This is a genomic window from Bacillus cereus group sp. N24 (assembly GCF_016483345.1).
In the GTDB taxonomy this organism is placed as follows: domain Bacteria; phylum Bacillota; class Bacilli; order Bacillales; family Bacillaceae_G; genus Bacillus_A; species Bacillus_A toyonensis.
Genome location: NZ_JAEHCA010000019.1, coordinates 56,680 through 97,838 on the forward strand (window position 1 = coordinate 56,680; position 41,159 = coordinate 97,838).

Genomic DNA, 41,159 nt, shown 5'->3' on the forward strand with positions numbered 1-41,159 from the left:
GTTTATATGAAAATCAGCAAAACACAATCGAAAAATATTGTAAAAATTGCGGACGTAATACCCTATTTACTGATACGAATATTCGCAGGCATAACGCCAATGGAAAAAACATATACCGCTTTGCCATTTATAAATGCCCGAACGATCATACGTGGAATCAAAAACTGCGCATTTATAAATCATTTACTGATCATGTGGAAACAATCGATATGATTCAGCAAGACCAAACAGAAACAACTACTACCATTTCTATGACACAACATAAAGAAAGTGGCATAGTTGAAATCACGATTGTATTAGACATCGTTTTTGGCTCCCACCGAATTGATAAAGTGTTATCCACATATATTTCAGATTGGAGCCGTACTACCATTGTGGATAAAATTAAAAGTGGGGATATTCAATTGAACGGACAACAAATGAAACCAAATAAACAACTCTCTGAAGGCGATTATATTTCAATTTGTTTATAAGCGAGAATATGCAAAAAATCCTCTTACAATCGTAAGAGGATTTTTTTATTTCTTCACTTTTCGTAATACGAAGTGTGCACAACCGAAGTTACAGTACTCGTATAAATACTCTGATAAAGTACTAATTTTCGTATCATATGTCGCACGTTGGTTACTATCATCAAAGAATCCGCGCAATCTAAGTTGCTCATATCCCCAGTCTCCAACGATATAATCATATTTATTTAAAATTTCTGCATAGCGCTCTTTAAATGCTTCTTCACTAAAACCGTCACGAAAGTTTTTAATTACTTCGTACTGAACATTATTAATGCTCACCGTAGCATGAATTTCTTGCTTTTGCTCCATCATTAACTTCCTCTCTAAGCATTCTTCTTTTTATCGTATCACAAAGCATAACAACCAACAATTTCAAATACAAAAAATTGCAAATTAGTACATGCTATGGAGAAGGAGGTGATACATCGTGAAAAAACAAATTTTACTTTCCCTTCTCACTCTTTCCCTATTTGCAGGCTGCCAATCAACGAATAAAGCCGAAATGGAACGTGAGGAAGGAAGCCGTGTTCTTGTTTCCAACAAAAACGACATGTATCATACGGAAAATACAAATACACGATTAACGAGAGTCGGTTATTCATCTAAACAAAAGCATGAAGTATCTAACAAACAAGTAGGAGCCATTAACCGTGAGAAAGTTGCTGAAATGATTACAAGCATGACGGTCAAACTTCCTGACGTTACAAACGCTGCTACGCTCGTTACCGATGATGAAGTATTTGTTGTATACCGTGCAAACACAACGAATCCGAAACTCGTAGCGGATCAAGTATATAAAGCTGCTTTGTCCATCGTTCCTCGCTATTATAAAGCATATGTATCGACAGACCAAAAGTTGATTTCTCAAATTCAAGGACTGCAATCTGGTGCATTAAATGATACAGAATATACGCAAAGCCTCGATATGTTAAAACGGGAAATGAGTAAAAATCCTCATTTGAACAACACAGGGGATCAGACTTTAAATGATATGATTAAAAAGTAAAACAGGTGGAGAAAACCTCCACCTGTTTTACTTTTTATTTTTTATTACGATCCGCATAAACCTCCATCGCATCACACATAAACTGTGCTAACCCTTCGCCAAACTTATCAATATTTTTCGTGAAGCGCTCATCAGCGACGTACATTTGACCGAGTCCCTTGAAGGCTTCTAATGAATATTCACCAAAGTTTTGCAAGTAATCATACCATACTTTAATAGCTTCTTGTGCCTCTTTAGAATCAGGTGCACCATGTCTAAGCGCCGCTAAATTTCTGTAAATAGTATTAAACTCTTCCTGATTCTCTTTTGACATACCTTTTGCATATTCGTTCGCTTTATCTACAGCTGTATCTCCCCATCTTTCACGCGCTTCTTCTTCATATGGGTTATGGCTAAAATCAAATCCTTCAAATTTCTCTTTGTTCGTCATTTCAATCTCTCCTTTTGTATGCTGAATTGTTTTATCAATCGTCGCAATCACCTTATCTAACCTCGCACGTTTTTCAAGAAGCATTTTCTTATGAAGCTGTAATGCTTCTTCGCGATCAAATGACGGACTCATGATAATTTCTTTAATTTTCTTCAAAGGGAAGCCTAGCTCTTTAAAAAATAAAATTTGCTGCAACGTCTCTAAATTTTTGTCAGAATACAGACGATATCCAGATTCTGTCGTCTCGTCTGGGGTTAACAACCCAATTTCATCGTAATGATGCAGTGTGCGCACACTAATTCCAACTAAATCAGCTACTTCTTTTACTCTCATTGTCATTTGTATCTCCCCCTTAATACATACGATAAAGTATGACGGAACGTTAGAGTCAATAAGTAAATTCATTTTATCCCTCTATTTGCGAGCAGTAATACCCTCACCTCAAAATTCGGGGAATAGACAACACTCCCATTGATTAAAGTTTCAATTTATCTCTAAAAGTTTCATCTCTCCCATATTTCATGCATAATAGATATGTACATATATTAGAAAGCGGTGAAAGTATGGTTTCAAATACTGTAATTGCCAGCATCATCATGCAACTCGTTGTTTCGGTTCTGGTCCCAATCATTGTACTCGTTTATTTCCGTAAAAAATATAATATTAATTGGAAAGTGGTCGGAGTTGGTGTTCTTATCTTTATCGGATTTACCCAAATTCTCGAAACACCATTTCACCTATTTATGCGCGGTAATCCAGCAATCGCTCCATTTTTAGAAAATCCATTTGTCTTTGCACTTTATGGCGGGCTAACTGCTGGTATTTTTGAAGAATTAGGACGCTTCGTTGCCTTCTTCTTCCTACTAAAAAAATATCTAGAATATAAAGATGGCTTTGCTTACGGAATTGGTCACGGCGGGATAGAATCTATTTTAGTTGGCGGATTCTCTGCATTGCAAACTCTTATATTCGCAAATGCTATTAACGATGGTAGCTTCGCTCAAATGGCAGAAAAACTACCTCAATTAAATCTTGTAAAGGACATGTTAATCGAGCAGCCTGCCTATTTTTACTTCCTTGGTAGCGTAGAAAGAATTATGGCACTCGTATTGCAAATTGCCTTTACAATGCTTGTCTTATACGCAGTAAAACAAAAGAAGTACATCTTCCTTGTATATGCTATATTATTCCACGCATTTGTAGACTTTTTCGCAGCACTTTACCAAACAAAAACGATCAACATCTTTGTTGCAGAAGGGATTACTCTTCTACTAACAATTTGTGCTCTCGTTGTGATTCGCAAAATGAAAGAGAAATTAATGAGTGTGCCGGAGTAAAAAATAACCCACCAGTTGGTGGGTTATTTTTTATGGATTGTCGCAACGATGATAGCTTTTTCCTCCTCGCAGCTCCCTCTTTGTTTCTGCATCTATAACGATATACTTATGCAACTCCTCTACTTCATTTTGAGAAAAGGAAGCGAAAAAGTATACTTGGCGATCAGGATGAATAAACGAATCTTGAAGCACCACTCTACTGCGACAGCCGACAGCTGTTTTTTGCCTAAAAATAATTTCCTCATCGGCCACTTCTTTAAATGAGATTTTTTTACGAACACTATATGCTGCATGTTTGTACTCTTTATAGATTTTCTTATCTAATTGTTCATAAAACACATTTTCATTCACAAATGTTTTAGTTAGATTGCTCGGGTATTCTAATTTTTGATTTGATTGTGCATATGTTGTGGACAATTGGATGCAACAACAAATACTGACTACAATGCATATTATTTTTTTCATAATTGCACCTCAATTTTCTCCCCCGCTATTTGCGGGCAGTAACTGTCCGATTGGTGAAGGCTAATAATCAGTGGATAAATCCCCCCACTGATTAAAGTTTCACTTTATTATCCACATTACTTTTCCACATACTTAGATCACTATTCCGTTTCCAAGAAAAAGGAATTTTTCCCACATTTGTCGAAGTATATAGCGTCAACTTGAAAGATGGGGATGAATTATGAAGAAAATTATTGTCATACGACATTGTTCCGCAACTGGACAAAAACGTGATGCCGAGTTAACGACTGCCGGAAAAGATCAAGCTAACACCCTTGCTACATTCCTCTTAGAAAATCAGCTACAAATAGATCATATTATTTCGAGCCCATTTGTCCGAGCTATCGATTCTATTCGGCCCTATGCGCTCCAAGCTAACCTATCTATCGAAGAGGATGAACGTTTAGCTGAACGTATATTAAGCAGCGTTCCGATGGATGATTGGATGCCAAAACTAGAATCTACTTTTACAAACATAGATATTGCCTTTTCAGGCGGAGAGTCAACAAAACAAGCGACGGACCGTGCTATATCGCTTATCCAAGACGTTTTAAAATTAAACCATACTACAACACTAATCGTTACACATGGAAACTTACTTACACTCATTTTAAAGCACTTTGATTATACGATCGGCTTTAATGAATGGAGAACTTTAACGAATCCTGATGTTTACGAAATTACAATCGATGAACAAAGTATCATAAAACGATTATGGGAAGCATCGTCCAAGTAGTATCCCTTTCCAAAACACTCAGTTGACGCCACGAGAAGAGACTGTATTAACATTAGAGAGGGGTATCATTCCACATGTATGAAGATGTACTTTCTTTACTACATAAAACAAATATTTCTTATGAGAAGTTTGAACACGAGCCAGTACTCGATTATGAGACAGATCGTATCGTTCGTGAAAGACTTGGTTTGCAAGGTACTCCAAGTAAAAGTTTATTTTTAAAGTCAAAATCCGGAAATTATTTCGTATTTTTTACGTTAGAGGGTACTCGGCTCGACCGAGGAGAAATGAAAGAAATTACGGGAGAAAGCTTATCACTCTGCTCTCCACATGAGTTACGAGAAAAAACTGGTTGCACGCCAGGATGCGTAGCTCCTTTCGGTTATTCACAAGATGTAACGATTATTGTGGACAGTTCCATTTATACGTACGATAAAATTTTAATTACACCTGGTGTACCCGAATTTACAATTGAATTATCCACAGAGGAATTAAAAAAGATTGTATTCACATGCCCAAATACTGTTTTAGAGTACAAACAAAAAGAGAGCTAATAATTAGCTCTCTTTTTTCGCTATTTCGCTTCTGCTGTTTTCTCTTTTGCAGAACGTACTTGCTCGTCCGCATGATAAGAAGAACGTACAAGTGGGCCAGCTTCACAGTGGCTAAATCCTTTGCTAAGTGCAATTTCTTTAAGCTCTGCAAATTCTGCTGGTGGGTAATATTTAAGAACTGGTAAATGCTTCTTAGATGGTTGTAGGTATTGTCCAAGAGTTAAAATATCTACATTGTTTGCACGTAAGTCATCCATTGCTTCAATTAAATCTTCTCTTGTTTCACCTAAACCAACCATAATGCTCGATTTAGTTGGAATATCAGGCTGCATTTCTTTTGCTCGACGTAAAAACTCTAATGAACGGTCATACTTTGCTCTAGCGCGAACTCGGTTAGATAATCGACGTACTGTTTCAATGTTATGGTTTAAAATATCTGGTTTTGCATCCATTAACATTTTTAAGTTTTCTTCTACCCCAGCCATATCAGATGGTAATACTTCAATAGACGTGAATGGGTTTTTACGACGTACAGCTCGTACTGTTTCAGCAAAAACAGCTGCTCCGCCGTCCTTTAAATCATCACGTGCAACCGCTGTTATAACAACGTGCTTTAAGCCCATTTGTACTACTGAATCTGCTACGCGTTCTGGTTCTTGTAAATCAAGCTCAGTTGGTAAGCCTGTTTTAACCGCACAAAAACGACAAGCACGTGTACAAACCGCACCTAAAATCATAAATGTTGCTGTTTTTCTTACAGCCCAGCATTCATGAATATTCGGACATTTTGCCTCTTCACAAACGGTATGAAGATTTTTAGAACGCATCATTTTCTTTAAGCCTGTATAGTTTTCATTCGTGTTTAACTTAATTTTCAACCATTCGGGCTTGCGCTTATATTCTGTTTGTTTTGTCATGGTTATCAACTCCGCACAATATGAAATAGTTTACCGTGTTCGCTTCTTTCAATGTAACATATCTATTCTAACGTATGAAAGCGATTTGCTCAAATGAAGATTCTAAGATTTTTTCCAATCGTTCCCTATAATGAAATGCTCCGTATATCCCACACTAAAAAGAGTGATGTTGTGAAAGGAGTCTATTTCATGCTTCGAAAAATTTCTCTTTTGCTTTCTATTTGTTTTCTTCTCCACCAAAACATCGCTTACGGTGAAGATAATCAGCAAAGCATATACGAAAAGCGCATGGCACTATATAAAGAAACCGAGCAATCTTCAGGCATTCCATGGTATTACTTAGCTGCAATGGATCAATATGAAAGAAATATACGGAGCGTAAGAAAAGATATTCCGAAAAAACCAGATGCCATCATTTCCCTTTATTTCAAACCAGAAATTTGGGCTGGACCTGTTAATAGTAACGATACTCTCCCCCATACAATTTCTTTATTTGGCGGAATGGGTTTAGATGGTGACAAAGATGGATTTGCAAATGCAAATAACGACCGTGATCTTCTGCATACCGCAGCAACTATTTTAAAGAAACAAGGAACGTCAGAAGAACGTATTAACATTATGCTTTGGGAATATTATAGACGTGCGAAAACAGTTGATTTAATTACCGAATACGCCCGAATTTATAAACATTATGGACGTATTAATTTAGAAGGAAATGCTTTTCCTCTCCCAATTCGCAGTGACCATAGCTACCGTAGTACTTTTGGTGCTGGCAGAAGTTTTGGCGGAAGAAGAATTCATGAAGGAACTGATATTTTTGCCGGATATGGCGTGCCAGTAAGATCGACTTGCTATGGCATTATTGAAACGAAAGGTTGGAACCGCCTTGGTGGATGGCGCATTGGTATTCGCGACCTTCATAACAATTACCATTATTACGCTCATTTAGGCGGGTTCTCAAAAGAAATACAGCTTGGACAAATTGTTGAGCCAGGAAAAGTAATCGGATTTGTTGGTAGCACCGGTTATGGACCTCCTGGTACAGCCGGAAAATTTCCGCCCCACTTACATTTTGGCATGTATAAAGACAATGGCTATACAGAATGGGCCTTCGATCCATACATGCATTTAAGCTTGTGGGAACGAAAAGAACGAGCAAATACAAAACGATAACCGTAGCATATTGCTACGGTTATTTTTTAAATTCGGCTAACTATCCGTTTTCTTTTTATCAGGTACAACAACACTCCCGCTTCCATAATACGTAGGCACTTCCCCTTGAACAATGCGCGTTGCAATCGGAACATCTTGTTTTACTTTTATTTCTTTCGTATGAAATGGAATAATTACTTGCAACGTGACTTCCATCTCCATAATAATTTGAATCGCTGTCGTATTGATCCCGTGCGGTTCAATTTTTTGTTTAATATCCGTATTCACATGACCAATCGTCGTGAAATCAATTGGAATATCGGGTCCTATATTTCCAAGAAGTGCATTATCCGTTACACGACCAAAAGGAACTGCCATCGTTGCTCCATTTTTTTCAGAAATACCTAGTCCCTTCAAATCACCTTGTTCTACTTGCTGTAAATATTTTTCTATGTATGTGGTCGTTGATGTTACGATTTCATTTACTTGCTTCGTATTTAAATTAATTGTGGATACTTTCCCGTTTTTATCATTTTGTACTTTCATTAATGAATCCACATCGAATCCTTCATTAATTCTATCTTTTACCGCCTTCGTCATAATCGCTGTCGCCATTTTATGCGTCTCTACTTCTCCATATTTAAGTAACGTCGGCTGAATGCTACTATTCACAATCCATAATCCTTGCACGAGTAATATAACAAAAAGAATAAACGACATAAGCAGTATGTACCGAAAGGAAATAGGCCCCCTTCGAAACCGCGAGTTTTTCGAACGAAATATACTCATAAAAAAACCTCCTTCTTATATCATTTCTATGCAAGAAGGAGGGACGATATATGCTTATCTCATTTTTAATAATGCTTCTTTTCCGATTGTGCCAGCCGTAATACCTAAAGCTTCGGCTTCAATCGTTACTGATTCTAGCGGTGCTTCAAGAAGTTGTTCAATCGTTCTTACACCAACCGCGCGGCCAGCAATAATACCTCGATCACCTAACTTCTCATTTAAAAGACCTACATCTAATGCACCGCACATAATATATCCTTTATCGCTCATTACAGCTAGCAAATTTGTCTTTGGAAGTTTGACGCTAACCGCAATAAACGTATAATTATCGATTATAATTGGCTCCACATTAACCATAGTTCACACTCCTCTCTTTCTTATCTGTATGACAAGAGAAAAATGAGTGTTACAAGTTAACTAGCCTATAGTTTGACGGAAGATGTATGAGTTATCAACACGTCTGTTAACACATCTCTGAGTAACTCTGGCATATAATATTGTTTGTCAGAAAGTGTGGATAGCTCTGGGTATAAGTATCCGAATGTAAACATATCAATCGTTCCTACCGTATATATACGATCTAATTCCAGCGATTCTCCGTTAATCAATACATCTTCGAGTAAAATTTTATTCCCAGGAATCGTATCCGGAATGACTTCGACACCAGCGTAAATCATTTTCCCCATCACTTTTCCACGAAATCCAAATCCTTTTACCTCAAGGTTCTCCATATTCGGACGGCGCGCTTTCAAAATAACTTCTCGTAACGTTTTCCCTGGTACTTTTAATAAACATGGATTAATGGGATGTGGACAAATTCTGTGAATATCTCCGCGCGTCACAACACCTTCATTTAATCCCTCTAATAGCACACCAGCGTTCACCATTCCAATCTCTGCACCACACCACGTTTTCAGCGCATTTGCTAACATGTGCGAAAATGATGTCTCCTGAAACCAATCGACCGGTAACGCTTCCTTTAAATGAACGACAGGCTCGGCCATAATCTGTTTACTTTCTTCCTGCAACACTTCAATTGTGGATAACGGTTTGCTATAAGCACCTAAACGTTCTGTCTTAATCGCTCTACCGTCCTTTTCCAACAGCTTCTTCGTCGCTTTATCCACAGTAAGCTGAACATGCCCAACGTAACGTCCCCACTTTTCACAACAACAAAGTAACGTATTATTCATAAGAACGCCACGCTCAAATAAATGGTGCGTATGTGCACCTAAAATAACATCTATATCATAATGCTCCGCCATATACTCATCCATACTTTTTCCAAGATGCGAAAGGACAACTGTAATATGAGCCTCATCTCGCACTTCTTCTAAAATAGACTCTAAATGGATAAGCGGATCTTCAATATGCCAATCGAGCATATGATAAAACTCTGGATAAGCTACCGTTAACCCGATAAAAGCAATTGTAATCCCATCTGTCGTTGTATGTAATTTATAAGGCTTTGCCCATGCTGGACGTATACCTTCTTTTTCAAATAAATTCGCGACGAGCACCTCAAATCCAGCATCATCATATAGACGATTCAAATGCTCCTTCGCTAACGTAATTCCTTCATTATTTCCGATCGTTACATAATCATATAACGCCTCATTTAAAAGCTTCGTATTTCCAAGCCCATTTGTCGCCTCCGAAATACTATGAAAACGATCCACATGATCGCCAATATCCACAGTTAAAACAGTCTCTCCCGCTTCCTGTCTTCGCTTTTTCTCCCCTTGTACAAACCGAGAAATTTGCGGCCAATTTTCAAAATGACTATGTATATCGTTTGTATGATAAAGATGGATGATTGTTTCTTTATTTATATTCAGAGAAAAAACCTCCTCTCAATTCCTTACTGCCATTTACGCTATACGTACGCAATAATCCTGTAAATACTTTTCGTCTTTTCTTGCTATTTTACATTGTACTCGCATTATGAGAAAAAGCAAAAGATTGTCTTTTTAATATGGAAACTTTTGTTTTTTCTAGTTGGTGTGAAAGGATTTTAGATGGTGAAGTTGGGGATTTTTCAAAAATTTTAATAGAGAATTCAGTGGGGGGGTTGTTCAAGTGGATTTGTCAGTATCTTTGTCTTAAATCTAGTCGTTCTCTGTTCTTATAAAATGTTTGGGGTATGTGAGGGTTTTCTTTTGTCTTACTTTGTCGACAAATCGATATTCCTTGTCGAAACGTTGATATATTAAAATAATCGTTGATATATTCCCATTTATGATCGATATATTTGAAAAATCGTTGATATATTTAGCCGAACACCCACCCGGGTATCTTCTACCAAGCCCAGACAAATCCGCAAAACAGAAAGCGCCCTGCACAGCAGGACGCTTTCTTCATACATATATTATCCAGCTTCGCCTCCTAGACCCTCATGTCTAAGAACCTTAGCCAACGGGGCTGAACAGTCGGCTCCGCGTTTCTATTTAACCAATAGAACCTTCCATCTCAAACTTGATTAGACGGTTCATTTCAACTGCGTATTCCATTGGAAGTTCGCGAGTGAATGGCTCGATGAAGCCCATTACGATCATTTCTGTAGCTTCTTGCTCAGAAATACCGCGGCTCATTAGGTAGAATAATTGTTCTTCTGATACTTTCGATACTTTCGCTTCGTGCTCAAGTGAAACGTAATCGTTTTTGATTTCGTTGTAAGGAATTGTATCAGATGTAGATTGGTTATCCATGATTAACGTGTCACACTCGATGTTAGAGCGAGAGTTTTTCGCTTTTGGTCCGAAGTGTACGATACCACGGTAAGTTACTTTACCACCATGCTTCGCAATCGATTTAGAAACGATTGTTGAAGAAGTGTTTGGTGCTAAGTGAATCATTTTCGCACCAGCATCTTGGTGTTGGCCTTTACCAGCAATCGCGATAGATAACGTTAAACCACGAGCGCCTTCGCCTTTTAAGATAACTGCTGGGTATTTCATCGTTAATTTAGATCCGATGTTACCGTCAATCCATTCCATTGTTGCGTTTTCTTCACAAACCGCACGTTTTGTAACTAGGTTGTATACGTTGTTCGCCCAGTTTTGGATTGTTGTATAACGGCAATATGCATCCTTCTTAATGATGATTTCTACTACCGCACTGTGAAGTGAGTTAGTCGTGTAAACAGGTGCTGTACAACCTTCTACGTAGTGTACGTGTGCGCCTTCGTCTACGATGATAAGCGTACGCTCGAATTGTCCCATATTTTCAGAGTTAATACGGAAATACGCTTGAAGTGGTGTATCAACTTTAATACCTTTTGGAACGTAGATGAATGATCCACCAGACCAAACTGCAGAGTTTAATGCAGAGAATTTGTTGTCTGTTGGTGGGATTACTTTTCCGAAATGCTCACGGAAAATATCTTCGTTCTCTTTTAATGCGCTATCTGTATCTTTGAAGACGATTCCTAGAGCTTCTAGGTCTTCTTTCATGTTGTGGTATACAACTTCAGATTCGTACTGTGCAGATACACCAGCTAAATATTTTTGCTCAGCTTCAGGAATACCTAATTTATCAAATGTCGCTTTAATTTCATCAGGTACTTCATCCCAAGACTTCTCAGATTTCTCAGATGGTTTTACGTAGTACGTAATTTCATCGAAATCTAAGTCATTTAAGTCGCCGCCCCATTGTGGCATTGGCATTTCATAGAACTTATCCAGTGATTTTAAACGGAAGTCTAACATCCACTGTGGTTCTTCTTTCATACGTGAAATCTCTTCAACGATTTCTTTTGTTAAACCGCGTCCAGCACGGAAAATCGAAACGTCTTTGTCTTTGAAACCATATTTGTAATCGCCGATATCTGGCAGTTGCTTCGCCATGTTGGTGTGTCCCTCCTTAGATAACCTCGTTTTTAGGAACCTTTAACATTACTTATCTTCGTTTAAGCCCTTTTCTAACGCTTTCCACGCTAATGTTGCACATTTAATACGTGCAGGGAACTTGCATACGCCTTGTAATGCTTCAATATCTCCTAAATCGATGCTGTCATCGTACTCTTTTCCTAGCATCATATCAGAGAAAATTTTAGAAAGCTGAAGTGCCTCTTCAATTTTCTTACCTTTTACTGCTTGTGTCATCATTGAAGCTGAAGACATTGAGATGGAACATCCTTCTCCTTCAAACTTCGCTTCTTGCACAATACCTTCTTCTACTTTCATCGTAAGTTGAATACGATCGCCGCAAGTTGGATTGTTCAAGTTAACGGTAACACTATCTTCTAACACGCCATGGTTACGAGGATTTTTGTAATGATCCATAATAACTTGACGATATAACGTATCTAAATTATTAAATGACATTTGTGAAATACTCCTTTGTCTTGATTAGCAATTCAACAAATGTATCAATTTCTTCTTTTGTATTATATAAATAGAAGCTTGCACGTGCTGTTGAAGAAGCTTTTAGCCACTTCATAAGCGGTTGTGCACAGTGATGTCCTGCGCGAACTGCAATGCCTTCCACATCTAATACTGTTGCTACATCATGAGGATGTACGTCTTCAATATTAAATGTAACTAGGCCAGCGCGATGCTTTGGACCATAAATTGTAACGCCATCTACTTCTGATAGTCTTTCTAAAGCGTATTGCGCTAATTCATGTTCATGCTTTTCAATATTATGAAGACCGATTTCTTCTAGGAAATCAATTGCCGCACCAAGTCCGATTGCATTACCGATAATCGGTGTACCTGCTTCGAACTTCCACGGAAGCTCTTTCCACGTAGATTCTTGTAAGTCTACGAAATCAATCATTTCACCACCAAATTCAATTGGTTCCATATTGTTTAGCAATTCTTTCTTACCATATAATACGCCGACACCTGTTGGTCCGCACATCTTATGAGCAGATAATGCGTAGAAATCACAGTTTAAATCTTGTACATCCACTTTCATATGAGGTGCACTTTGTGCTCCATCAACGATCATGATTGCACCGTTTTCATGTGCGATTGCTCCGATTTCTTTTACAGGGTTAATCGTTCCAAGTACGTTTGACACGTGCATAATAGAAACGATTTTTGTATTCGGTGTAACAGTTTGACGAACATCTTCTAAAGAAATTGTACCGTCTAGTTGAAGCGGAAGGTATTTCAAAGTTGCGCCAGTTTTCTTCGCAACTTGTTGCCACGGAATGATGTTACTATGGTGTTCCATGTAAGAAATAACGATTTCATCGCCTTCTTTTACATTTTCAAGACCATAGCTAGCTGCTACTGTATTTAATGCAGTTGTCGTTCCGCGCGTGAAAATAATCTCTTCCATTGATTTTGCGTTAATAAACTTACGAACTTTCTCACGTGCACCTTCATACGCGTCGGTAGCTTTCGTACCGAGCGTATGAACACCACGATGCACGTTAGAATTATATTCTTTATAGTAACGTTCTAACGTTTCAATGACTTGAATTGGTTTTTGAGAAGTTGCTGCACTATCGAAATAAACAAGTTGTTTGCCGTTCACTTTTTGATCAAGAATTGGAAACTGTTTGCGTATTTCATGAATATTCATTAGCGAACTTTCCTTTCAATTACCTCAACAAGCTGTGCTTTTACTCCTTCAATTGGAAGCTCATTTACTACAGGTGCTAAGAATCCATGGATGACTAAACGTTCTGCTTCGCGTTTTGGAATACCACGGCTCATCAAGTAGTATAATTGGTACGGATCTACGCGGCCTACTGAAGCTGCGTGACCTGCCATTACATCATCTTCGTCAATTAAAAGAATTGGATTTGCATCTCCGCGAGCTTTCTCGTCTAACATAAGAACGCGAGAAGATTGTTGTGCATTTGATTTAGATGCACCGTGTTCAATCTTACCAATTCCGTTAAAGATAGATGTTGCACTATCTTTTTGTACACCGTGTTTTAAAATCCAACCTTCAGAGTGTTTACCGAAGTGAACAACTTTAGTTGTAAAGTTTTGTGTTTGGTTACCACGGCCAATTGTTACTGTTTTCGTATCAGCATATGAACCGTCGCCCATTAAGTTCGTAACGTTCTCTGAGATTGTGTTTCCGTCATTCATAAGGCCTAGAGCCCAATCAATGCGGCCGTCGCGCCCTACAATGCCGCGGCGGTTAACGTAAGTTGTTACGTCTTTTGCTAATAAATCAACCGCACCGAATTTCACTTGTGCGCCTTGTTCCACGATTACTTCTGCTACGATATTTGCAATACCTTTAGCATTTTCATTTGCAACATAGTTTTCTACATAAGTTGCAGTACTGTTCGCATCAGCTACGAATAATACGTGGTTATATACGTTAGCTTCTTCGCCGTCTACTAAGAATACAGCTTGAAGTGGAGTTTCAAGAACAACGTTTTTCGGAACATATACGAATGCACCGCCGTTGATTAATACAGCATGAAGTGCAGTTAGACGATGCTCGTCTACTTTCACGCCGTCTTTCATTAAATACTTTTGTAATAGTTCAGCATGCTCTGTTGCAGCTGTTACGATGTCTGTAAAAATAACACCTTTTTCTTTTGCTTCGTCTGCTAAAGAAACGAACGCAGTTGTACCAGTACGTTGTACTAATACGCTGTTATTTTCATCGATTAAGTTTTTCACTGCTTCTGGAAGCTCTGTTAAAGAACTTACAGGCTCTTGCTTAGCAGCGTCGCCTTTTCCGATAAAGTCCCATTTTTCAATTTTCGTTTTATCAGGCGTTGGCATTGGAAGTTCTGTTGCTTGTGCAAGAGCTTGTAAGCGGAACTCAGTCAACCAAGCAGCTTCGTTTACTTCGCTAGCGCGCTGACGGATTGTTTCTTGATCGAAAGGTAATGTACCGATTGTCATGTTTATGCTCCTCTCTTACGCTTCTTGCTCTGCTGTTTCGTCTTCAATACCTAATTCTTTTTTAATCCAGTCGTAACCTTCAGCTTCTAGACGTTGTGCAAGCTCAGGGCCACCAGATTTAACGATACGACCGTTCATCATAACGTGAACGAAGTCTGGAGTGATGTAGTTTAATAAACGTTGGTAATGCGTAATCATTAGGCAACCGAACTCTTCGCCGCGCATTTGGTTAATTCCTTTAGATACAACTTTTAACGCATCGATATCAAGACCAGAGTCGATTTCGTCTAAGATTGCAATTTTTGGCTCAATCATCATTAATTGAAGAATCTCATTACGTTTTTTCTCACCGCCAGAGAAACCTTCATTTAAGTAACGTTGTGCCATTTCTGGATCCATTTCTAGGAATTCCATGTTTTTATCTAACGTACGGATAAATTTCATAAGAGAAATTTCATCGCCTTCTTCACGACGTGCGTTAATCGCAGAACGTAAGAAGTCAGCGTTTGTAACTCCGCTAATTTCACTTGGATATTGCATTGCTAAGAATAGACCTGCTTGTGCGCGCTCGTCTACTTCCATTTCTAATACATCTTCACCGTCAATGATGATGCTACCTTCTGTTACTTCATACTTTGGGTGACCCATAATTGCAGAAGATAAAGTTGATTTACCTGTTCCGTTAGGTCCCATAATTGCGTGGATTTCTCCACCTTTTACTTCAAGGTTTACACCTTTTAAAATTTCTTTACCGTCAATTGATACGTGTAAGTCTTTAACCGTTAATGTAGAACCAGCCATCTCAATACCTCCATTAATCCTATATATACATTTTAAAAATTCCTAAAACGTTCATATTCTCATTTTATTCTCATTCTAATTTTATATCAAATAAAATGATATCGCAAACGACGAAAAAAAGTAACAATTTTTTCACAAATGTATATAAGTATTTCCTTTGCATCCTTATATGATACACTTTTCTTCTTATATATAAAGAAAAAAGGACTGGTAAATTCCCAGTCCTTTCCTTACGTTTATTCACTTACCGGAAGTACAGCACCTTTATATTCTTTAGTAATAAAATCCTGAATTTCTTTTGAATGCAATACTTCTACCAGTTCTTTAATTTCTTTTTTCTTCTCGTCACCTTTACGAACTGCAATAATATTTGCATACGGAGAGTCTGATCCTTCAATCGCAATTGCATCCTTTGTTGGATTTAATTTCGCATCAATTGCATAGTTTGAATTAACAAATAAAGCATCTCCCTCATTATTTTCATACAGCTTCGGTGACAGTCCAGGTTCAACATCTGTTTTAAACTTTAAGTTTTTCGGATTTTCTACAACATCTTTTACTGTCGCCTTAACAACATCTACTCCATCTTTAAGCTTAATAACGCCACCTTTTTGTAATAGTGCTAACATACGGCCGCGCTCAGCCACGTTATTACTCATAATAACTGTTCCGCCCTCTGGCAGGTCTTTTAAGCTTTTATATTTCTTAGAATAAATGCCCATTGGTTCTAAATGAATTTTTCCTGCGTTTACAATTTTATATCCTTTTTCTTGAATTTCTTTATCTAAATACGGAATGTGTTGGAAGTAATTCGCATCAATTTCTTTATCCGCTAACGCTTTATTCGGTAACACATAGTCCTGGAACTTTTTAATCTCTAATTTAATACCCTTTTTCTCTAATATCGGCTGTGCTTTCTCCAAAATAACAGCGTGCGGCACGTTAGAAGCTCCAACGACAAGCTTATTTTCCTCTTTTCCCCCGCAAGCAGCTAATGTAAATACAGATAGCGCTGTAACAACTGACAGTATAATTTTTTTCATCTGATATCCCCTTCTCCCCTATAGGTATGTAGTTAGAAAAAAAGAGCCGACATACACCAGCCCTTCTTCAAACAATTATTCTTTTACAGGAACAACTGCCCCTTTATACTCTTTAGTAATAAAGTCTTCAATTTCTTTAGAATGCAACACTTCTACAAGAGCTTTAATTTCTTTCTTATCTTTATCCCCTTTACGAACTGCTACGATGTTAGCATACGGAGAATCACTACCTTCAATTGCAATCGCATCTTTTTCTGGGTTTAATTTCGCATCAATTGCATAGTTAGAGTTAATTAGAACAGCGTCGCCTTCTTTATTGTTATACACTTGTGGTAATAAACCAGGCTCGATATCCGTTTTGAATTTTAGATTTTTCGGATTATCCGCAATATCTTTCGGAGTCGCTTTAACTGGATCTACTCCATCTTTAATTTTTAAAATACCTTCTTTTTGTAAAATTGCTAAACCACGTCCATGATCAGCAACAGAATTACTCATAATAATTGTTGCTCCGTCTGGAAGCTCTTTTAAGCTCTTATACTTTTGAGAATATACACCAATTGGTTCTAAATGAATCTTTCCGGCTACTTCAAAGTCATACTTTTTATCTTTAATCTCTTTTTCTAAATACGGAATGTGTTGGAAGTAGTTTGCATCTAAATCCTTATCCGCCAACGATTTATTCGGCAACACATAGTCTTGGAATTTTTTAATTTCTAGCTCAATCCCTTTTTTCTCAAGTAACGGTTTTGCTTTTTCTAAAATTTCAGCATGCGGTACGTTAGAAGCACCCACAACAAGTTTCTTTTCATCTTTATCTTTCCCACCACAAGCAGCTAACCCAAAAATTGAGGTTGAAATAAGTGCTGTAAGTAATAATTTTTTCATTTGAAATACCCTCCTGTTTTCATTATCTTTTATCTATTCGAGTCGTTACACTATCACCAATCCACTGAATGAAAAATACAACTAGCAACACACAAATTGTCGCAACAATTGTTACATCGTTATTTCCACGCTGGAATCCTTCTAAGTAAGCAAGTGTTCCAAGACCACCAGCACCAACAACTCCCGCCATTGCTGTATAGCCTACTAAAGCAATTGTCGTTACCGTAATACCAGATACTAACGCTGGTAATGATTCTGGAATTAACACTTTTAAAATGATTGTGCTTGTTTTTGCCCCCATTGCTTTTGAAGCTTCGATTACACCTTTATCAATTTCACGAAGTGCGATTTCAACCATTCTTGCGTAAAATGGTGCCGCTCCAATAATTAAAGCTGGCAATGCTGCACTAGCCCCGAGAATTGTTCCAAGGATAATCTTTGTGAATGGAATTAATAAAATGATTAAAATGATGAACGGTATAGAACGGAATATGTTTACGAAGGCTCCAATCCCTGTATTAACCGCTTTGTTTTCCCATAAATTATCTTTCGATGTCATAAAGAGTAACAATCCTAAAATTAGTCCTAAAACAAATGTGGCAAGCGCTGCGATTGCCGTCATATATAACGTTTCACCAGTCGCTTCTAACATTTGATTCCAATCAACATTTGCGAGTAACTTATCCATGTGCAATCACCTCCAGCTCTACTTGATCTTGATGTATTCCCTCTATCGCTTGCTGGATTGCTGTTTCCTCACCATTTAAATGAACAACTAAACTTCCGTAAGAACCGTTATTCGTTTGTGCGATATTTCCTTGCAAAATGCTAACTTCTATATCACTGCGTTGCATTAATCTTTGAAGTACTGGTCTTTCTACAGCCTCACCGACAAACTGCAAGCGAATTACTTTGCCATCTGGATATTTTTCAATTAAACTTTCAATTGTTTCGTTTGTATCTTCAGAATCTGTTAACTGCTGTACAAAGCGTTTCGTAATGTCTTGCTGTGGATTACGGAATACGTCAAGTACTGGACCTGTTTCTACGATTTTTCCTTTCTCCATTACCGCAACACGATTACAAATCTTTCGAATTACGTGCATCTCATGTGTAATCAATACAATTGTTAAACCGAGACGCTTATTAATATCAAGTAATAAATCTAAAATTTGATCTGTCGTTTCCGGATCAAGTGCTGACGTTGCTTCATCACATAAAAGCACTTGTGGGTTGTTAGCTAACGCTCTAGCAATCCCAACACGCTGCTTTTGTCCACCACTTAACTGGGATGGATACGCGTCTCCTCTTCCTTCTAATCCAACGAGATGAATTAACTCATCAACACGTTTTCTTCTCTTCTCCTTATCAACACCTGCAATCTCAAGTGGAAATGCGATATTTTCGCGTACAGTTCGTGACCAAAGTAAGTTGAAGTGCTGAAAAATCATTCCAATTTCTTGCCTTGCCTTACGAAGTTCACTTCCTGTAATTGCTGAAATGACACGATTTGCAATTGTAATTTGGCCAGAAGTTGGTTTCTCTAACTGATTAAACAACCTTATTAAAGAACTTTTCCCAGCACCACTATATCCGATAACACCAAATATTTCGCCTTTTTCTATTTTTAAATTGGCGTTATCTACAGCAGTGACATCACCGCTTTTTGCCTTATATATTTTCTTTACATTTTCTAATAAGATCATGATGTTCACCCCTTTTTTAAGTAAAAAGCGCAAGCGGCTCGTTTAGAACAAGAGGGCGTTGGAATCCCTGACGTAGAGGCGCTTTTTGCCTCATAGGAAGGGATGAAACGACCGACTGTTCTAGCCGCTGGAGCTGGATTTCATAAAACTTTGGATAGACTCCGCAATTTTTTTATTTTTCATGCGTGTAATCTATCGCCATAGCTCCTCTTATTATTTGAATGTCCTCCACATTCAAACAACAAAAAAACCTTTCCGCTTTAGAGAAGCAGAAAGGTTTATATGCGTATATAACAACATTATCCCTCTCTCTCATCTCTCAAAGCATTCGCTTTGCAGGAATTGGCACCATTTCAACATAAGTTGACGGTTGCCGGGCTTCACAGGGCACAGTCCCTCCACCTCTCTTGATAAGAGAAATCAGATTTAATTTTCGTCTGATTTGTAATTTATGAAATTGTCTATATTTTATGAATTGAATTGTATCAATATCCACACGTCATGTCAACAAGAATTTTCACAAAACAAGAAACTTCAGAATTTTAAGCACCTACTGACATCGGTTTACATATATGAAACATCGATTCAACTAATAGCATCGTTCGATATGTTCCCGAATATTGCACACGTCCATCGTTCATTAACGTTTGCAATCTTACATTTCCGTTCACTAATTGTTTTACATCCTCTTCATCTAAGCACACAATTTGTTCCGTTCCTCTTGCCTCTTGTGACAATTCTATATAATCTCTTGAAATTTGTAATGAACAACTTTCATCTCCAAAGCGGAAATTAACAGTTTTTTCTCCTTGTCTTAAAAGCGGTTCTAAATGATATTGACCGTTAGCGTAATTTACAAATGATTGAAGCAAAGAATATAATTTCACCCTAAATCACATCCTTCATATCACTTTCTATTACATACCATTTCCCTCTCACTAAAGAGCAATCCTGTTACTTTCGCTCGACAAATACTGTATCCATCCCGCATGTCGACATATTTCCCAAGAAATATGTCGAGGCGGCAAAAACTTTGCCGCCTACTTTAATTCCGTATATAAATATTCAACCGAATGAAATGCATATATCTTCTTCATTAGTGTCCCATTTTCAAAAACAAGTAAACAAGGCACACTTTCGATTCCATACTCTTTCGCTAAATGCGGAGCATAATTTAAATCTAACATTCCAATTTTCAACTCTTCAATCGTCATCTCGACAACCGTTAACATCTTCTTTGCTAATTGGCATGTTCCACACATTGGTGTATATACATATAGCACTGTTTTTTCTTCATTCTCTATTAGGGCTGTAGCTTCGGCTCCTGTCCAGTCAATCACTTCTATCATTCCTTACCGTAAATATTCTGTATAAACGTCAATGTCAGCTCCCCATAATACATTTGCTAAATGTGAAGAAGGTGCAGTCGCCACTTCTCGGTACGAGCGATCAATATAAATATGCTCTGCTTGCGGAAATTCTTTTCGAAACTGTTTCCTTAACTTTTCCCCTGCATCATCAGCATCCACTAGCACATATACGTCCTTATCAAAAAACTGATCAATGAGCTCATCCATTTTCGACAAACCAATTGTACCATTTGTACAAACAATTTCCACCGGTTCACGAATAATAGATTCAATCTTTCTTCTGTCTGATTTACCTTCTACAATAATGACTTTTTCTACATAAATCATATGTCATCACCCGATCACCATATACTATACAACCTTTAACTTAGTATATAGTATATTCGTTATTTTCATGTTGTTTCCTGTTTATTTTTGCAAAAGAAAAGCGGAAGCGGCTTGTTCAGAACAAGAGGGCAATTGGAACTCCTGAACTAGAGGCGCCTTTTGCCTCAAGTGAAGGGGTGAAATGACCGACTGTTCTATCCGCTGGAGCTAGACAATGAAAAGCGGAAGCGGCTCGTTTAGATTGTAAAAAGCATGGAACTCCACTAAATAGATTTCCCATTAATGTACTCTCACATGATAATTGATTCATATATATGTGCTTTTCAACTCATTATGTAGCACAAAATAAAAAGGACAGCACAAAGGCTGTCCTTCAGTTGACTAAAATTAGTCTTGGTTTGTCATTTCTGCATATTTTTCTGCAGTTAATAACTTCTCAACTTGGCTTGCATCAGAAAGTTCAACTTTAACCATCCATGCACCCTCGTATGGAGATTCGTTTACAAGTTCTGGTTGGTCACTTAATTCTTCGTTTACTGCTACAACTTTACCGCTTACAGGTGCGTATAATTCAGAAACTGTTTTAACAGATTCTACGCTTCCGAATGGCTCGTCAGCTTCGATTGTTGCACCTACTTCAGGAAGTTCAACGAATACGATATCGCCTAGCTCACCTTGTGCAAAGTGAGTAATACCGATTACAACTTCATTACCTTCAGTTTTTACCCATTCGTGTTCTTCAGAGTAACGTAAATTATTTGGAATGCTCATGACTGTACCTCCAGTGAATGTATTAATTATGTAAAAATACCTTATTGGTACTTTTTCCACACACTTTCAAACTGCTCTTCGTTAAAACCAAGTGTTACATTCGTTCCATCTGTTACAATTGGACGTTTAATCAACATGCCATCAGATGCTAAAAGCTCATACATTTCGTCTTCGCTTGCATCTTTCAACTTATCTTTTAGACCAAGTTCGCGGTAACGCATTCCACTTGTATTAAAGAATTTTTTTAATGGTAATTCACTTTTTACATGTAAATTACGTACATCTTCTTTTGACGGTGGATTTTCAACAATATGAATCATCTCATATGCTACATCGTTTGCCTCAAACCATTTCTTTGCCTTTTGACATGTGCCACACTTTGGATATGAATAAAATGTTACTGTCATAAATTCACCTACTTTTTTACTAACCTTTACCTTTATCATATAGAAAACGTTTTATTATTTCAAACGATTATTCGCTAAACTTTTACTTATTTCGTGATAAATTTTAATAATCCTGCGAATTTTTCTTATTTTTCCGCCATTTGTTAAGAAAAAAATAAATATATAATTTTTTTAGATTCTTCTCTCATCCCTCACCGAACATATATCTTAAACAAACGTCTGATTAACTTCCTATTTTTCTTTGTTAGCTCTTGAGCTGCATCGGTTTCTTCCTACCGAACATACATCTTAAACAAACGTTTGATTAATTTCCTATTTTTTTTATGTGAGCCTTTAAACTGCATCGGTTTCTTCCTACCGAACATGCATCTTAAACAAACGTTTATTCAAAAAAGAAGAAGCCCCTTTTACGGGCTCCTCCATCATCGACTCAAATAATCCGAAATAGTTTGAAACACTACTATATACATATTATGAATATTTTGATTTGAAACCGTATCATTATATAATCCCATACCCCAATACTGTCCTTCAGGGTTCCCCATATTTACAAACCCTTGTGTATACATCATAGCTCTATCTTTTGAGGCATTGTCATAATCTAAATCTTTTTCAGTAAAAATCAAATATGGTTTATCTTGTAACCCAATAAAAAACACTGGCTTCTTTAACGATAAAAATAAGTCCGTATACCGCTCCTTTGATGCCTCTTTAAAATATTCTTTCATAACGAAAAAACCATCAAATTTTGCTGATTTCTCCTGCATCTCTTCTAACTTTACACTTTCAAACTTTATATTTCTAAACGTATCTTTCGGTTTTTCTCCAACAACTCCAATTACGAGTGCTCTCCCGTTATATTCTAATTTCTCTCCTTCTTTATCCTTTGCACACCCCGCACTCACTAGGCATATCAATATAAAAAATAAGAAATACGATAAACGCTTCATATAGCACTCTCCCCTTCTTTTAAGTCAAGTGACAAAAACGTAAGGTTAATTCAAGAAAATGTAAGTAAAATCGATAGCCCAATTTACGTTTCTATATTATAATCAATTGAATTTACTTACATTACTAAACATAGGAGATTATCATGAAGAAATTTAAACTTTCATCTTTTCTTCCGTTAAGTTATATACTTCTACTCGTACTCGTAAGTCCCCTTTACGACGTATTAAATAAATCAACTGTTCACGCAGTAGATGTCACAACTGTAGTAGATGATTGGATTCCATTTGTAAAAGCATTTATTATTCCTTATTTACTTTGGTTTCCTTACTTATACGGCGCACTTATTTATTACTGCTTTGCTGATCGAAAGCAATATTACGTTACTTTAAGTAGTGTAATTCTTGGCAAACTTGCTTGTTTTTCTATTTATTATTTTTGGCAGACAACTGTACCACGTCCAACTGTCGTTGGAACAGACGTATTTTCTGAACTAGTTCGCTATATTTATAGTATCGATCAACCGGTAAACTGTTTCCCTAGCATTCACGTTCTTACTACATTTGTAATTATGCTAGCTGCCTTTAAACGTAGAGAACAACATGCTTTTGAATATTATATTCTTACCTTCTTCGGTACGCTTATTATTTTATCAACGCTATTTACGAAGCAACATGCATTTGTAGACGCCATTTCTGGAATGACGCTCGCAAGCATACTTTACTTCGGCGTTCAGCTGTTATTAGCAAAAGAAACAGTACGTGTTCCAGTAAAACAAAATCAAAAAATGTAAAAAGCAGACTGTGGCTTCCAGTCTGCTTTTCTCTATATAAAAGGAGATTTTCAATTTAAGATTGCGGTACAGTCATATCACCAGAGTGAATACGACCTGCTTTTTTAAGAGCAATGTAAAGTATATAAGAAACAGCTACTGGAATGATGATATAAGTGATTACCATCGCTGGGACAACTTCCCATCCTTCGCTGGAAATTAAGTTAATTGGTGCGATAAGAGAACTTAATCCAAGACCTGCAATTTCTTTTCCTGCTTCCAGTTGGAAAATTAATGCCGATACTGGGCCGACTATCGCACTAGCGACGACAGTTGGGACGAGAATCATTGGATTTTTAGTAATGTTTGGTAACTGTACTTTCGGAGTACAAAGCGCCTGAGCTAATATGCCACCTAAATTATTTTCTTTCGCTGAGATTACAGAGAATCCGATAAACTGAGCAACGCATCCTGCTAGAGCTGCACCACCTGCAACGCCATCTAAGCTAAGTGCGATCGCTAATGCAGCTGATGAAGCTGGAGAAATAAGCAATAGCCCCCAAACTACTGCAATGACGATAGAAGCGATGAACGGGCTACCAGCTGAACTATCTTTAATGAACGCTCCAACTGTATTTAAAACAGGAGTAATATTATGAGATAACCAAATACCGACTAAACCAGAACCTAATATTGCTGCAAATGGAACGAGCATCATATCTAACGCAGTTTTTCCGCTTAAACGTTTACCGATATAAACTGCTAAAGTTGCTGTTAATAATGCACCGATTGGCTCACCTGTTTTAATGATTAGACCCGCTTCAGTAATTGAAATGGATCCGGCACCAATCGCTCCAGCTACCATCGCTGAAAAGATAACAAGACCGTTTGCACCGAGCATAAAAGCAATGCCGGCACCAATGGCTGGTGCCATAAGTGATTTTGCAACAACTCCGATTGTAATAAGTAATGGAATATCAACAATTCTTCCTATATTTTCGATCAGTAAACCAATTCCGAGGGATACGAAAATACCTTGTGCGATTCCAGCAGATGCTTTAAATACACGAGACATTATATATTCCTTCATTTGTTTCACCTTCTCCTATAATTTAGTAACCAATTGTTTTCATATAATCACGTAAAATATCATTTGATTTTGCGAATCGAGATTCTTCGTCCTCTGTTAAGTTTAGTTCTACAACTTCTTTCATACCATCTCTAGTGATAATAGCTGGCACTCCTGTACAAATATCATACTCACCGTACTCCCCATCTAAAATAGCTGATACAGCAATGACACGGTGATCATCGTTAAAGATTGAGCTCGCAATATATGCTAGAGAATTTCCGATTCCGTAATAAGTAGTACCTTTTCGTTTATAAATTTCCCATCCTGCTTTTGCAGTCTTCTCAACAATTTCATCTAAATCTATTTCACCAAATCGTTCTTTTTGCTCCTCTAAAATTTGTAGAATCGGCTTTCCACCAACAGTTACGTGAGACCAAGCAACCATCTGAGAATCACCATGTTCTCCTAATGAATACCCATGAATACTACGAGGATCTACATGTAACATTTCAGATAGAATTGTTCTTAAGCGAGAAGAATCTAGTGATGTACCAGTACCGATCACACGATTTCTAGGTAATCCAGATAATTTCCACACTTCATATGTAATAATATCAACTGGGTTCGATGCAAGTAAGAAAATACCGTCAAATCCACTTTCCATTACGCCGCCAACAACACTTTCCATAATTTTCGCACTCGCTCCTAAAGTATCTAAGCGACTTTGTCCAGGTTTTGGTGCTGGTCCCGCTGTAATAATAACGATGTCCATATCTTTGCAGTCTTCATAGCTTCCTGCATATACTTTTGTTCTTGTATTTGTAAAGTTAATGCAATGTGATAAATCCATCGCTTCCCCAACTGCACGTTCATGATTTATATCAATTAATAATAGCTCTTCGCAAATGCCTTGATTTACAATGGAATATGCACAACTTGATCCAACTAATCCAGTACCGATAATTGCAATTTTTCTTGTATTTCTTTTCATAGCAATCTCTCCTAATTGATCATATAATCTATTTCTTTTGTTCTTTACACTCTTAATTATAGAGATTCCCACGATAGAAACCATGGATACTTTGTGAAATATTGAGCAAAGTTTTTGTCCTTTTTGTGAATTGTTATATTTAATTTTCGTCATATTTGTTACAACTGAAAAAATATTTATTATGTATTTATTGACATATATAAAGTGAAACTTCAATCAACCTTTATCCATTGGGCTTTTACGGGACAAAACAAAAAAACGAGCGACTTCATTCGCTCGTTTTTTTCATCCCATTATTCCACACTTAATTGGCCTTTTAATTGCTGCACAATCATTGGATTCGCAGGTGCTGCCGGTTTGTAATAACTCTTTTGCTTTGCGTACTCATACATATTACGTTGGCGCATTTCATCTTGATTACGAATTTGAATTAATGTTTGGTGTAACTGTTCATTATCAGACTGAGCAATATAATTTGCATAACTTGTTAAACTTGCATTTAATCCTGCTAAATAATCATTTACCATATCTTTTTCATTCATCTGTCGCTTCCTCCTATCCTAGAAAAGTCATCAATTGCTGTTTCGTATTTCGTGCATCTTGCGCATCCTTTTGTAGCATTTGTTTCAACTCTGGATCTGTACACGTCTGTGCATACTGCTCCAACTTGTTAATAATTGTTGCGTGTCCACCGATTAAATGACGTAAGTTTTCTACTTCAAGCTCTGTTAAATTTTGCATGGAATACTCCTGCCTTTCTTTGTTCATTCGTCATTAGTATTTGGTTCTTTTTGGATTATATACATGCATGAATTAACTTCTCCTACCTATAAACAAAATAAAAGATGCATAGCTAGGCCATCCATCTTTTATGCTAAATATTCGTTCAATTTTACAGAGATACAATCATACTTATACTCACAAGCAAGTTCCATACAATGTGTAAAATAATACTAGGTATAATAGATTGCGTCTTTTTGTATAACATCGCAAACACAATCCCCATAATCGTCGCCGTAATTAGAAGACCTCCATGAAGAATTCCAAAAATGAAGGAAGAAATAATGATACCAACTAAAAAATTATATTTCTTTTCTAAAAATCGATATAAAATACCTCGAAATAGAATTTCTTCTTTAACCGGTGTAATTATAGCAACACTTAACACATATATAATACTTTGTAGACTATTTTGAAGTCCTAAGCTCCCTAATTGTTTCTGTTGTTCTGCTGCACTTTCAAAACTAAACACATGTAACATTAAATATTGTGATAACGCAATAACCATAAAACCAATTAATAGATATAAATATGTCTTCCCATTCTTCAAAACGGATAAATCCCAAATATATTTAATAAAATGAAGCACTGGTTTATAAGCTAATAAAACGATAGCAACAACAGCTGCATCTAATAAAAGGAAATAGTACCCTTCTAAATTATCACGCAACGCTTCCTCACCATAAATCCCAAAAGCTAAACCAAGGAATAACCCTCCTAGAAGTAAGAATCCTAAAATGATTGCTATCATTACAAATAGATTTTTATATGTTATATTATCTATTTTCCTTTCCACACTATACGCTTCTAACACCGTTTTACTCATACTATTCCTCCATTTGTTTTCATTACCTCAACAAAAATCCCTTAATATAAATATAAGGATAATATAACAAAAATTTGAAAAAGAATAATATGCAATTTTACATATTATGAACGCTTTGTATTCTATAGTTTTAGGAATTATATTGTTATATAATAATTATAAAATAAAAATTTCTTACTTCCACATCATGATCCCCACTTCATACTAAACCTTATGAATAAAAGGAGATGTAAACATGAAAACACATGATTTTCTTACTAAGGTGCAAGATAGCTATGACCCTAACCCAAGCCAAGACCCTTTTATATTTATGTTTTTCGGTTTCCTATTAGCGATATACACATACTTAAAACCCACAAAATAATATCATCTAGCAAAAAAGAGCCTCTAAACAATTAAAGGCTCTTTCTAGTTAAATTCCTTTCCGCTTCTTCAATCGCCCGTTGCATTTGCACTAACGGATTTTTAATCATCTTCCCATGCCCTGTCGCTAATATAGACGGCTTATACTCTAGCAATTTCTGAGCGCTTTTTAACGAAACTTCTGCATCCCACGTACCAAACATAGGAAACGGAAAAAGCCACTTCAACTGTCCTGCTACCGCCACCGTTTGAAATGCATCTCCAACAATGAGCGCATCATTTCTCGTGTCTAAAAACGCCATTGATCCCGGTGTATGGCCTGGAGCTGCAATTGCTACAAGTGAACCAATTTGATCTCCCTCTTGAAGAAGGATATCTGGAATCGTCTTTATCCTTTTTGACACACTCACTTTTACTTGCGTGCCTGGTTCTCCGAGTTGCAGTGACAAATCCCCTTCAAGTAAACGAGCATCTCTTTCAGAAATATAGACCGAAACATTCGGCAGTTCTTGTTTTATAGCATCAAGCGCTCCTACATGGTCATCATGTGCATGTGTTATAACGATATTCGTAATCGGTTTTCCTAGTTTTCGAGCCGCTTCTAAAATCTTCTTTGCACAAAATGGCAAAGCTGCATCAATTAACGTTAATCCTGTTTCTTCTTCGACAAAGTAACAGTTAATCGGAAATAGACGCGGTAAAAATACGATTTGATGAACTGTTCCTACTTTTATTAACTTCATCTCCTATCCCTCCATGAAAAAGAGCTGTTTACAAATACATATGTAAAACAACCCTTTTCAAGAATCCATCAATAAAAAAACCAGCAGCCAAACGGCCACTGGTTCCTTTTCATCTATTAAACTGTATAACGCTCATCTTCTAAAATTTTCGCAGCGATTTCACGTTTCTTCGGAATTACGTTAAGTGGCGTGTGGCGAGTTAATTTACGTAATGATGATAACATCATGCGCAGCATGTCGCCGTTTTCAACTGCGATAAGTGTTTCTTTCGCATCTGCTTCGATTTCGTTGAATGCTTCTTGGCAGAATACTTCAGTGTATAACACTTTTTGTTTATTCTTTTCAAGACCAGTTGTTTTAATTGCTTTTTCTGTACGAAGAACAGCTGATTCCATTGCATAAAGGTTGCTTACGATGTCAGCGATATTCACAAGAATTTCTTGCTCTTTATCTAATGCTTTACCGTATTTTTGAGCCGCTAATCCAGCTACCATTAAGCCGATTTTCTTCGCGTTAGTTACTAAATATTTTTGAAGTGCTAATGGCTCATCGCCTACTTCTTCTGGCATCATCATCATTAACTCTTCTTGTAATTTTTGTGCTTTTTGAAGAAGTGGTAATTCACCTTTCATCGCTTTACGTAAGAACGTACCTGGTACGATTAGGCGGTTAATTTCGTTCGTTCCTTCGAAAATACGGTTAATACGAGAATCGCGGTACATTCTTTCAATCTCGTATTCTGCCATAAATCCGTAACCACCGTGAATTTGAACACCTTCATCTACTGTATAGTCTAATACTTCAGAACCGAATACTTTGTTTAAAGAGCACTCGATTGCATATTCAGCGATCGAAGCTGCTACTGCTTTACCGTCTTTTACTTCTTCTTCAGATAATGTGCTCATGCGGCTTTCGAATAAACCTACTGTACGATATACAGAGCTTTCAGCTGCATATGTTTTTGCTGCCATATTCGCAAGTTTCTCTTGAATTAATGGGAAGCGAGCGATTGGTTGTTTGAACTGTTGACGTTGGTTTGCATATTGTGCTGAAATTTCTACTGCACGTTTCGCAGATCCAACTGTACCAACACCTAATTTATAACGACCGATATTTAAAATGTTGAATGCAATAATATGACCTTTACCGATTTCACCAAGTAGGTTTTCTTTCGGTACTAATGCATCTTCTAAAATTAACGTACGAGTTGAAGAACATTTAATACCCATTTTCTTCTCTTCAGGGCTTGTAGATACACCAGCGTATTCTTTCTCTACGATAAATGCTGAGAAATGCTCGCCATCTATTTTTGCGTATACAACAAATACGTCAGCGAATGCAGAGTTTGTAATCCATTGCTTTTCACCGTTTAATACGTAATGTGTACCTTCTGCATTTAAACGTGCCGTTGTTTTTGCACCTAATGCGTCAGATCCTGAACCTGGCTCAGTTAATGCGTATGCAGCTAATTTTTCACCAGTTGCAAGTAATGGTAAATACTTTTTCTTTTGCTCTTCGTTACCGAATAATACGATTGGTAATGATCCGATACCTACGTGAGCACCGTGAGTAATTGCAAAACCACCAGCACGAGAGAATTTCTCTGCGATTAACGCTGAACTTACTTTATCAAGACCAATTCCGCCGTATTCTTCTGGTACGTCAGCGCCTAGTAAACCAAGTTCACCAGCTTCTTTTAAAAGACGAACAGAACGATCAAACTCATGTTGCTCTAAATATTCAAGTTCTGGAAGAACTTCATTTACGATAAAGTCCTCTGTCGTTTTTGCAATCATTTTATGCTCAGATGAAAAATCTTCTGGCGTAAACACTTGATCAATCGTAATCTCATCTACTAAAAAGCTACCGCCTTTAACCGCATTTCCTACTGTTTTTTCCATGAAAATTTCCTCCTTCATATTTTCATGAGCCACTTCTCTCTTTTTGAAAGAAGCTGGCTCTCAATTTTATTTATAACCCTTTGTTGCTTCCATTCTTTTTATTTAATCTAGTTCCGGTGGCTTCGCTTCTTCCTGCGAGGCAAAAAGCGCCTCTACGTCTGAAGCTCCATCCCCCTCACATTCTGAGCGAGCCGCTTCCACTTTTTTTATAGTAATTCAAACACTCCCGCTGCTCCCATTCCGCCGCCGATACACATTGTTACGATACCGAATTGTTGGTTGCGGCGTTTCATTTCGTGAATAAGAGATAGTGTTAATTTTGCTCCTGTACAGCCAAGTGGATGTCCAAGTGCAATTGCACCGCCGTTTACGTTTACTTTTTCTTCATCTAAACCAAGTTCACGAATAACTTGGATCGATTGAGAAGCGAATGCTTCATTTAACTCGAATAAGCCGATATCCGATAGTTCTAATCCTGCTAGTTTTAACGCTTTTGGAATTGCAGCGATTGGGCCAATTCCCATTACTTCTGGTGGTACGCCAGCTACTGCAAATGAACGGAATTTCGCAAGTGGCTTCATGCCATCGCTCACTGCTTTTTCACGATCCATTAATAGTACAGATGCTGCACCGTCACTCATTTGTGAAGAGTTACCAGCTGTTACAGAACCGCGAACGTTAAATGCTGGACGTAATTTACCTAAAATGTCTAGCGTCGTCTCTGCTCTTACACCTTCGTCTTGTGCGAAAATGATTGTTTCTTCTTGCAGTTTATTGTTTGATCCAACCGAGCGTAATGTCACATCTACAGATACTGTTTCATCAGCAAAGTTCCCTGCCGCTAATGCTTTCGCGGCACGTTGATGACTTCTTACTGCAAATGCATCTTGCTCTTCACGAGAAATTCCATATTTCACAGCAACTTGCTCTGCTGTATGTCCCATGCCCATATAATATTCTGGAGCCGCTTCTACAAGGCGACTATTCGGACGAACGACGTGTCCCATCATCGGAACCAAGCTCATTGATTCCGCTCCGCCTGATAATACAGCTTCAGAGTGTCCAAGCATAATGCGCTCTGCTCCGTAAGCGATACTTTGTAAACCTGAAGAACAGTAACGGTTAATTGTAATAGCTGGAACATCGTAAGAAAGCCCTGCTAATCCGCCGATATTACGAGCCATATTTAAACCTTGCTCTGCTTCTGGCATCGCACAACCGAAAATTAAATCATCGATTGGTCCTTCATAATTCGCACGCTTTAACGTTTCCTTTACTACTAACGCCCCTAGATCGTCAGGACGAACTGTTTTTAATGAACCCCTCTTTGCTTTTCCAATTGGTGTTCTTGCTCCCGCAACAATGACAGCTTCTCTCATGAACGATATCTCCCCTCGTTATTAGTTACGTAATGGCTTTCCTTTTACAAGCATGTGCTGCATTCTTGCTTGTGATTTCATCTCACTTACTAAGCTAATAAATGCTTCACGTTCTACATCTAATAAATACTGCTCATCAACTTCTGTTCCATACGGTACTTTTCCGCCCGCAATGACATATGCAAGTTTCTTCGCAATGTGAAGATCATGTTCAGAAATGTAACCTGATAAATGCATTGCTTCTGCACCAAGTACAAGAGTTGCATACCCTGTTTCACCGACAACTGGTATCTTTTTACGGATCGGTGCTTTATAGCCAGCTTCATATAAAGCAAGTGCTTTTTGTTTCGCATCGTATAGTAAGTGATCACCATTCACACTAATACCGTCTTTATCGCCTAAGAAGTTGTTCGATACAGCTTCTTGTGCTGATGTAGAAACTTTCGCCATCGCTACAGATTCGAATACTTTATTCGCAACTTTTTGCAGATCAAACTCTACACCGTTTGGCATTTTATTTAAGTGTTTAATGTATAGCTCTTTATTACCGCCTCCGCCAGGGATTAAGCCAACACCAACTTCTACTAAGCCCATATACGTTTCACTAGAAGCTTGAATGCTAGCTGCTGGTAAGCAAACTTCTGTACCTCCACCAAGCGTCATACCATATGGTGCTGCTACAACTGGCTTAGAAGAGTACTTAATTTTCGTCATTGCATCTTGGAAGTTTTTCACAACCCACTCAATTTCAAAGTAGTTGTCATCTTGTGCTTCCATTAAGATCATTGCTAGGTTCGCACCAACGCAGAAGTTCTTCGATTGGTTACCGATAACAAGACCTTTATAATTCTTTTCTACTTCATCAACAGCGTAGTTAATCATTTGCGTAATATCCATACCGATTGCATTGCTCTTCGAATGGAATTCTAAGCAAAGGATGCCGTCACCTAAATCAATTAAGCTCGCTCCGCTATTTTTCTTTAATACGCCATTTTTCGCTTTTAATTGCTTAAGAGAAATTGCCTTTTTATTACGTTCGATTCGCTTATATTCGCCATTATCATAATAGTAGCTATCTCCGTTATCATGTTTGTAGAAAGTAGTGAAACCTTTCTCTAACATTTCTTTCACCCAAGTCGGAACAACTGCACCGTTTTCTTCCATCTTTTGAACGGACTTTTCAACGCCAATTGCATCCCAAACTTCAAACGGTCCTTGCTCCCAGCCGAAGCCCCACTTCATCGCTTGGTCAATTGCAACGATATCGTCAGCAATTTCTTTATGAAGTTTTGCAGAGTATAAAAGAGTTGGTGTGATGATGTTCCATAACAACTCTCCTGCGCGGTCTTTCGCGTATACAAGCGCTTTCAATTTATTCGATAAACCTTTTTCTTGTTTACTTAACTCAATAGATGCAGCTTTTAATTTTTTGCGAGCTTCGTATTCCATCGTTTCAGGATTTAGTTCTAAAATTTCTTTTCCTTGTTTTAAGAAGAAGCCTTGACCTGTTTTACTACCAAGCCATTTTTTATCAAGCATGTCATGCATGAAAGTTGGTACTTTAAATACATCACGCTCTTCTTCTTGTACGTTTTCATATACGTTATTTGCAACGTGTACGAATGTATCTAAACCAACAACATCTAATGTACGGAACGTTGCGCTCTTCGGACGGCCAATAAGTGGGCCTGTTACAGAATCAACTTCTCCAATGCTATAGCCACGCTTAATCATTTCTTGAAGTGTTACAAGCAAGCCGTACGTACCAATGCGGTTTCCAATAAAGTTTGGTGTGTCTTTTGCGATAACAACGCCTTTTCCAAGAACATCTTCGCCAAATAGTTTCATGAAGCTTAATACTTGTGGATCTGTTTCTTTCGTCGGTATTACCTCTAGAAGTTTTAAATATCGTGGTGGGTTAAAAAAGTGTGTGCCTAAGAAGTGCTTCTGGAAGTCGTCTGAACGACCTTCTGCCATTTTTTCTACTGAAATGCCTGACGTATTCGAGCTTACAATAGAACCCGGTTTACGAACAGCATCTACTTTTTCAAATAGTTTCTTTTTAATATCTAAGTTTTCAACTACTACTTCAATAATCCAATCTACATCAGCTAGACGCTCAAGATCATCTTCTAAGTTACCTGCTTCAATCAGTGCTAAATTTCCTTTCACTGTCAGAGGAGCTGGTTTTTGCTTTAATAGTTTTTGCACAGCCGTATTACTAAAACGATTTCTCACACTTTTATGTTCTAATGTAAGTCCCTTCGCTTCCTCTTCTTTTGTTAGCGCAGGTGGTACAATATCAAGCAATAATGTCGGAATACCAATATTAGCTAAGTGTGCCGCAATCCCTGAACCCATTACGCCTGAACCTAGAACAGCAGCCTTTTTAATTTGGAACATCCAATTCTCCCCCTATTCTTGAATGAATGCTCATTCAATTTTTCGACATAAGTCGCAATCAATGAGTGAGCCTCTACTAATAAATATATGATACAGTTTGAATTTTCGCAATATATTTATTGATAAAATTTTCTGAAATAAATATTTTTCTTTTATTTGCCCATGCTATATATATGTATTTTCTTCACTCAAATACACTTTTCCTTTTTATAATCTGACGAAACTGGAGGAATATATATGGCAAAACTTAAGAAGAACCCTTCAAAAGCTGGAATTAGCGCAGCAAGCGTAACTGGAAATGCAGGTCCACATAATCACGGTGTGGAAAAGGGCCGTCAAGGTAATAACCAACAATATAAGAAGCATAATATGGGCGAAAAATAACGGTATATTTTTGGGCAGAAAACGTGGCATAATGATTAATGGCTGCTTTTTCTGCCCAATTTATTTGTACATATGGAAAACAAAAGAGGGAACGATGATGAAACGAACAATAGTTATGATTGTAATGATTGCTACACTATTTACAGGGATGATTTTCTTCTCTTATGCACAAAGACACCAAACTGTAAGAGGTGATCAGCCTAGTATTACGGGGCAATACGGAATTACAATCGATGCAGACACAGGTGAAATTTTGTATGGAAAACGCGAAGATGAACGCTCTTATCCGGCTAGTATAGCCAAAATGATGACAACCCTTCTCTTACTAGAGAATGTAAAAGAAAATGAAGAAATTACAGTTACAGAAAACGCAATAAAAACAGAAAGTCAAAGTAAAAAAATTAAGCTGCGTGCTGGGGAAAAATTAAAACGGGATGAGGCATTAAAACTTATGCTTATCATTAGTGCAGACCCAATCTCTGAGTCAATTGCAGAACATATCGCAGGATCAAAAAATGAGTTTGTGAAAATGATGAATGCTAGAGCGAAGGAACTTGGTACAAAGCATGCAACTTTCAAAAACGCAAGTGGTGCTGATGCACTTGGAAATAAAGTATCACCATATGACATTGCCATTATTACGAAAGAAGCATTAAAATACCCAATCGTTTTACAATATATGAATTCAGTACATACAACTCTACATACTTCTGAACGCTCTCCAAAAATCGCAAACTATGGACGAGAGGAACTATATGACGATCCATATGCGATTGGAAGTAAAAGCGGTTTATCTGCACTCGGAAAATATACGGTCGTAACTGTTGATGAGAAAGACGGTAAACGCGTTATTAACGTCGTATTATCTTCTACTCGCGCGCAACTATATCCTGATACGAAGAAAATGGCACATTACGCATTTAAGCAATTAAAATAACCAAGGAGTATATTCTCCTTGGTTATTTTTTAACCATACCTTTTAATACGAACGCAACGTTCGCTGGACGCTCTGCTAGACGGCGCATGAAATAGCCATACCAGTCGTTTCCATAAGGTACATAAACACGCATCTTGTAGCCTTCTTTTACAAGCTCAAGTTGACGCTCATTACGAATACCATATAACATTTGGAATTCAAATTGGTCTCTTGGAATATTGTGTTCTTCGGCAAGTTTTTTCGTATATTCAATAATTGCTTCGTCATGTGAAGCAATTGCAGTATAATTTCCATTTAATAAGTGCATTTTAATAATTTTTTTATAGTTATCATCTACATCTTTCTTATCCGGGAACGCTACATCTTCAGGTTCTTTATAAGCTCCTTTTACAAGACGTAAATTAGGACTATAAGCATTTAATTCTTCCATATCTTTTTCTGTACGATATAAGTAAGCTTGAATAACTGTACCAATATTATCGTATTCAGATTTTAATTGTTTAAAGATCTCAATTGTTTTCCCGCAGCGCGTATAGTCTTCCATATCAATTGTAATAAACACACCATTTTCTTTTCCAGCTTCTAAAATACGGCGCATATTGTTCATTACGATTTCATCAGAGATATCTAATCCCATAGAAGTCATCTTTAAAGAAAGCTGCGAATTAAGACCTTCTCTTCCAATTGCACGAATCGCTTCAATCGATTCGCTAGCCATTTCATTTGCTTCCGCTTCGTTATCAACAAATTCACCTAAATAATCGATCGTTACACAAAGGCCTTGCTTGTTCAATTGTTTAATAGCTGCTGTCGCTAATTCGATTGTCTCCCCTGCGACAAAACGACCTGCTCCAAAGCGTAAACCGTACTTTTTAGCTAACTTTGTTAGCGCTTTATTTTTTGACAAGAAAAGAAACGAATTTCGCATTAATTGTTCCATGTAATTCACCCCTATGACTGTAATTTATCTGTTTTTTACCCCTCTTCGAAATTATATCATTCTTTAAAATTATTTGATACAAATAATTATTTAGACAATTTATAAAATACTATAAAAACATTTAAAACCTTATATTCTTGCTTACAAATATAAAGGGAATATTTTTCGACATTTAGAAAAAACGGGTTTACTGGGCCTCAAATAGACATGTCGAAAATATTCGACATGTCTATAAAACCCTTTATATTCCATATAAATTATATAAAGATATTAATAAAGTGAAAATTCAATTAGAATAAAGCGGGCCCTCCCCCTCTGATTATTAACCCTCACCAATCGGGCTTTTACGAGATAAAAAAAGCTTAAGGTGACATTCACCTCAAGCTCTCTTATTTTTCATTTCGCTTCTCTTCATTTATCTTTTTTATATCCGAAATTAACTGTACCATTTCTTCTTTCGCATCGGGATACGTCTCATTCCAATGCTTAACTAAAGCCGGCATCGTCTTAGCTATGTAAGAATACAGTGCCCACTTCTGTACCTGCTCTTTTCTTTCTTCATTGCTCTCTCCAAGTAATAGTTCCGTGTATTTCTCTAACAACCCATCAAATTGTTCGTTAAACTTTTCACTCATCTTATCTACCTCCTATATGAAAAAAGCAGCGAAGATCGCTGCTTTTTCTTATAATTTTGATCGAACAGAGTTTAATTTCTTCTCCATTGTGCTTACTTTATCACGACGATCATCGATACGAATTGTTGTCGCAACGCGCTGTGCACCTTTCGTATATGGAACTTCATGCATTTGTTGAATGACTTCTAGAATGACAGGAAGATCTCCTTCAATAATTGTATTCATTGGTGTTAATTGATACTTCACGCGATCTGCATTTTTCTCTAGCACCTTTTGTACTTCTGCTACATATTCACTAACACTTGGATTACCTGTTCCTACCGGAATAATCGATACGTCAACAATTGCCATAGTAGTCTTCCTCCTATACTTGCTTCTTATATATCCATTGTCTATTTTACCGAAATCCTCATCATTTTACTAATTTGTTATTCCTCTATTTTAAATTGCTCAACTAATCTTTCTAAGTCTCTCATGTGCTCCGTCAAGCTTTCCATCGTATGAGCTACCTTTTCTAGATGATTCACTTGAGATTCAGTTGCAGCATTTACCTCTTCCGAAACAGCTGCGCTTTCTTGACTCGTACCGGCAATTGTATGCATTACCTCTGTAATTTCCCCTTGCTCGTGACCTATATTGTTTACTTCTTCTACAATTTTTTCAACTGAGATACTAATCGTATTTACAACCGACATAATTGTACGGAATTCCGCCTCTGCCTCTGTCGTCACTTTATTTTGTATATCAGCAATATCTTTCAATTTACTTACGACCTCTACAACTCGTTTTACTTCTAATTGGACATCGCCAATCATCGTTGCGATTTCTCCTGTTGCCTCTTTTGATTGTTCCGCTAACTTTCGAACTTCCTCAGCCACAACAGCAAATCCCTTACCTTGCTCACCTGCACGTGCTGCTTCAATCGAAGCGTTTAAAGCAAGTAAGTTCGTTTGATCCGAAATACCTTTTATAAGCTCTACAACATTTTGAATCGATCCGACTTTTTGCTCTAACTTTCCAGATGCTTCCTCTGTATGAACAACAATCGAAGATGACTCTCCTCTTGTACGAACTAAATTCTGCATCGTATTTAACCCTTGCTTAGATGCCTTTTCCGCTTTACCAGCCACTCCTTCTATTTCACCAACGGAGCTATTCATTTCTTCCACTGACTGCGCCATGTTCTCAAGCTGAGCTGAAACTTCATCTACACTATTGGCAAGAGTAGAAGCTCCCCCGCTCACATCATCCATTGCACCTGACACTTCTCTACTAGCGGCCACCGTTTCATTCGTTAAATAATGGAGATTATTCGTTGATTGCTGCACTGTTGATACACTATTTTTAATTTTACTTACCATTTCATTCATTTGCCCAACCATATGATTAAAATGGTTCGTCAGCTCTCCAACCTCATCTTTACTTGTCACTTTCATTTGCAGTGTTAAATCTCCTCCTGCTACTTTTTGAACGTGATTCGTTAATAATTGCAGTGGCCTTGCTAATCTTCTTGAGAATAAATAAGAAGCTACTATTCCAACTAATAAACTAATACATCCCATTATAATGACTGTATTTCTCATACTACTTAACAATCCATCAATCGTTTGTTTCGGATAAAAAATTCCTATCTTCCATTTCATCGCATCAAATAACTGACTATAAACAACTACATCTTCACCTTTTAATGTAGTTTCAGCATATTTTGTGACATCTTTATTTAAACTCTTCAGCAATGGCTCTTTAGAAATATCTTTCCCTATCTTTTCTGGGTAAACAAGAGCTATATTTTTATCATTTATAATAAACATTTCTCCGTCATTATTGTATTGAATATTATGAAGTAACTTCTGAATTGTTCCGAGCGATACATCCATCGCAACAACGCCTAATACAGATCCATCTTCAGACGTAATAGCTTTAGAAACCCCTACACTTAACTTTCCTGTCGCGATTTCATATGAAGGTTGTCCCCAATGAACCTTTTTCACATCAGCCTCTGAATCTTTATACCATGGTCTTGTCGTTGGATCATATCCTTCCGGCACTTTTCCACCTTCAGCAAGATTGGCACTTAATGTTTTTTTATCTCTCGTACCAATATATAAATCTAAAATACCAGGATGATTCTTTTTATACTCCAAAAACTCTTTCGTCAAAAACGCTTCCTCTTCTGGAGTAACTCCATCTTGAATCATATTACGAATCATCTCACTGTTCGCATAATACCCCATATCTTCATCAGTTCTTTGAACAAATGTCGTAAGTTGCTCTGTCACAAGATCCATCGTATTTTGAGAATACTGGTCTAAGGAACTTACTTCTTTCTCTTTCTGTAATTGATACATAGCTGTACCCAATATTACGAACATCATAGAAATAAGAACTGAAAATACTACCGCAATTTTTAAACGTAAACTTCTCAACATCTTCCCCCAAGCATCCCGATACGATAAACTTAACTAAATCTATACAATTCAATCAAATTTACACGAGTTAGTGCTTCATCGTGTTCTCGCAACCCCGAAGGGACGAGGGGTATAACACTCCACACGAGGCAGTATCGTTACCTCCTATTATCAAGCATTTATTTTACCCATCTTGATAAATTTATCGCAGCATTTACATCCCTATCGTGATGGCTATTGCATGAAACACAACACCACTCTCTTATTTTTAAACTCCACTGTCCTTCTGGTTGAACTGAATGGTCGTATTTTACTCCGCAACATGAGCAAATCTTGCTTGAGGCGAACCATTTATCAGCTTTTACATACTCAATGCCATACTTCTCGCACTTGTATGATAAACATCGAAAGAAGAAGTTTAATTTTTGAAATGAAAATGCTTTCGATAGTTTTTTGTTTTTTAACAGGTTTGAGATAGGTAAGTCTTCCACAACAATTCTCATTGGTTTGGTTTTCACCAATTTAGCTGTTGCTTGATGGATATGGTTATTTCGGATATTCGTAATTTTCCTAGATAACCGCAGGTGCTCAGCTTTAGCTTTTTCATATCCGGCAGATTGAATTTTTACACCTTTTTTAAATCTCCTAGACATATCTCTTTGCGCTGACTTTTTCCTTTTCAAAAGTTTTTTAACCTTAGCATCTTTGTTTATATTTCGTTCTTTCGTACCATTAGAAGCTACAAACAGCTCTTTTAAACCAACATCCACACCAATCGACTCATTGGTTAGTTCTTGTAATTCAAAGTCTTCTTGGAACCCTACACTCATCCACCAGTGACGACCATCAAATGTAACTCTTGGATTGGATGTTTTTTTGTTTCTTGGTAGTTGTTGGCTTGTTTTCACTACTCCAATGGACTGAATATGAACTACTTTCTTTCCTATAATCAGTCTTTCATAATTGGCATAAAATCCTTGGATTAAATCTTTTTTGGATTTATAAGAAGTGTGATAACCATTTTTGTACTTTTTGAACGAATTTTTTCTCGCCTTATCAAAATCTTTTGAAGCCTGTTTGGGAACTTGTGCGTTGATGTCATTTAACCACTCATATCTCTTTTGCTTCTTGATCTTTGTAAATCGTTTCTGTAAAGCTAACTGTGAAACAGATTTTCCAAATAGCTTATAATATCTATCACTCATTCTTTTACAATAGTTATAAGCGAATCTTGCAGCACCAGCATGGTTTCTAAGCACTTTTTCTTGTTCAGGCGTTGGAATTAGTCTGACTTTCTTCGCCAATATCATCAGAATGTAACTCCTTTAATGAAAAATTTGTTCTTCTGAATAGTAGCGTGTTCCACCAGCATTCTCCTTAGACTACTCGGATGCAAACCTGTTAATTCTGATACTTGACTAACTCGTGAAAATTTCATTATTATTCTCACCTCATTGAACCTAACATAGCACGTATGTTCTGTATTTTCAATAAAGTTTGATAGATTCAATAAAATTTATCTTGTTCAACTAAGGGCGCAATTCCTTAGCCAGTTCTCTTATGAACTTCTCATGTTTTCACATGAGCGCAGACTATATGT

At 37.2% G+C, this 41,159-nt stretch carries 45 protein-coding genes and 1 riboswitch (1 of these 46 running past the window's edge); of the genes, 9 read left to right on the forward strand and 36 right to left on the reverse strand.

Features of this window, described 5'->3' with window-relative positions:
- Window positions 1–473, forward strand: the 3' portion of a protein-coding gene (locus JDS95_RS22770; RefSeq protein WP_001174592.1) for a hypothetical protein. The gene continues 25 nt to the left of window position 1, outside the view; only the last 473 of its 498 coding nucleotides appear in the window; its start codon lies beyond the left edge, outside the window; it ends in the stop codon at window positions 471–473.
- 45 nt (window positions 474–518) lie between these two features.
- On the opposite strand, the gene JDS95_RS22775 is transcribed toward JDS95_RS22770, so the two are convergent.
- Window positions 519–821, reverse strand: coding sequence for a YutD family protein (locus JDS95_RS22775; protein ID WP_000435941.1), 303 nt, complete (start codon window positions 819–821; stop codon window positions 519–521).
- 118 nt (window positions 822–939) lie between these two features.
- Between JDS95_RS22775 and JDS95_RS22780 the strand changes: the two genes are divergently transcribed.
- The gene (locus JDS95_RS22780; RefSeq protein WP_000744140.1) at window positions 940–1,518 is read left to right on the forward strand and encodes a YhcN/YlaJ family sporulation lipoprotein; all 579 of its coding nucleotides are present in this window, start codon (window positions 940–942) and stop codon (window positions 1,516–1,518) included.
- A 34-nt stretch (window positions 1,519–1,552) separates the two neighbouring features.
- Here the strand turns inward: JDS95_RS22780 and JDS95_RS22785 are convergent, their stop codons facing one another.
- A complete protein-coding gene (locus JDS95_RS22785; RefSeq protein WP_000178765.1) occupies window positions 1,553–2,287 on the reverse strand; it encodes a MerR family transcriptional regulator in 735 nt (244 codons plus the stop codon).
- 182 nt (window positions 2,288–2,469) lie between these two features.
- Here JDS95_RS22785 and JDS95_RS22790 point away from each other — a divergent pair, with 182 nt between their 5' ends.
- Window positions 2,470–3,285 (forward strand): YhfC family intramembrane metalloprotease, encoded by an 816-nt coding sequence (locus JDS95_RS22790; RefSeq protein WP_002045642.1) that lies wholly within the window; start codon window positions 2,470–2,472, stop codon window positions 3,283–3,285.
- 30 nt (window positions 3,286–3,315) lie between these two features.
- Here the strand turns inward: JDS95_RS22790 and JDS95_RS22795 are convergent, their stop codons facing one another.
- Complete coding sequence (locus tag JDS95_RS22795) at window positions 3,316–3,750, reverse strand: hypothetical protein (protein ID WP_000719923.1); 435 nt, start codon at window positions 3,748–3,750, stop codon at window positions 3,316–3,318.
- A 220-nt stretch (window positions 3,751–3,970) separates the two neighbouring features.
- On the opposite strand from JDS95_RS22795, the gene JDS95_RS22800 reads away from it, so the two are divergent.
- Both JDS95_RS22800 and JDS95_RS22805 read left to right on the forward strand, forming a co-directional pair.
- The gene (locus JDS95_RS22800; protein ID WP_085451234.1) at window positions 3,971–4,525 is read left to right on the forward strand and encodes a histidine phosphatase family protein; all 555 of its coding nucleotides are present in this window, start codon (window positions 3,971–3,973) and stop codon (window positions 4,523–4,525) included.
- Between the two features lie 74 nt (window positions 4,526–4,599).
- Window positions 4,600–5,079, forward strand: coding sequence for a YbaK/EbsC family protein (locus tag JDS95_RS22805; protein WP_000272759.1), 480 nt, complete (start codon window positions 4,600–4,602; stop codon window positions 5,077–5,079).
- A gap of 20 nt (window positions 5,080–5,099) precedes the next feature.
- Here the strand turns inward: JDS95_RS22805 and lipA are convergent, their stop codons facing one another.
- A complete protein-coding gene (lipA, locus tag JDS95_RS22810; RefSeq protein ID WP_000166368.1) occupies window positions 5,100–5,996 on the reverse strand; it encodes a lipoyl synthase in 897 nt (298 codons plus the stop codon).
- A gap of 189 nt (window positions 5,997–6,185) precedes the next feature.
- Between lipA and JDS95_RS22815 the strand changes: the two genes are divergently transcribed.
- On the forward strand, window positions 6,186–7,169 hold the full coding sequence (locus JDS95_RS22815) for a M23 family metallopeptidase (protein WP_000944683.1): 984 nt from the start codon (window positions 6,186–6,188) through the stop codon (window positions 7,167–7,169).
- 36 nt (window positions 7,170–7,205) lie between these two features.
- Here JDS95_RS22815 and yunB read toward each other — a convergent pair whose 3' ends face one another.
- From yunB to JDS95_RS22905, 18 genes are all read right to left on the reverse strand, one after another.
- Window positions 7,206–7,937, reverse strand: coding sequence for a sporulation protein YunB (gene yunB / locus JDS95_RS22820; protein WP_001974325.1), 732 nt, complete (start codon window positions 7,935–7,937; stop codon window positions 7,206–7,208).
- A gap of 54 nt (window positions 7,938–7,991) precedes the next feature.
- Window positions 7,992–8,294, reverse strand: coding sequence for a YunC family protein (locus tag JDS95_RS22825; RefSeq protein WP_000248463.1), 303 nt, complete (start codon window positions 8,292–8,294; stop codon window positions 7,992–7,994).
- Window positions 8,295–8,359: 65 nt separating this feature from the next.
- Window positions 8,360–9,775 carry a bifunctional metallophosphatase/5'-nucleotidase gene (locus tag JDS95_RS22830; protein WP_206773905.1) on the reverse strand — a complete coding sequence of 472 codons (1,416 nt, stop codon included), beginning with the start codon at window positions 9,773–9,775 and terminating at the stop codon, window positions 8,360–8,362.
- 609 nt (window positions 9,776–10,384) lie between these two features.
- Complete coding sequence (gene sufB / locus JDS95_RS22835; RefSeq protein WP_001118824.1) at window positions 10,385–11,782, reverse strand: Fe-S cluster assembly protein SufB; 1,398 nt, start codon at window positions 11,780–11,782, stop codon at window positions 10,385–10,387.
- Between the two features lie 48 nt (window positions 11,783–11,830).
- On the reverse strand, window positions 11,831–12,262 hold the full coding sequence (gene sufU / locus JDS95_RS22840; RefSeq protein WP_000009523.1) for a Fe-S cluster assembly sulfur transfer protein SufU: 432 nt from the start codon (window positions 12,260–12,262) through the stop codon (window positions 11,831–11,833).
- Window positions 12,252–13,472 carry a cysteine desulfurase SufS gene (gene sufS / locus JDS95_RS22845; protein ID WP_199690806.1) on the reverse strand — a complete coding sequence of 407 codons (1,221 nt, stop codon included), beginning with the start codon at window positions 13,470–13,472 and terminating at the stop codon, window positions 12,252–12,254. Before sufS ends, sufU begins: the two co-directional genes overlap by 11 nt.
- Window positions 13,472–14,764 carry a Fe-S cluster assembly protein SufD gene (sufD, locus tag JDS95_RS22850; protein ID WP_199690807.1) on the reverse strand — a complete coding sequence of 431 codons (1,293 nt, stop codon included), beginning with the start codon at window positions 14,762–14,764 and terminating at the stop codon, window positions 13,472–13,474. Before sufD ends, sufS begins: the two co-directional genes overlap by 1 nt.
- Before the next feature lie 15 nt (window positions 14,765–14,779).
- On the reverse strand, window positions 14,780–15,565 hold the full coding sequence (gene sufC, locus JDS95_RS22855; protein WP_000929162.1) for a Fe-S cluster assembly ATPase SufC: 786 nt from the start codon (window positions 15,563–15,565) through the stop codon (window positions 14,780–14,782).
- A 236-nt stretch (window positions 15,566–15,801) separates the two neighbouring features.
- Window positions 15,802–16,608 carry a methionine ABC transporter substrate-binding lipoprotein MetQ gene (metQ, locus tag JDS95_RS22860; protein ID WP_000720649.1) on the reverse strand — a complete coding sequence of 269 codons (807 nt, stop codon included), beginning with the start codon at window positions 16,606–16,608 and terminating at the stop codon, window positions 15,802–15,804.
- A gap of 75 nt (window positions 16,609–16,683) precedes the next feature.
- Entirely contained in the window at window positions 16,684–17,496 is an 813-nt protein-coding gene (gene metQ, locus JDS95_RS22865; protein ID WP_000735082.1) for a methionine ABC transporter substrate-binding lipoprotein MetQ, read from the reverse strand.
- Window positions 17,497–17,518: 22 nt separating this feature from the next.
- Complete coding sequence (locus tag JDS95_RS22870; RefSeq protein ID WP_000359403.1) at window positions 17,519–18,184, reverse strand: methionine ABC transporter permease; 666 nt, start codon at window positions 18,182–18,184, stop codon at window positions 17,519–17,521.
- Window positions 18,177–19,202 (reverse strand): methionine ABC transporter ATP-binding protein, encoded by a 1,026-nt coding sequence (locus JDS95_RS22875; protein ID WP_000601773.1) that lies wholly within the window; start codon window positions 19,200–19,202, stop codon window positions 18,177–18,179. The genes JDS95_RS22870 and JDS95_RS22875 overlap by 8 nt, the downstream gene beginning before the upstream one ends.
- Window positions 19,203–19,511: 309 nt before the next feature.
- Window positions 19,512–19,619, reverse strand: a riboswitch (SAM riboswitch).
- Between the two features lie 125 nt (window positions 19,620–19,744).
- Window positions 19,745–20,089, reverse strand: coding sequence for a hypothetical protein (locus JDS95_RS22880; protein WP_000781225.1), 345 nt, complete (start codon window positions 20,087–20,089; stop codon window positions 19,745–19,747).
- 153 nt (window positions 20,090–20,242) lie between these two features.
- Window positions 20,243–20,551, reverse strand: a complete 309-nt coding sequence (locus JDS95_RS22885; protein ID WP_002039867.1) for a thioredoxin family protein — start codon at window positions 20,549–20,551, stop codon at window positions 20,243–20,245.
- 3 nt (window positions 20,552–20,554) lie between these two features.
- Window positions 20,555–20,899 carry a toprim domain-containing protein gene (locus JDS95_RS22890; RefSeq protein WP_000640865.1) on the reverse strand — a complete coding sequence of 115 codons (345 nt, stop codon included), beginning with the start codon at window positions 20,897–20,899 and terminating at the stop codon, window positions 20,555–20,557.
- A 387-nt stretch (window positions 20,900–21,286) separates the two neighbouring features.
- On the reverse strand, window positions 21,287–21,670 hold the full coding sequence (gene gcvH, locus JDS95_RS22895) for a glycine cleavage system protein GcvH (protein ID WP_000026896.1): 384 nt from the start codon (window positions 21,668–21,670) through the stop codon (window positions 21,287–21,289).
- A 41-nt stretch (window positions 21,671–21,711) separates the two neighbouring features.
- The gene (locus tag JDS95_RS22900; protein ID WP_000218973.1) at window positions 21,712–22,077 is read right to left on the reverse strand and encodes an arsenate reductase family protein; all 366 of its coding nucleotides are present in this window, start codon (window positions 22,075–22,077) and stop codon (window positions 21,712–21,714) included.
- Window positions 22,078–22,499: 422 nt separating this feature from the next.
- Window positions 22,500–23,027, reverse strand: coding sequence for a hypothetical protein (locus JDS95_RS22905; RefSeq protein WP_000826882.1), 528 nt, complete (start codon window positions 23,025–23,027; stop codon window positions 22,500–22,502).
- 143 nt (window positions 23,028–23,170) lie between these two features.
- Between JDS95_RS22905 and JDS95_RS22910 the strand changes: the two genes are divergently transcribed.
- A complete protein-coding gene (locus JDS95_RS22910) occupies window positions 23,171–23,818 on the forward strand; it encodes a phosphatase PAP2 family protein (protein WP_000713777.1) in 648 nt (215 codons plus the stop codon).
- A 55-nt stretch (window positions 23,819–23,873) separates the two neighbouring features.
- Here the strand turns inward: JDS95_RS22910 and JDS95_RS22915 are convergent, their stop codons facing one another.
- The 9 genes from JDS95_RS22915 to JDS95_RS22955 form a co-directional block, all read right to left on the reverse strand.
- Complete coding sequence (locus JDS95_RS22915; protein ID WP_000666176.1) at window positions 23,874–24,887, reverse strand: PTS sugar transporter subunit IIC; 1,014 nt, start codon at window positions 24,885–24,887, stop codon at window positions 23,874–23,876.
- A 22-nt stretch (window positions 24,888–24,909) separates the two neighbouring features.
- Entirely contained in the window at window positions 24,910–25,860 is a 951-nt protein-coding gene (locus JDS95_RS22920; protein ID WP_000828231.1) for an L-lactate dehydrogenase, read from the reverse strand.
- Between the two features lie 293 nt (window positions 25,861–26,153).
- Window positions 26,154–26,402, reverse strand: a complete 249-nt coding sequence (locus tag JDS95_RS22925; protein ID WP_001002986.1) for a spore coat protein — start codon at window positions 26,400–26,402, stop codon at window positions 26,154–26,156.
- Between the two features lie 13 nt (window positions 26,403–26,415).
- The gene (locus JDS95_RS22930) at window positions 26,416–26,601 is read right to left on the reverse strand and encodes a hypothetical protein (RefSeq protein ID WP_001180553.1); all 186 of its coding nucleotides are present in this window, start codon (window positions 26,599–26,601) and stop codon (window positions 26,416–26,418) included.
- Window positions 26,602–26,752: 151 nt separating this feature from the next.
- A complete protein-coding gene (locus JDS95_RS22935; protein WP_000048028.1) occupies window positions 26,753–27,466 on the reverse strand; it encodes a CPBP family intramembrane glutamic endopeptidase in 714 nt (237 codons plus the stop codon).
- A 395-nt stretch (window positions 27,467–27,861) separates the two neighbouring features.
- A complete protein-coding gene (locus tag JDS95_RS22940; RefSeq protein ID WP_199690808.1) occupies window positions 27,862–28,572 on the reverse strand; it encodes an MBL fold metallo-hydrolase in 711 nt (236 codons plus the stop codon).
- 116 nt (window positions 28,573–28,688) lie between these two features.
- The gene (locus tag JDS95_RS22945) at window positions 28,689–30,473 is read right to left on the reverse strand and encodes an acyl-CoA dehydrogenase family protein (RefSeq protein ID WP_000416293.1); all 1,785 of its coding nucleotides are present in this window, start codon (window positions 30,471–30,473) and stop codon (window positions 28,689–28,691) included.
- Between the two features lie 206 nt (window positions 30,474–30,679).
- A complete protein-coding gene (locus JDS95_RS22950; protein ID WP_001206332.1) occupies window positions 30,680–31,852 on the reverse strand; it encodes an acetyl-CoA C-acetyltransferase in 1,173 nt (390 codons plus the stop codon).
- Between the two features lie 21 nt (window positions 31,853–31,873).
- Window positions 31,874–34,255 carry a 3-hydroxyacyl-CoA dehydrogenase/enoyl-CoA hydratase family protein gene (locus tag JDS95_RS22955; protein ID WP_144467276.1) on the reverse strand — a complete coding sequence of 794 codons (2,382 nt, stop codon included), beginning with the start codon at window positions 34,253–34,255 and terminating at the stop codon, window positions 31,874–31,876.
- A 237-nt stretch (window positions 34,256–34,492) separates the two neighbouring features.
- On the opposite strand from JDS95_RS22955, the gene JDS95_RS22960 reads away from it, so the two are divergent.
- Window positions 34,493–34,639 carry a YuzL family protein gene (locus JDS95_RS22960; RefSeq protein WP_001096344.1) on the forward strand — a complete coding sequence of 49 codons (147 nt, stop codon included), beginning with the start codon at window positions 34,493–34,495 and terminating at the stop codon, window positions 34,637–34,639.
- A gap of 97 nt (window positions 34,640–34,736) precedes the next feature.
- Window positions 34,737–35,576, forward strand: a complete 840-nt coding sequence (locus JDS95_RS22965; protein WP_000831453.1) for a D-alanyl-D-alanine carboxypeptidase family protein — start codon at window positions 34,737–34,739, stop codon at window positions 35,574–35,576.
- 22 nt (window positions 35,577–35,598) lie between these two features.
- Here the strand turns inward: JDS95_RS22965 and JDS95_RS22970 are convergent, their stop codons facing one another.
- From JDS95_RS22970 to JDS95_RS22990, 5 genes are all read right to left on the reverse strand, one after another.
- Window positions 35,599–36,516, reverse strand: coding sequence for a proline dehydrogenase family protein (locus JDS95_RS22970; RefSeq protein ID WP_000436777.1), 918 nt, complete (start codon window positions 36,514–36,516; stop codon window positions 35,599–35,601).
- Window positions 36,517–36,905: 389 nt separating this feature from the next.
- Complete coding sequence (locus JDS95_RS22975; protein ID WP_001290590.1) at window positions 36,906–37,151, reverse strand: YusU family protein; 246 nt, start codon at window positions 37,149–37,151, stop codon at window positions 36,906–36,908.
- Window positions 37,152–37,199: 48 nt separating this feature from the next.
- Window positions 37,200–37,502: an MTH1187 family thiamine-binding protein gene (locus tag JDS95_RS22980; protein WP_001018860.1), complete on the reverse strand. Its 303-nt coding sequence runs from the start codon at window positions 37,500–37,502 to the stop codon at window positions 37,200–37,202.
- 77 nt (window positions 37,503–37,579) lie between these two features.
- Window positions 37,580–39,580: a methyl-accepting chemotaxis protein gene (locus tag JDS95_RS22985; RefSeq protein WP_033660826.1), complete on the reverse strand. Its 2,001-nt coding sequence runs from the start codon at window positions 39,578–39,580 to the stop codon at window positions 37,580–37,582.
- Window positions 39,581–39,738: 158 nt separating this feature from the next.
- A complete protein-coding gene (locus JDS95_RS22990) occupies window positions 39,739–40,869 on the reverse strand; it encodes an RNA-guided endonuclease InsQ/TnpB family protein (RefSeq protein ID WP_085450685.1) in 1,131 nt (376 codons plus the stop codon).
- Window positions 40,870–41,159 lie beyond the last annotated feature (290 nt).

What these genes read in the sequence shown, in the direction of transcription:
- JDS95_RS22775 (WP_000435941.1), bottom strand. Translation starts at nt 821, where the DNA reads ATGGAGCAAAAGCAAGAAATTCATGCTACGGTGAGCATTAATAATGTT.
- JDS95_RS22785 (WP_000178765.1), bottom strand. Translation starts at nt 2,287, where the DNA reads ATGACAATGAGAGTAAAAGAAGTAGCTGATTTAGTTGGAATTAGTGTG.
- JDS95_RS22790 (WP_002045642.1), top strand. Translation starts at nt 2,470, where the DNA reads ATGCATAATAGATATGTACATATATTAGAAAGCGGTGAAAGTATGGTT.
- JDS95_RS22795 (WP_000719923.1), bottom strand. Translation starts at nt 3,750, where the DNA reads ATGAAAAAAATAATATGCATTGTAGTCAGTATTTGTTGTTGCATCCAA.
- JDS95_RS22800 (WP_085451234.1), top strand. Translation starts at nt 3,971, where the DNA reads ATGAAGAAAATTATTGTCATACGACATTGTTCCGCAACTGGACAAAAA.
- JDS95_RS22805 (WP_000272759.1), top strand. Translation starts at nt 4,600, where the DNA reads ATGTATGAAGATGTACTTTCTTTACTACATAAAACAAATATTTCTTAT.
- lipA (WP_000166368.1), bottom strand. Translation starts at nt 5,996, where the DNA reads ATGACAAAACAAACAGAATATAAGCGCAAGCCCGAATGGTTGAAAATT.
- JDS95_RS22815 (WP_000944683.1), top strand. Translation starts at nt 6,186, where the DNA reads ATGCTTCGAAAAATTTCTCTTTTGCTTTCTATTTGTTTTCTTCTCCAC.
- yunB (WP_001974325.1), bottom strand. Translation starts at nt 7,937, where the DNA reads ATGAGTATATTTCGTTCGAAAAACTCGCGGTTTCGAAGGGGGCCTATT.
- JDS95_RS22825 (WP_000248463.1), bottom strand. Translation starts at nt 8,294, where the DNA reads ATGGTTAATGTGGAGCCAATTATAATCGATAATTATACGTTTATTGCG.
- sufB (WP_001118824.1), bottom strand. Translation starts at nt 11,782, where the DNA reads ATGGCGAAGCAACTGCCAGATATCGGCGATTACAAATATGGTTTCAAA.
- sufU (WP_000009523.1), bottom strand. Translation starts at nt 12,262, where the DNA reads ATGTCATTTAATAATTTAGATACGTTATATCGTCAAGTTATTATGGAT.
- sufS (WP_199690806.1), bottom strand. Translation starts at nt 13,472, where the DNA reads ATGAATATTCATGAAATACGCAAACAGTTTCCAATTCTTGATCAAAAA.
- sufD (WP_199690807.1), bottom strand. Translation starts at nt 14,764, where the DNA reads ATGACAATCGGTACATTACCTTTCGATCAAGAAACAATCCGTCAGCGC.
- sufC (WP_000929162.1), bottom strand. Translation starts at nt 15,565, where the DNA reads ATGGCTGGTTCTACATTAACGGTTAAAGACTTACACGTATCAATTGAC.
- metQ (WP_000720649.1), bottom strand. Translation starts at nt 16,608, where the DNA reads ATGAAAAAAATTATACTGTCAGTTGTTACAGCGCTATCTGTATTTACA.
- metQ (WP_000735082.1), bottom strand. Translation starts at nt 17,496, where the DNA reads ATGAAAAAATTATTACTTACAGCACTTATTTCAACCTCAATTTTTGGG.
- JDS95_RS22870 (WP_000359403.1), bottom strand. Translation starts at nt 18,184, where the DNA reads ATGGATAAGTTACTCGCAAATGTTGATTGGAATCAAATGTTAGAAGCG.
- JDS95_RS22875 (WP_000601773.1), bottom strand. Translation starts at nt 19,202, where the DNA reads ATGATCTTATTAGAAAATGTAAAGAAAATATATAAGGCAAAAAGCGGT.
- JDS95_RS22885 (WP_002039867.1), bottom strand. Translation starts at nt 20,551, where the DNA reads ATGATAGAAGTGATTGACTGGACAGGAGCCGAAGCTACAGCCCTAATA.
- JDS95_RS22890 (WP_000640865.1), bottom strand. Translation starts at nt 20,899, where the DNA reads ATGATTTATGTAGAAAAAGTCATTATTGTAGAAGGTAAATCAGACAGA.
- gcvH (WP_000026896.1), bottom strand. Translation starts at nt 21,670, where the DNA reads ATGAGCATTCCAAATAATTTACGTTACTCTGAAGAACACGAATGGGTA.
- JDS95_RS22900 (WP_000218973.1), bottom strand. Translation starts at nt 22,077, where the DNA reads ATGACAGTAACATTTTATTCATATCCAAAGTGTGGCACATGTCAAAAG.
- JDS95_RS22905 (WP_000826882.1), bottom strand. Translation starts at nt 23,027, where the DNA reads ATGAAGCGTTTATCGTATTTCTTATTTTTTATATTGATATGCCTAGTG.
- JDS95_RS22910 (WP_000713777.1), top strand. Translation starts at nt 23,171, where the DNA reads ATGAAGAAATTTAAACTTTCATCTTTTCTTCCGTTAAGTTATATACTT.
- JDS95_RS22915 (WP_000666176.1), bottom strand. Translation starts at nt 24,887, where the DNA reads ATGAAGGAATATATAATGTCTCGTGTATTTAAAGCATCTGCTGGAATC.
- JDS95_RS22920 (WP_000828231.1), bottom strand. Translation starts at nt 25,860, where the DNA reads ATGAAAAGAAATACAAGAAAAATTGCAATTATCGGTACTGGATTAGTT.
- JDS95_RS22925 (WP_001002986.1), bottom strand. Translation starts at nt 26,402, where the DNA reads ATGAATGAAAAAGATATGGTAAATGATTATTTAGCAGGATTAAATGCA.
- JDS95_RS22930 (WP_001180553.1), bottom strand. Translation starts at nt 26,601, where the DNA reads ATGCAAAATTTAACAGAGCTTGAAGTAGAAAACTTACGTCATTTAATC.
- JDS95_RS22935 (WP_000048028.1), bottom strand. Translation starts at nt 27,466, where the DNA reads ATGAGTAAAACGGTGTTAGAAGCGTATAGTGTGGAAAGGAAAATAGAT.
- JDS95_RS22940 (WP_199690808.1), bottom strand. Translation starts at nt 28,572, where the DNA reads ATGAAGTTAATAAAAGTAGGAACAGTTCATCAAATCGTATTTTTACCG.
- JDS95_RS22945 (WP_000416293.1), bottom strand. Translation starts at nt 30,473, where the DNA reads ATGGAAAAAACAGTAGGAAATGCGGTTAAAGGCGGTAGCTTTTTAGTA.
- JDS95_RS22950 (WP_001206332.1), bottom strand. Translation starts at nt 31,852, where the DNA reads ATGAGAGAAGCTGTCATTGTTGCGGGAGCAAGAACACCAATTGGAAAA.
- JDS95_RS22955 (WP_144467276.1), bottom strand. Translation starts at nt 34,255, where the DNA reads ATGTTCCAAATTAAAAAGGCTGCTGTTCTAGGTTCAGGCGTAATGGGT.
- JDS95_RS22960 (WP_001096344.1), top strand. Translation starts at nt 34,493, where the DNA reads ATGGCAAAACTTAAGAAGAACCCTTCAAAAGCTGGAATTAGCGCAGCA.
- JDS95_RS22965 (WP_000831453.1), top strand. Translation starts at nt 34,737, where the DNA reads ATGAAACGAACAATAGTTATGATTGTAATGATTGCTACACTATTTACA.
- JDS95_RS22970 (WP_000436777.1), bottom strand. Translation starts at nt 36,516, where the DNA reads ATGGAACAATTAATGCGAAATTCGTTTCTTTTCTTGTCAAAAAATAAA.
- JDS95_RS22975 (WP_001290590.1), bottom strand. Translation starts at nt 37,151, where the DNA reads ATGAGTGAAAAGTTTAACGAACAATTTGATGGGTTGTTAGAGAAATAC.
- JDS95_RS22980 (WP_001018860.1), bottom strand. Translation starts at nt 37,502, where the DNA reads ATGGCAATTGTTGACGTATCGATTATTCCGGTAGGAACAGGTAATCCA.
- JDS95_RS22985 (WP_033660826.1), bottom strand. Translation starts at nt 39,580, where the DNA reads ATGTTGAGAAGTTTACGTTTAAAAATTGCGGTAGTATTTTCAGTTCTT.
- JDS95_RS22990 (WP_085450685.1), bottom strand. Translation starts at nt 40,869, where the DNA reads ATGATATTGGCGAAGAAAGTCAGACTAATTCCAACGCCTGAACAAGAA.